General features: G+C 42.7%; 51 protein-coding genes (2 of these 51 cut by a window edge). 18 read left to right on the top strand and 33 right to left on the bottom strand.

The features are described from left to right. The 5 genes from BUA59_RS12485 to BUA59_RS24140 form a co-directional block, all read right to left on the bottom strand. Window positions 1-474, bottom strand: the beginning of a protein-coding gene (locus BUA59_RS12485; protein ID WP_072840027.1) for an SIR2 family protein. The gene continues 969 nt to the left of window position 1, outside the view; only the first 474 of its 1443 coding nucleotides appear in the window; the start codon lies at window positions 472-474; its stop codon lies beyond the left edge, outside the window. Between the two features lie 121 nt (window positions 475-595). Beyond that, a complete protein-coding gene (locus BUA59_RS12480) occupies window positions 596-1411 on the bottom strand; it encodes a hypothetical protein (RefSeq protein ID WP_175550773.1) in 816 nt (271 codons plus the stop codon). Window positions 1412-2218: 807 nt separating this feature from the next. Further along, window positions 2219-3700, bottom strand: coding sequence for a carboxypeptidase M32 (locus BUA59_RS12475; protein ID WP_072840026.1), 1482 nt, complete (start codon window positions 3698-3700; stop codon window positions 2219-2221). A gap of 124 nt (window positions 3701-3824) precedes the next feature. Then, window positions 3825-4175, bottom strand: coding sequence for a type 2 periplasmic-binding domain-containing protein (locus BUA59_RS24145; RefSeq protein WP_245813147.1), 351 nt, complete (start codon window positions 4173-4175; stop codon window positions 3825-3827). After that, entirely contained in the window at window positions 4156-4665 is a 510-nt protein-coding gene (locus BUA59_RS24140) for a LysR family transcriptional regulator (RefSeq protein ID WP_245813146.1), read from the bottom strand. Before BUA59_RS24140 ends, BUA59_RS24145 begins: the two co-directional genes overlap by 20 nt. A gap of 231 nt (window positions 4666-4896) precedes the next feature. On the opposite strand from BUA59_RS24140, the gene BUA59_RS12465 reads away from it, so the two are divergent. Continuing rightward, on the top strand, window positions 4897-5415 hold the full coding sequence (locus BUA59_RS12465) for a glutathione S-transferase family protein (RefSeq protein WP_245813145.1): 519 nt from the start codon (window positions 4897-4899) through the stop codon (window positions 5413-5415). A 52-nt stretch (window positions 5416-5467) separates the two neighbouring features. Here the strand turns inward: BUA59_RS12465 and BUA59_RS12460 are convergent, their stop codons facing one another. From BUA59_RS12460 to BUA59_RS12450, 3 genes are read right to left on the bottom strand one after another with little or no spacing between them, the layout of a single operon-like run. Next, window positions 5468-5746 carry a helix-turn-helix domain-containing protein gene (locus tag BUA59_RS12460; RefSeq protein ID WP_072840025.1) on the bottom strand — a complete coding sequence of 93 codons (279 nt, stop codon included), beginning with the start codon at window positions 5744-5746 and terminating at the stop codon, window positions 5468-5470. Continuing rightward, window positions 5743-6081: a type II toxin-antitoxin system RelE/ParE family toxin gene (locus tag BUA59_RS12455; protein ID WP_245813144.1), complete on the bottom strand. Its 339-nt coding sequence runs from the start codon at window positions 6079-6081 to the stop codon at window positions 5743-5745. The genes BUA59_RS12460 and BUA59_RS12455 overlap by 4 nt, the downstream gene beginning before the upstream one ends. Window positions 6082-6138: 57 nt before the next feature. Next, window positions 6139-6606, bottom strand: a complete 468-nt coding sequence (locus BUA59_RS12450; RefSeq protein WP_072840023.1) for an OsmC family protein — start codon at window positions 6604-6606, stop codon at window positions 6139-6141. 196 nt (window positions 6607-6802) lie between these two features. On the opposite strand from BUA59_RS12450, the gene BUA59_RS12445 reads away from it, so the two are divergent. Continuing rightward, window positions 6803-7798: an aldo/keto reductase gene (locus tag BUA59_RS12445; RefSeq protein ID WP_072840022.1), complete on the top strand. Its 996-nt coding sequence runs from the start codon at window positions 6803-6805 to the stop codon at window positions 7796-7798. 59 nt (window positions 7799-7857) lie between these two features. Beyond that, window positions 7858-8733: a LysR family transcriptional regulator gene (locus BUA59_RS12440; RefSeq protein ID WP_072840021.1), complete on the top strand. Its 876-nt coding sequence runs from the start codon at window positions 7858-7860 to the stop codon at window positions 8731-8733. 68 nt (window positions 8734-8801) lie between these two features. On the opposite strand, the gene dld is transcribed toward BUA59_RS12440, so the two are convergent. From dld to BUA59_RS12425, 3 genes are all read right to left on the bottom strand, one after another. Next, window positions 8802-10541 (bottom strand): D-lactate dehydrogenase, encoded by a 1740-nt coding sequence (gene dld / locus BUA59_RS12435; protein WP_072840020.1) that lies wholly within the window; start codon window positions 10539-10541, stop codon window positions 8802-8804. Between the two features lie 160 nt (window positions 10542-10701). Then, the gene (locus tag BUA59_RS12430) at window positions 10702-11130 is read right to left on the bottom strand and encodes a BLUF domain-containing protein (RefSeq protein ID WP_072840019.1); all 429 of its coding nucleotides are present in this window, start codon (window positions 11128-11130) and stop codon (window positions 10702-10704) included. 171 nt (window positions 11131-11301) lie between these two features. After that, a complete protein-coding gene (locus BUA59_RS12425) occupies window positions 11302-12189 on the bottom strand; it encodes an alpha/beta hydrolase (RefSeq protein WP_072840018.1) in 888 nt (295 codons plus the stop codon). Between the two features lie 255 nt (window positions 12190-12444). Between BUA59_RS12425 and BUA59_RS12420 the strand changes: the two genes are divergently transcribed. Beyond that, window positions 12445-13821 (top strand): FAD-binding oxidoreductase, encoded by a 1377-nt coding sequence (locus tag BUA59_RS12420; protein WP_072840017.1) that lies wholly within the window; start codon window positions 12445-12447, stop codon window positions 13819-13821. A 97-nt stretch (window positions 13822-13918) separates the two neighbouring features. Here the strand turns inward: BUA59_RS12420 and BUA59_RS12415 are convergent, their stop codons facing one another. From BUA59_RS12415 to BUA59_RS12385, 7 genes are all read right to left on the bottom strand, one after another. Next, a complete protein-coding gene (locus tag BUA59_RS12415) occupies window positions 13919-14131 on the bottom strand; it encodes a hypothetical protein (protein ID WP_139248871.1) in 213 nt (70 codons plus the stop codon). Between the two features lie 113 nt (window positions 14132-14244). After that, window positions 14245-15111 carry a formyltetrahydrofolate deformylase gene (gene purU / locus BUA59_RS12410; protein ID WP_072840015.1) on the bottom strand — a complete coding sequence of 289 codons (867 nt, stop codon included), beginning with the start codon at window positions 15109-15111 and terminating at the stop codon, window positions 14245-14247. 104 nt (window positions 15112-15215) lie between these two features. Continuing rightward, window positions 15216-15905, bottom strand: a complete 690-nt coding sequence (locus BUA59_RS12405; RefSeq protein ID WP_072840014.1) for a sarcosine oxidase subunit gamma — start codon at window positions 15903-15905, stop codon at window positions 15216-15218. Continuing rightward, window positions 15898-18933 (bottom strand): sarcosine oxidase subunit alpha, encoded by a 3036-nt coding sequence (locus BUA59_RS12400; RefSeq protein ID WP_072840013.1) that lies wholly within the window; start codon window positions 18931-18933, stop codon window positions 15898-15900. The genes BUA59_RS12405 and BUA59_RS12400 overlap by 8 nt, the downstream gene beginning before the upstream one ends. A gap of 12 nt (window positions 18934-18945) precedes the next feature. After that, window positions 18946-19239: a sarcosine oxidase subunit delta gene (locus BUA59_RS12395; protein WP_072840012.1), complete on the bottom strand. Its 294-nt coding sequence runs from the start codon at window positions 19237-19239 to the stop codon at window positions 18946-18948. Between the two features lie 32 nt (window positions 19240-19271). Further along, window positions 19272-20525, bottom strand: coding sequence for a sarcosine oxidase subunit beta family protein (locus BUA59_RS12390; protein WP_072840011.1), 1254 nt, complete (start codon window positions 20523-20525; stop codon window positions 19272-19274). Window positions 20526-20926: 401 nt separating this feature from the next. After that, window positions 20927-23293, bottom strand: coding sequence for a glycoside hydrolase family 3 N-terminal domain-containing protein (locus tag BUA59_RS12385; RefSeq protein WP_072840010.1), 2367 nt, complete (start codon window positions 23291-23293; stop codon window positions 20927-20929). A gap of 645 nt (window positions 23294-23938) precedes the next feature. Between BUA59_RS12385 and BUA59_RS12380 the strand changes: the two genes are divergently transcribed. From BUA59_RS12380 to BUA59_RS12365, 4 genes are all read left to right on the top strand, one after another. Further along, window positions 23939-25234, top strand: a complete 1296-nt coding sequence (locus BUA59_RS12380; RefSeq protein ID WP_084122401.1) for an ABC transporter substrate-binding protein — start codon at window positions 23939-23941, stop codon at window positions 25232-25234. Between the two features lie 70 nt (window positions 25235-25304). After that, window positions 25305-26252: a carbohydrate ABC transporter permease gene (locus tag BUA59_RS12375; protein ID WP_072840009.1), complete on the top strand. Its 948-nt coding sequence runs from the start codon at window positions 25305-25307 to the stop codon at window positions 26250-26252. An 11-nt stretch (window positions 26253-26263) separates the two neighbouring features. Then, complete coding sequence (locus BUA59_RS12370; RefSeq protein WP_072840008.1) at window positions 26264-27091, top strand: carbohydrate ABC transporter permease; 828 nt, start codon at window positions 26264-26266, stop codon at window positions 27089-27091. Window positions 27092-27123: 32 nt separating this feature from the next. Beyond that, on the top strand, window positions 27124-28230 hold the full coding sequence (locus tag BUA59_RS12365) for an ABC transporter ATP-binding protein (RefSeq protein WP_072840007.1): 1107 nt from the start codon (window positions 27124-27126) through the stop codon (window positions 28228-28230). A 51-nt stretch (window positions 28231-28281) separates the two neighbouring features. Here BUA59_RS12365 and BUA59_RS12360 read toward each other — a convergent pair whose 3' ends face one another. From BUA59_RS12360 to BUA59_RS12350, 3 genes are all read right to left on the bottom strand, one after another. Then, entirely contained in the window at window positions 28282-28704 is a 423-nt protein-coding gene (locus BUA59_RS12360; protein WP_072840006.1) for a gamma-glutamylcyclotransferase family protein, read from the bottom strand. Window positions 28705-28769: 65 nt separating this feature from the next. Then, window positions 28770-30167 carry a sensor domain-containing diguanylate cyclase gene (locus BUA59_RS12355; protein ID WP_072840005.1) on the bottom strand — a complete coding sequence of 466 codons (1398 nt, stop codon included), beginning with the start codon at window positions 30165-30167 and terminating at the stop codon, window positions 28770-28772. Window positions 30168-30336: 169 nt separating this feature from the next. Next, window positions 30337-31236 (bottom strand): LysR substrate-binding domain-containing protein, encoded by a 900-nt coding sequence (locus BUA59_RS12350; protein WP_072840053.1) that lies wholly within the window; start codon window positions 31234-31236, stop codon window positions 30337-30339. Window positions 31237-31317: 81 nt separating this feature from the next. On the opposite strand from BUA59_RS12350, the gene BUA59_RS12345 reads away from it, so the two are divergent. Continuing rightward, on the top strand, window positions 31318-31983 hold the full coding sequence (locus BUA59_RS12345; protein ID WP_072840004.1) for a LysE family translocator: 666 nt from the start codon (window positions 31318-31320) through the stop codon (window positions 31981-31983). Between the two features lie 104 nt (window positions 31984-32087). On the opposite strand, the gene BUA59_RS12340 is transcribed toward BUA59_RS12345, so the two are convergent. Next, window positions 32088-33293 carry an MFS transporter gene (locus tag BUA59_RS12340; protein ID WP_072840003.1) on the bottom strand — a complete coding sequence of 402 codons (1206 nt, stop codon included), beginning with the start codon at window positions 33291-33293 and terminating at the stop codon, window positions 32088-32090. Between the two features lie 110 nt (window positions 33294-33403). Between BUA59_RS12340 and BUA59_RS12335 the strand changes: the two genes are divergently transcribed. The 3 genes from BUA59_RS12335 (at window position 33404) to BUA59_RS12325 (ending at window position 37537) form a co-directional block, all read left to right on the top strand. Further along, the gene (locus BUA59_RS12335; protein WP_072840002.1) at window positions 33404-34390 is read left to right on the top strand and encodes an AraC family transcriptional regulator; all 987 of its coding nucleotides are present in this window, start codon (window positions 33404-33406) and stop codon (window positions 34388-34390) included. Window positions 34391-34535: 145 nt separating this feature from the next. Further along, window positions 34536-35600, top strand: coding sequence for an FAD:protein FMN transferase (locus BUA59_RS12330; RefSeq protein WP_072840001.1), 1065 nt, complete (start codon window positions 34536-34538; stop codon window positions 35598-35600). Window positions 35601-35977: 377 nt separating this feature from the next. Next, window positions 35978-37537 (top strand): ATP-binding cassette domain-containing protein, encoded by a 1560-nt coding sequence (locus BUA59_RS12325; RefSeq protein ID WP_072840000.1) that lies wholly within the window; start codon window positions 35978-35980, stop codon window positions 37535-37537. A 57-nt stretch (window positions 37538-37594) separates the two neighbouring features. Here BUA59_RS12325 and BUA59_RS12320 read toward each other — a convergent pair whose 3' ends face one another. The 11 genes from BUA59_RS12320 to BUA59_RS12270 form a co-directional block, all read right to left on the bottom strand. Next, complete coding sequence (locus BUA59_RS12320) at window positions 37595-39214, bottom strand: methyl-accepting chemotaxis protein (protein WP_072839999.1); 1620 nt, start codon at window positions 39212-39214, stop codon at window positions 37595-37597. Window positions 39215-39904: 690 nt separating this feature from the next. Further along, a complete protein-coding gene (locus BUA59_RS12315; protein ID WP_072839998.1) occupies window positions 39905-40225 on the bottom strand; it encodes a hypothetical protein in 321 nt (106 codons plus the stop codon). Between the two features lie 61 nt (window positions 40226-40286). Then, window positions 40287-40976 carry a helix-turn-helix transcriptional regulator gene (locus BUA59_RS12310; protein ID WP_072839997.1) on the bottom strand — a complete coding sequence of 230 codons (690 nt, stop codon included), beginning with the start codon at window positions 40974-40976 and terminating at the stop codon, window positions 40287-40289. Between the two features lie 145 nt (window positions 40977-41121). Further along, entirely contained in the window at window positions 41122-41469 is a 348-nt protein-coding gene (locus BUA59_RS12305; protein ID WP_072840052.1) for a DUF3024 domain-containing protein, read from the bottom strand. A gap of 293 nt (window positions 41470-41762) precedes the next feature. Then, a complete protein-coding gene (locus tag BUA59_RS12300) occupies window positions 41763-42131 on the bottom strand; it encodes a pentapeptide repeat-containing protein (protein ID WP_072839996.1) in 369 nt (122 codons plus the stop codon). A 250-nt stretch (window positions 42132-42381) separates the two neighbouring features. Next, on the bottom strand, window positions 42382-43557 hold the full coding sequence (gene uxuA, locus BUA59_RS12295; protein ID WP_072839995.1) for a mannonate dehydratase: 1176 nt from the start codon (window positions 43555-43557) through the stop codon (window positions 42382-42384). Between the two features lies 1 nt (window position 43558). Further along, a complete protein-coding gene (locus tag BUA59_RS12290) occupies window positions 43559-45082 on the bottom strand; it encodes a mannitol dehydrogenase family protein (protein WP_072839994.1) in 1524 nt (507 codons plus the stop codon). Window positions 45083-45114: 32 nt separating this feature from the next. Then, window positions 45115-46521 (bottom strand): glucuronate isomerase, encoded by a 1407-nt coding sequence (gene uxaC / locus BUA59_RS12285; protein ID WP_072839993.1) that lies wholly within the window; start codon window positions 46519-46521, stop codon window positions 45115-45117. Between the two features lie 14 nt (window positions 46522-46535). Further along, window positions 46536-48935 carry a glycoside hydrolase family 31 protein gene (locus BUA59_RS12280; protein ID WP_072839992.1) on the bottom strand — a complete coding sequence of 800 codons (2400 nt, stop codon included), beginning with the start codon at window positions 48933-48935 and terminating at the stop codon, window positions 46536-46538. Window positions 48936-48979: 44 nt separating this feature from the next. Further along, window positions 48980-50278, bottom strand: coding sequence for a TRAP transporter large permease (locus BUA59_RS12275; protein WP_072839991.1), 1299 nt, complete (start codon window positions 50276-50278; stop codon window positions 48980-48982). 81 nt (window positions 50279-50359) lie between these two features. Then, entirely contained in the window at window positions 50360-50830 is a 471-nt protein-coding gene (locus tag BUA59_RS12270) for a TRAP transporter small permease (protein ID WP_072839990.1), read from the bottom strand. A 216-nt stretch (window positions 50831-51046) separates the two neighbouring features. On the opposite strand from BUA59_RS12270, the gene BUA59_RS12265 reads away from it, so the two are divergent. The 6 genes from BUA59_RS12265 to BUA59_RS12240 form a co-directional block, all read left to right on the top strand. Then, entirely contained in the window at window positions 51047-52039 is a 993-nt protein-coding gene (locus tag BUA59_RS12265; RefSeq protein ID WP_072839989.1) for a TRAP transporter substrate-binding protein, read from the top strand. Between the two features lie 135 nt (window positions 52040-52174). Further along, entirely contained in the window at window positions 52175-52951 is a 777-nt protein-coding gene (locus BUA59_RS12260) for an FCD domain-containing protein (RefSeq protein WP_072839988.1), read from the top strand. 198 nt (window positions 52952-53149) lie between these two features. Beyond that, a complete protein-coding gene (locus BUA59_RS12255; RefSeq protein WP_072839987.1) occupies window positions 53150-54640 on the top strand; it encodes a sensor histidine kinase in 1491 nt (496 codons plus the stop codon). After that, window positions 54633-55058, top strand: a complete 426-nt coding sequence (locus BUA59_RS12250; protein WP_072839986.1) for a response regulator — start codon at window positions 54633-54635, stop codon at window positions 55056-55058. The genes BUA59_RS12255 and BUA59_RS12250 overlap by 8 nt, the downstream gene beginning before the upstream one ends. A 22-nt stretch (window positions 55059-55080) precedes the next feature. Continuing rightward, window positions 55081-56799 carry a GGDEF domain-containing response regulator gene (locus BUA59_RS12245; protein WP_072839985.1) on the top strand — a complete coding sequence of 573 codons (1719 nt, stop codon included), beginning with the start codon at window positions 55081-55083 and terminating at the stop codon, window positions 56797-56799. 269 nt (window positions 56800-57068) lie between these two features. Beyond that, a protein-coding gene (locus BUA59_RS12240; protein WP_084122397.1) for a 2-hydroxycarboxylate transporter family protein crosses the window boundary here: on the top strand, window positions 57069-57671 show its 5' portion. It continues 681 nt past the right edge of the window; 603 of the gene's 1284 nt are visible here — the first part of the coding sequence; it begins with the start codon at window positions 57069-57071; the stop codon falls past the right edge of the window.

Below are 57671 nucleotides of genomic sequence, written 5' to 3'. Positions count from 1 at the left end.
TGATGAATGATTGGCATCACCATGCATTTTATACACAACAACATCACGTTTAGGTCTGTTTGTAAGAAGTTGTTTGTTTGTATGTTTAACATCAGCAACTTTATTCTCTTTAGCAAATGCTTGTTCAATTAAATTATCATAATTTGTTGTCCATACCGATGATATTGGTAATCGAGCAATAATATTGTGATTTAACGTTTCCTCAGCATTTTCAGTAAACTCTTCAATGATCTTCCTATTAATTTTTGACCTTGTTCTATTCTCATTGACATGAAATTGAGCTAGAGATACCAAATCATTTTCGCGATCAATAACAAGTCCTAGATCATGTGCAATTTCTTGCATTAATTCCGACCAGTTCACAAAACCTGCCGGAATCGATAACCCAGCTCCAGCAAAAATAGAAGCAGTACCTTCATTGAGATCTTTCACATAATCTCTAATAAAAATTTCAATCTCATGTTCAAATTTCAATACAACATCCTTATTTTAGTAATTGGTAAATATGATTAAAAACACATAACGCCTCAATAACCGGCGCAGCTTTGCTGCGTCCGGCGCCTGAAAGGCGCGTAGTTGATTGACTTGTTAGATTTCATGGTAAACGGACTTGCTTAAAATCAATGTCTTTAAAGTCGATACACATAATTTTGGTAAAGTGACTTACATTTACATCAGAATCAAACCGACTAAAATCAACACCTTTATCTTTGAAATGACCAAACACTTTAGACATGGCTGAAATAAATATTGGAACGATATTTATATAAATCTGCTTACTAGGATAGCGTTCGCTTATTGCTTGCGATGCAATTGAACTAAAGTAAAGATCTTCATTCAGTTGCTTTGTTAATTTCTCTCTATTCTTTTTGCCCATTTTATTTTCTAAGTAAGGGGATGCCCTAGAGTCGTCAATACGGTCTAAAATTTCATCAAGCCTATAGAAATACCGAGATGTATATGCCCCACTATTAACAATGTGACTTGCCATAAGAAATGCAGCGCCGCTATTTTTTTCTAAACTTTTATTATGAAACATCTCATAATTCCAACTATGGAACAAAGTATGGTCACGATGGTGTATTGCGTTTCGAAGTAGTATCAATAATGATGTATCTGCATTCCCAAAGTAGTCAAACTCAGACTTCGACACGTCATAAAGGCTATGGAATGCCTCAAGCTTTGCTTCAAATGCCCGATCAAGATTGTCAATTGCTTCTTCTCGATCTACAAGTTTCAGCCTATCGAACCCTGCGCAAACTTCTGAATACATTCTCATTGAGTTTGATAGCTTATCTATAGCTAATTTAATTACTTCCACTCGAACTCCATTTGGAAAGCTAACATCTATGGACATCCCATTTTTTTTGCAAGCAAAATCAAGATCTAACAAGAACAGTTTTGCAGCCATCTATTCGGATTTTTAGTAAAGCTTTTTTTAGCTTTTATCCCTGATGAACTACGCTCTTTTGCCACCACTCTTTTAACCAACAACCATTACTAAATCTTCCATTACAATAAACTGACAATACAATGGAAAAGCCAGAAAAACCATAAGACTTTTGTGGAATTTCACTAACAAGATAAACGCCAGAGGGATGGTTCCCCGCCTTCGCGGGGATGACGGTTTATGGCGATGTTTGGTTTGCCTAATGCTTGATGAGGTTGGAGGCTCTTAACCCCATCTTCCGTCTTCCCCTTGAAGAAAGGGGAAGAGACTTGGCAGCAGTATTGAATGAGTTATGCGTTTACGAGCAACGGCAGATCACGCTTCGCTCATCGTGCCCTACGATTTGGTAATTTATTAGCTTAGCAGCTGTTAGAGGGATGGATCCCCGCCTTCGCGGGGATGACGATGTATATTTGCGGGTGACTGTTCGCCTTCGCGGGGGGGGACAGTTTATGGCGATGTTTGGTTTGCTTAATGTTTGTTGAGGTTGGAGGCTCTGAACCCCATCTTCCGTCTTCTCCTTGAAAAAGGGGAAGAGACTTAGCAGCAGTATTGAATGAGTTATGCGTTTACGAACAACGGCAGATCACGCTTCGCTCATCGTGCCCTACATTTTGGGGGTTTATGTTCAGCAGCGAGGAGCAAACGAACACCAAGAGCGAGGTCAAACGTCAATTTATCACAGTAACGTCGAGCGGTGGCATTTGCTTTGCTCCAAGGGCCATAATCCCTCCCTAGCCCTCGAAGAAAAGGGAGGGAACAGTTCGACTACAAGTACCGCCCTTCTAGGTGTTTCCTAAAATGTGCGGCATTCAAGGTTTCGCCTGTGGCGCGTTTGACGAGTTCATCCGTGGTGTGGAGTGAGGCTTGTGACCAGATGTTGTCGCTTAGCCATTGGAAGATGGGGCTTAGGTCGCCGCTTTGAATGGCAGCGTCGAAGTCGACATTTTGTATCATGGTGGCTTTGTATTGGGCTGCGTACATGGCGCCTAATGTGTAGCTTGGGAAATATCCAAATGCGCCATCTGTCCAGTGGATGTCTTGCATGCAGCCGTTTTTGTAGTTGTCTTTGGTGGAGATACCAAGAGACGCTTTCATTTTCTCATCCCACAATGCTGGTACGTCGGTGTGCTCTATTACGCCGTTGATCAAGTCACGCTCGATCTCGTAACGCATGATCACGTGTGCTGGGTATGTTAGTTCATCCGCATCCACACGAATAAAGCCTTTTTCCACTTGAGTGTAGATTTTGTAGAGGTTTTCTTCGGCAAACACAGGATCATTGTGTGCATTGAAGGCTTCAGCAGAGAGTTGTGATAAGTGGGAGATAAACGGCTTGCTGCGCCCTATTTGCATTTCAAAAAACAACGACTGGGATTCATGAATCCCCATTGAGCGCGCTTCGCCAACTGGCAATCCGGCAAAGGCTTTTGGCAAGCCTTGTTCGTAGCGGGCGTGGCCGGTTTCATGAACGATGCCCATTAAGGCTTGTACGAAGTCTTGTTCATTATAACGAGTAGTAATACGCACATCGGTTGGTACACCGCCACAAAATGGGTGAACACTTTGGTCTAGTCGGCCACGATCAAAGTCGAATTTCAGCAACTTCATCACTTCTAAGCCGAGGGCTTTTTGGGTCGCGGTGGAGAAAGTGCCTGATGGCAATATGATGGATTCAGAGCGCTGCTTTTCCAGTACTTTTTCAATCAGTTCTGGTAACCAGGTTTTCACATCGGTAAATAAGGTGTTAAGCGAGGCGGTTGTAGTGCCCGGTTCGTATTTGTCGAGCATGGCGTCATAAGCCGTAAGACCTAATGCTTCACCACGGATTTTCGCTTCTTCACGAGATAAGGCGACAACTTCTTTCCAGTTCTTCTCGAAGCCTGTCCAATCATTTTCTTTGCGCTGTGAACGCCACGCATGTTCGCATTTAGAACCCGCAATGGATTGTGCTTGTACTAAGTCTTCGGGAACGACAGTCGCTTGCTGCCACTGACGCTTCATCTCACGCAGGCTGGCTTGTTGCTCTGTGCTTAAAAACTCTTGCTCGGCGTTGCCAAACAAGTCTTCTAACTGTGGTTGAGTGGATAAGCGATGAATATGAACAGATAACTCAGCCATGGCTTGAGAGCGAGCATCACTGCCACCCGCTGGCATGTTCGCTGCAGCATCCCAACCCAGTATAGATTGGGCATGATTAAAGTGATTTAACGTTTGGTAGTGTGCGGTTAACTTGTCGTAATGAGACATAATTTAGTTTTTCCTATTCGAATAATATAGGCGCTTTAGTCATCTTTTGGACGTATACATAAGCGACGTTAGCTTAGCAACGATTGGCCCTATCTAGTATTAAATATGTGTCGCTCCTGCATTTTTATTTAATGACTTGCTCAATGACGTTTTCAATCCACGATATGGTGAGCCAATCTGGTGCTGAGGCAGAACGAGAAAACGCGATTTCTACCGCTGGAAGGCTAGGTAAAAACTCACTTTCGATGATTTCCAATGAGTCATTAACGCTAATACTGGTGATGGCGGAGATGGCTTTTTCTGCCATTAATAGGCTTTCAATAAGGGCAAGATTGGCGGTGACACAGTACAGTCGATAATCTGTGCCTTTCTTGTGCAAACCGTCGACTGCGCTAGAATGGAACTTACAGCTCGACTCGTATAAAGCCAAAGGTAATGGCGTTAGAGACTGCCAATCAAACCCTTTTTTCGCCACCCACACACCTTTTGTCTTGAAACAAAGTTAAGCCTTCGTCACTGTTGGGGGTTCGAGTGACCAAGGCCAAATCCACTTCCCCCTTGTCCATCAATTCTCTTAATTCAGCAGATGTACCGGTGCGAATCCGAAAGCGAATATTCGGTTGCATCGATTCCATTACAGACATAATGACGATCAATAGATTCGCTACGTAATCATTAGGGCAACCAAAATTGAGCAAAACGCCTTGTTGTGGACCTTTGATGGATTGCAACGCACTTTCTTGCAGCTGCAAGATTCGACGTGCGTAATGCACTAGTTGCTGACCATCTTCCGTGAGTACTTGATCTCGACTTTGCTTGCAAAACAGTTCAGTACCGACTTGCTCTTCCAAACGCTTCATCTGCATGCTAATGACCGATGATGTGCGAAAGGTTTGCATGGCGGCGCGCTGAAAACTGCCGTGATCGACAATCGCCACCAAGGTTTTTAATAGTTCCGTATCCACTGCCTTCCCCTCGCTACTCTAGCCCAATCACGTTAACTCAATCGCCTTCTGATTTATTCATCAAAATGCGTTATGTCAGTCTTCAATTTAATTGGCTTTTTTCTAATGCTTTCTTGTCGCAAGATCAAAAGGAAAGACATATGATTCTGCACGATTTTTTACCATCAGGGAACGGTTATAAAGTCCGTTTGTTATGTGCCTGTTTAGGCCTCAAAGTGACATTAAAAGAATATGATATTACCAAAGGGGAAACACACTAAATCCTTTTTGGCGATGAACCCGAACGGAAAAATTCCGGTACTAGAATTAGATGACGGGCAATGTTTAAGCGAAAGTAACGCGGTGCTTCTATATCTTACAGAACAGCATAAATTCGCCTTGTTACCAACCAATCCGATCCTTAGAGCCAAGGTTTATAAATGGTTATTTTGGGAGCAATACAGCCGCGAGCCAAACATTGCTTCACCGCGCTTTTGGCTGACTCATAACGCCATGACGGATCTAAAAAAACAAATGCTGCCGGATCGTATTCAGCAAGGTCATGCGGCGTTGAAAATGATGGATGAAACCTTGGCAAAACATACTTTTTTGGCGGGAGATGCCATGACGCTGGCGGATATTTGCTTGTTCCCTTACACCCATGTGGCAGAGGAAGGCGCCGCTTATCAATTGTCTGAGTATCCTAATATTCAGCGCTGGATTAAACAGATTGAAGCCTTGGATTGGTTTATACCGATTACTCAAGGGTGATTCATATAAATTGCCCGATGCTGAGAGCATCGGGCAATTTCAACGTTATTTTCTAATGCATCTTTTGCGTTTTCAGTGACAATTCAAAGCCACACGCATGAGCATACTTAAGAAGCGTCGCCCAGCTTGGGTTCGCATTGCCTCGTTCTAAGCGGCTAATATTGCTTTTTTGAGTATTCATCTTTTCGGCAACTTGCTCTTGCGTTAATCCAGCTTTCGTTCGCATAGAAAGCAATTGATCAATTAGATTAAACTCAGCTTCCAGCTTATCGTATTCCGCTTTGACATCAGAATTCTTGAAAGCGCGCTGTTTCAGCTTTTGTAAACTCATCTTTTTTGAACTTCCTTCTGGCGTTGACGTGCAAGCTCTAACTCATTTTTGGGCGTTTTTTGTGACTTTTTAACAAAAGCATGTAAAACATAAATATGCTTTCCTTTTAAGTAACAAAACAAACTACGCCCGATACCTTCTTGAGCCTTTGCCCTAATCTCGAACAATCCATCCCCCATAGAGTCTGTATGAGGCGGCCCTAAGTTTGCGCCATGCTTTTCCATCAGCTCTAATAATTTAATCATCCTTGATTGTATTTTAGGTGGCATTTGAAGAATTTGATCTTCCACGCCATCATAAAAGTCTATCTTCCAAGTCATATTTAACCATTCCATTGTTATCATAAATGATAACGATACTTTCTTTATTTGTCTATGCCCATGTACCATTTATCAAACACAAAAAGCCTCATCCACTCGAACCTCAGTCAGTACCGAGTTGGCGATAAAACAGGCTTCATGGGATTGATGATGAAGCTCTTTTAATATCTCTTTGCTGGGTCTTTCTCCAGCAAAGATGACGGTTGGTCGTAATACCACTTCTGTCATCATTTGTTTGCCATTGGGGCCAATTGCCAAGGTACCAATAGCCTTGTCTGTGTATTGCTCGACGATGAGTTTTTTACGAGAGGCGAAGTCCAAAAAGAACAACATGTGACAACTGGATATAGACGCCACAAAGGCTTCTTCAGGGTCAACATTCTCCGCCACAGACATAGGCAAAGGAACAATATGCGGAGAAGACGAGGCCGGCACAACCACACCACCTTCGAATTGCCATTCATGGGCACGACTGTATTTTTTGTCCGAAAATAACTGTGAGCCACGCTTCCATTCAACCGTTGCAAAATATTCCGACATTATTGCTTCCTCATCAAAACTCATTCAAGAACACTCACTTTAAGCGGTACAAGAATCAAATTAAAGACCGTTATTAAGCTATGTAAAAATGAATCCCCCGCACCATTTTTGGCACTATGCACACGCCCTTCTCCCTCGCTAATCTCTATTGGTACATCGTTTAACCAACCCAATGAATGACGATAGGAGAGAGAAAATGGAACACATCACGTTATTAGGACAACAAATACCACGCATGGGATTAGGTTGTTGGGCCATTGGTGGCCCTTTTTACAGTGGCAACAAAGCTTACGGCTATGGAAAAGTAGATGACAAGCAAAGCATTGATGCCATTGAATACGCCTACGACCAAGGCATTCGTCTGTTTGATACTGCACCAGCCTATGGCATCGGCCACAGTGAAAGCATCTTAGGGCAGGCACTAAAGAATAAACCGGATGCCATTATTTCCAGTAAAATAGGCCTAGAATGTAACCGCGTTACCAAACAATTTATTGGCCCCGAAACCGACCCAGAGACAATTGTTAAGTCTATTGATGAAAGTCTTAGTCGTTTACAACGAGAGCGTATCGGATTACTTTTTCTGCATCTTAATTCATTATCCATAGAAGAGGCTGAGCCAATTTTTGATCGGCTAGATACGCTAGTACAAGAGGGAAAATTAGGGGCTTATGGTTGGAGTACAGATTTCTCGCAATCTATTGCCGCAATGGCTGAACGAGAACACTTTCGATGCGTGCAACATTGCATGAATGTATTCTTTTCACCCAACAAAATTCAACAACTCACACAAAAACATGAGCTAGTTTCCTTTTGCCGTTCACCTTTGGCAATGGGCTTATTAACGGGTAAGTTTCAAGCTGGGAGTAGTATTACTGCTGGTGATATTCGCGGCCAATCCGAAGAATGGCTAGACTATTTTAAAGACGGCAAAGTGAATGATCATTACATTGAACAGCTAGACCGTATTCGAAGAGCTTTAACTCGCTCAGGTCGAACGCCAGCACAGGGAGCATTGGCTTGGATTTTACGTCACGATAGTCGAGCCGTCCCTATTCCGGGCTTCCGTAATCGACAACAGGTAGCTGAAAACATAGCTGCATTATCGCTAGGCAGTTTGGAAGATAACGCTTACGCAGAGATTGAACAACTGATGAATCGTCCCGTAGATTATCAAGAGCGGGAGCGTTGATACTTTTCGCAAAAAACATTCGCTATTAAGGCGGCAATAACAACAAAAAAGGGACAACAATGAGCCTAGACCCTGAAATCTGGAACGCCTTACCTCTGTTCGAACAGCTAGTTCAATGTGGAAGCATCAAAGAAACCGCGAGAAGTCTGAACATGAGTTCTGCCACCCTTACCCGTCGGCTCAATGCGCTTGAAGATCAGCTACACTGTCGGTTATTTGTGCGTTCAAACGAAGGCTTAACGCTCACCACTCAAGGCGAAGACTTTTATCACCAAGCTCATCCCTTGATCAGTCAGAGCCAAGTGTTACATCACTGGCAAAAAGATCACAGTCAGACACGATCTGTGCATATTACCGCGGGCCATTGGTCCGCGTATTTTCTGACCCAACACCTGCACTCACTAGAGAGTCAGGCGTCTCAATACGAATTAATCATTGCCCCTAATATTGAGCAATTGGACATTCAAGGACGAGAAGCCGACATTGCCATTCGTAGCCACCGTCCGACACAAGACAACCTAGTGGTGAAACAAGGCAATACCGTTCACTTCGCCCCATACTGCGGTGCTCTAAACCAACAACAGAGCGACTCACTCCCCTGGGCTCAGTTGCTTACTCATTCACAAACAACCCCAAGCAGCCTATGGCTAAATAACCAAAATGAGCCTGTTCGCTATAAAGTCAGCGATTGCGGGGCCTTATTGCAACTATTGATAACAGGCGTTGCCAAAGCCTTGTTACCCACTTTTATTGGCGAAAAAGTAACGGGGTTGCAACGCTGTGGTGCCATTATCGATTCACTCAGCCATCAGCAATGGTTAGTCATTCATCAAGTTGATAGACATCATCCGCATATTCGCATGATGTTTGATTGGCTGGTAAACACCTACGAACAACACACGACCACTTTCCAGAAACCTCAAGACTCTGATTAAAAACGTAAAAGCCGAGACATCTTTAACGGAAACGTCTCGGCTTTTTGCATTCACTGCTGTTCTAAAGCTTATTTATGACAGCCACAGCCTGTGTGTTCGTCGCTCAGTTCTTGCCAGTTTTTCAATTTACTGGTGCCGCCGATGCCTGAGTTGAAACTGTTGGTTGGGTCGGTTTTTTGGTAAAACTCACGCAATGCTGGTTTAGCAACATATTCATGCCCTACGTTATGCTCGGCTGGGTATTCCGCGCCTCGGGCGTCGTAGCTGGATAGAATTTGCTTCTTCACGGCTTTGGCGTCGACACCTTTTTTCATAATGTAGTTTTGGTGCATTACGTGACAGAAGAAGTGTCCGTAGTACATTTTAACAGCGACTTTATCTTCGATGTCTTGTGGTAGCTCTTCAAACCAATCACGCTCATTACGCGGGAATGCCACGTCAATGGTCATGATGGAACCTAAATCTTTGCCATTCATAACGTGATAACGCGTCAAGGCACCACCAGTAACGAAGCGATGCAAGATAGCTTGGTCAGCTTCACGCTTGGTACAAGCAAAGTAATCGCCTTCATTGTCTTTAAAGAAGTTGTCTAAGTAAGCTTGTGCTTCTGCGACACCGTCATTGCTGGTTTCCACGATCCAATGGTGTTCGTATTTTTCACGGAAATCTTCCATGCGTTTTGGCAAATGATTCGGGAAAAGCTGACTCGCGTATTGCATCATGATGTCGGAGAATTTAGACGGCATGAATTTCAGTTTGCCGGCCCAACGATCGACCGTGCGCTTAAGGGCAAACATTTTTGGGATGTATTTTGTACCAAGTTTATCGATCACCAAGTAGCTGTCTTTGCCATATTTTTTACTGATGTCATAGCTGCTGTTATGCATATATTCGCCAGACACAGGCAGGTTTTTAAAGGTAGACAACATATCACGGCGCATTTGTTCCATCACCGCAGGATCATTGGTGCCAATGTAGAAAACTTGATACTTTTCAGGAATAGGAAAGGTATCGATGCGCACGGCAAATACCGCCAACTTACCCGCACAACCAGATGCTTCGTATAAACGACGTGGATCGTTATTGAAACGTGATGGCGTCTCGGCATCGACGTCTCGAATGCGCTCATGGTATTCGTTATCAGAGCCACGTTTATCTGGGAATTGAATGTCTTTTTCTTGGTACTTTTTGTTTTGCAGATTCGCAAGAATTTCTTCTGGATCTGTTCCTAACTCAATGCCTAAGTTGTTCACCAATTGCAGTTCGCCATCTTGGGTAACTTGGGCAAACAAAGACATTTCTGTGTATGCAGGGCCACGTTGAACTAACGCGCCGCCAGAGTTGTTACACACACCACCAACAATAGATGCGCCAATACAAGAAGAGCCAATAACAGAATGCGGTTCACGACCATAAGGTTTCAGCGTGTCTTCTAAGCCAAACAGAGTACTACCCGCAAAACCGACGATTTGTTTGCCTTGATCAAGCAGCTGAATATCGTCGATGCGCATGGTGCTGATGATAACGATAGGACGATCATAGTCCGCGCCATTTGGTGTTGAACCACCAGTCAAGCCAGTATTAGCTGCCTGCATAATGACAATCACATCGGCTTTCACACAAGCTTGTAAACATTTCCAGATTTCAACCAGACTACCAGGACGAACAACCGCATACGCCTTACCACCACCAAGGCGAAAACCTTGGCTGTAAGGTTTGGTCTTGTCTTCGTCTGTTAAAGTGTATTGATTTCCTACAATGGCCTTTAATTCAGCGGCCAAATCTAAGTTGAAACTGGTATCCGTCATATTAAGCTACTTCACAACGTATCGGGGAAAGGGGCGAACATACTAAACCGATCAACCAGTAAAAAAAACTCCAGCAAAACAATTAGGAATCGTGTTCATAAGCAATGCTTATGCAAAAGAAGAGTTACATCAACATTGAAGCTTAGATTTCCTTAAATTCTTATTGCGATTCTGCCCTTTTTATCTCGTCTCTTATATCCAATAACAGTGACTTCGCGCTCTCGCCATTCATGTTATAGGGGTCGAAACTGATGTTTTTTGTATGCTGATAAAATAGTTCACGAAGGCTTTCTGTATTTTGTAAATAGCCCATATTCCAGCTATCGAACTCCCTGTGGGGAATTTCTTGATAATCAATTATTTCAGGCTTTTTATGGCGCGGATCAGTCGCGATTTTATGATAAATCTGGTTCACATCTTGACGCGTTCCCTCTAAACATTGGAGAAAGAACTGCCGATTAAAAGACAGCAAGCCAGTCACATTGAGGGCTTTATTTTTGACTTGTGCCACCTTAAGAATGCGGGCAATGTCATCAACCTCAAATTGCTCGGTAATAGTACTGGTATAAATAAGTCGAACTAAATCCACATTAAGCCCTTCTATACTGGATACATTTAATAGGTTATTTACATTCAGATTATATTTTTCGTGTAAAAAAATAATGTGGATTTTCGTAATTTTTATATGTGTTTACTTAACTCATTAATGACCATTAAAAGATTTAACCGCTATTCTTACTAAGCAAAATGTCAGTAGACTTTAATCTTCCACTGTTACGGCATTTGCTCCATGGCGCTGAAAGAAATCGTTAACATCATCTAGGATCGGCGCTTTGCTTTTCAAAAACCAAACAAGGCTAGACACCATGTCGGCATGACCAACACCTTGGTAAATTTTGCTCTCAACTGCGCCCTGCTCAAGGTTAATTTTCGCAATCAGTTTATCCATATTGCTTTTACCAACAATGGTATCGTCAGCGCCCCAGAGCAATAACATTGGCGGCTCTTTGCCATCAATAAACGTCGTTACCTGCATATTTGGGTAGTTTTCTGGTGGACCAAACATATCCATATAATCGTCTTCATAAGGTACAAAATCATACGGCCCAGATAAACCGGCAAAGGCGTTTATAATGGATGGTGTTAAGCCTTCGGCTTGCAAGTAATGCTTATCCGCTGTGACCATTGCACCAATGTGAGCACCTGCAGAGTGCCCTGCAATAAACAAACGCTTAGGGTCGCCTTGGTATTGGGCAATATGGCGATACGTCCAAGCGACTGCCTTGGCGCCATCTTCAACAAAGGTAGGAAATTTTACCTGTGGGTATTTGCTGTAATCGGCAATCACAGTGATGTAGCCTTTTTTCGCGAAAGCTTCACCGACAAAGGGATACATGTCTTTTGATCCATCTTTCCAGCTACCACCATAAAAGAAAACCACAACAGGAAGAGATTGACCAGAAGAGTATTGACCAGAAGGATGAGGCGGAACATAAATATCTAGCTTTTGCCAAGGCTCTGATCCATAAGCAATATCATTTGTCGTTTCGGTATCACTAAAGGTATTGGGTAAATTGGCAACACCTAACCCGACTTTCGTACAGGCAACGAGTAGTAAAGAACTCAGCGCCACACATACTTTTTTCATCTTCAAAATTGGCCTCTTGAATGTCTAAAAATGAATTCGTCAGAGTTTGATACGTAACATAGAGATAAATAGACCAAAATTTATAATTAGATTAATGTCATGAACTCAAAAACAGCGCATTTTTATTTTGAAAATAGTCTTACCATACTTTCATAATGTAGACTCTAAACACAAAAATATAAGCCAAATACATAAAGTGGCGATTAAGGCTCTACTCAGACAACAATAATTACTGACTAACTTTAGGTACTATTAATGAACGATATCATCACGCAACTAACGGATGCACTTGGGGAAAAAACGGTTATCACTGGCTCCTCAATTAGTGAAAAATACAAAACGGATTGGAGCGGCGTGAAGGGGTTATTGCCTATTGCGGTTATTAGAGCATCTTCAACTGAAGACGTGGCCAGCACGTTAAAAATCTGTAATGACAACAAACAGCCTGTCGTAATCCAAGGCGGTATGACTGGCATTAGTGCTGGCGCTGTACCGCAAAACAATGAAATTGCCATTTCATTAGAAAGAATGTCTGGCGTCATCGAAGTAGACACAGATTCCATGACCATAACCGCTCACGCAGGAACTCCCTTACAAGTTCTACAAGAAGCCGCAGAAGAAGTCGGCTTATGCTTGCCTTTAGATATGGGCTCTCGTGGTACTTGTACAGCTGGTGGTGTAGTTTCAACTAATGCGGGTGGCAATCAAGTCATTCGTTACGGTTCAACCCGTGCCTTAGTGCTTGGTCTAGAAGCCGTTCTTCCAAATGGCACTATTATTAGCTCTCTCAATAAAATGCTAAAAAATAACGCCGGATTTGATCTAAAACACTTATTTATTGGCTCGGAAGGCACATTAGGAATTGTCACAAAAGTCGTGATGCGACTCTATCCAAAAGCAAACTCTGTACAAACAGCCCTTTGCGCTCTCTCTAATTTCTCCGATGTCTTAGCCTTGCTGAAGAAAAGCTATTCCTCATTAGGTGATGGTGTTACTTCATTCGAGGTGATGTGGGCAAATTATTTTGACGAAGTCATTGATACAGTTGAACAGGCAGCCAGCCCATTTCAACAAAGCTATCCTTTTTACGCCCTGATTGAATACCAAGGCCAAGATCACCAGCAGGATAATGAAAAGTTCTCGTCTGTATTATTCGAAACAATGGAATCAGGTTTAGTGGCAGATGCTGTCATTGCTCAATCCGCCAAACAGACGGCCTCCTTCTGGCAAATTCGTGACGGAATCGGCGAGCTACTTGCCACTATGGGTCCAGTAGTTAATACCGATATCAGTGTGCCAATCAGCCAGATGAAAAACTTCGTAGAACAACTTGAATCGTCACTCTACGAGGCTTTCCCAACCATCAAATTACGTATCTTTGGCCACATTGGTGACAGTAACCTACACCTTTGTGCTGGAACTGGTTTAGCAGAAGACCTAGATGCCATCTCGGCAAATATCATGAATATGACAGGTCAATTTAAAGGCTCAGTTTCCGCAGAACATGGCATAGGTGTATTGAAGAAAAAGTACTTACATTATTCAAGAACACCAGAAGAAATCGAACTGATGCGAGCTCTAAAAAACACCATGGATCCAAACGGAATTTTAAACGCAGGTCGAGTGATTTAAAAACACCACCTACAAGGATCGAACAAGGCTCAGAGTTTAAAAAAGTCGCCATACTCAAAAGACAAAGTATGGCGACTTTTAACATTACTAAAGATAATTAAGCCATTACATTGATGCGTTGTCCGATAGTCTGCCCACTCAAATTCGTAGTAGGCGAACTTACTTGTGTTTGGCTGACATTGAAATCATCGCTGTCTCCATCATTTTCGGGAGCAGATACAGGCTCACTCGCTTCTTGTGCGGAATAATTTGCTCTAGGAAGGCTCAATCCGCTCACAAGTGATGAGTTCATGCTTGAACTAACATTCATTGCTTTTCCTCCAGTATGGAAGACTACTAAAATTAATAGTCCAACACACATTAGCACTCATTTCTGAACCCAACCTGAACGCTAAAAAGATAAATCTGTACTTTAAAAAATATCTACCCACCAAACACAACGGTGCGTTTACCATTCAAGAACACACGTTTTTCTACGTGGCATTTCACCGCGTTAAATAAGGTGACACGTTCGATGTCTTGGCCTTTAGCGATAAGATCTTCCGCGTAATGAGCATGGTTAACTACTTGAATGCCTTGAGAGATAATCGGACCTTCGTCAAGGTCGTTATTAACGTAGTGAGCGGTTGCTCCGACCATTTTCACGCCTTTTTCCCATGCTTGATGATAAGGTCGAGCACCTTTAAACCCAGGTAATAAAGAGTGATGAATATTAATCGCGCGACCATCAAGATATTCACACATGCTTGGAGAAAGCACTTGCATGTAGCGCGCTAAGACAACTAATTCGGTATCGTATTGCTCGATCAATTCTCGGACTTGCGCTTCTTGTTCTAGCTTGGTGTCAGCGGTAATTGGCAAGTGGTAATACGGAATGCCATGCCATTTGGCAAGGTCTTCTAAATCAGGGTGGTTGGAGATAATGACCGTAACGTCGATATTCAATTGCCCAGTACGAAAGCGATACAACAAGTCATTCAAACAATGATCGTATTTCGACACCATGATCGCGACTTTTGGTTTGTGGTTGGGTGCGGTTAACGACCAATCCATATCAAACTCTGCGGCGCGTTCTGCAAATTCAGCTTTGAACACGTCGGAATTGAAATCGGCATGTTGTGGTAAGAATTCTATGCGGATAAAAAAACGACCAGATTCTCGGTCATCAAAGGAGTGTATTTCATCAACATAGTTACCGGCTTGCGCCATGTATCGAGTAACTACGTCGACCGTTCCGATGATGCTTGGGCAGCTAGCGGTAAAAATCCAAGGCGCGGTTTTTGATTTCATAAAATAGTCTCTTATTGTCTTAAGCTTTTTACGTCACGAAAAAGGCCGACCACCAAAAAAGTGGCCAACCAAAACCGTGAAATACATAAGTGAGTGAGAAGAAATTAGGCTTTTACGACCAAACCGTATTCTCGACTGGCGTCTTGAATCCATAGCCAGAGATAATCGGCAAAGCTACGTCGCACGACTAATTCGAATTGATCATCTGCTAATCGACAAATCATCGCGCCGCTTTTAGCAAATACCGTAGACACTACTTTGCCAACTGGAAATTCACTCGCATGCAAATCCACTGGTGTCGACTTTTTCAGCATCTCGACCACATGACTGCCAGACACATCAAAGATAGTGGTGCCACCGCTGATGTTCACTAATGAGAAGTGCCCCATCAGTTTGTCATGAAAGCTACTTTCTATGTCAAACGCTTTATCACCTTCAATAATAATGAGCCATTCATCAGGCGATACCCAACGTACAGAGACCTTTCCTATCGTAGATTCGTCTGTCGTGACAGAAGTAAGCGGCTGCATTGGCAATGCCACGCCCAATAAGGACTTGATCATTTCTTGCTGCTCTGCAGATGGCAGGCAACGCAGGGTTAATAATCCCATCAGCTTGCGTTCATGAAAATGCACGCCGCCTTCCTGCGGGCCATGTTCTGCAATACTAGCAAGATCCGCATGATGCAAAGGGCTTTCACCAATCTCGCTTAATTCTGCTGATAAAGGCACTTGGTTCATCACCAATTTGTCAGTTGCTTCTAACTCAACAGCTTCTACTTTGACATCAGACATTTTGACGTTCCCCTTTTGGATCTAAGAATACTGGGCTACAAATTTCCGCTTCGATAACACGACCATCAGCCAATGGGTAAAAGACTTTTTCACCCATTTTTTCCAGTCCGCCTTTAACAAAGCCCATTGCCACAGAACGCTTCAAGTTCGCACTCCAGTAGCTAGACGTTACATGCCCAACCATCGGCATTGGAATCGGAGCTTTCGGATCTAATACGCCTTGTGCTCCTTCTGGTAAGACGACATTTGGATCAATGGTTTTCAAACCCACCAGCTGTTTACGATCCGCTCGAACACAGTCTTCGCGCTGCATCCCGCGCTTACCGATAAAGCTAAACGGCTTCTGCATAGATACCGCCCAAGGCATGCCTAAATCAAACGGATGCACAGAACCATCGGTATCTTGCCCCGCAATGATAAAGCCTTTTTCCGCACGCAATATGTGCATGGTTTCCGTGCCGTATGGCGTCAAATTGAATTCTTTTCCATGTTCGAACAAAGTCTTCCAAACATGTAATCCGTAGTTCGCTTGCACGTTAATTTCGAATGACAATTCACCCGTAAAGGAGATTCGGAACACACGAGCAGGAATACCGCCTGCTACCGTCATGGCTTTCCAATCCATGTAAGCGAAGTTTTCTTTCGATACATCGAAGTCAGTAATTTTTTCCAACAATTTACGGCTGTTTGGACCAGAAATCGTCATGGTTGACCAATGATCGGTCACCGAGGTGAAGTAGACTTCCATCTCTGGCCATTCGGTTTGGTGATAAATTTCTAACCAAGACAATACGCGAGCTGCGCCGCCAGTGGTGGTGGTCATCAAGAAATGATTTTCCGCCAAACATGAGGTCACACCGTCATCGAATACCATGCCGTCTTCACCACACATCAAGCCATAACGACACTTGCCTACGGCCAATTTCGCCCATGCGTTGGTGTAAACTCGACCTAAAAATTCGCGTGCGTCTTTGCCTTGAATATCGATCTTACCCAAGGTGGATGCATCCAAAATACCGACCGATTCACGAGTCGCTAAACACTCACGATTTAATGCGTCTTGCATGGTTTCATTGCCTTGTGGGTAATACCAAGCACGCTTCCATTGACCGACATCTTCAAATTTCGCGCCACGCTCCACATGCCAAGCATGCATCGCTGTGTAGCGTTTTGGATCAAACAATTCACCACAATCACGTCCGGCAATCGCGCCAAATGTCACCGGCGTGTAGTTCGGACGAAAAATCGTCGTGCCAGTTTCAGGGATGGTTTGTTTAAGCATTTTCGCCGCAATCGCCATACCGTTAATGTTACCTAGCTTACCTTGGTCTGTACCAAAGCCCATCGCGGTATAACGCTTAACATGTTCAATAGATTCAAAGCCTTCACGACACGCCAGCTCTATGCCTGCTGCGGTGACGTCATTCTGATAATCGACAAATTGCTTTGGCGCTTTTGAGGTTGGTTTAGTGTGTGGAATATGGAACAAAGCCATAGCTTTGCCCTCTTCGATTACATCCGCTTCTGGCAAGGCAACATCAGGCTTATCTAAGCCTAAATGAGCCAAGGCATCGCAAGCCGCACTCAAGCCTTCTTCTAAAACTTGTACTGTGCTGAACGCACCATTAATCGCGCCAGCGGTGAGTTGTTTCTGAACCGTTGCACCCGGTGTGAAACCAAGAATGTCGTCGTTCCAAACAGGACGAGCGCCAGTATGGCAAGACAAATGAATAACCGGACTCCAGCCGCCAGACGTGGCAACTGTATCCGCCATCATTTTCACAACGGAGCCAACAATCGCATCGCCAGCATCGTTTAATGGCGCAATAGAAACACCAGTGACACGTTTGCTGCCATGGGCTTCAATCACACCAGAGCTAACAAGAATGCTAATACCACGTTCGCGGGCTGCTGCAACGAAGGTGCCTTGTGGATTCTTACGAGAATCAACAATCGCTACTACGTTACGTCCTGCATCGTGCCAATCCAGCGCGGTGCGATAGGCATTGTCATTCGATGTCATCAAGACTAAATCTTTGCCTGGCGCGACGCCGTAGCGGTTGATATAGGTCGACACCGCATTGGCAACCATGCAACCCGGCAAATCGTTATTGCCATAAACCAAAGGACGCTCATGAGCACCTGTTGCCAAGATCACCCATTTGGCACGTACACGATGCAAGCGTTGCGCGATTTGACCATTAGGCGCGCGATCCGCAAATTGATCGGTACAATGCTGTTGAATGGTTAAGAAGTTATGATCGTGATAGCCGTTTACCTGAGAATTCGGCAGCATCAAGACATCGTCAAAGCCTGACAATTCTTCCACGACTTCAGCGATCCATTCGGCTGCTGGTTTGCCATTCAACGTTTCTGTACTGCTTAGCAAGCTTCCGCCAAATTCGTTTTGCTCGTCGGCAATAATGACTCGTGCGCCAGCGCGTGCTGCGGTTAAAGCCGCCATTAGACCCGCTGGGCCTGCGCCAACAATCATAACGTCGCAATGTTGATTCATCTTGTCGTAGATGTCTGGGTCATTTTCCTTTGGTGCGCGACCAAGACCGGCGGCTTTACGAATGTAAGATTCGTAGGTTTCCCACATGGATTTTGGGTACATGAAAGTTTTGTAGTAAAAACCCGGTGGCATCATTTTTCCACCGATCTTGCCAACCCAGCTCATCAAGTCTGTATCGACATTCGGCCAACCGTTTGTCGTGCTGGCAACCAAACCATTGTAAAGAGACTGCTGAGTCGCACGCACATTAGGAATTTGTGTCGCTTCAGTCGAGCCAATTTGCATGATAGCGTTTGGCTCTTCAGCACCCGCAGCGACGATGCCGCGCGGACGACTGTATTTAAAACTGCGACCAACAATATCAATGCCATTCGCCAACAAGGCTGAGGCCAAGGTATCGCCTTCGAAGCCTTTGTATTGTTTGCCGTTGTAGGTAAAAGTCAGCGGTTTAGAGCGATCAATTCGTCCGCCATCTTGGAGACGATTAGACTGCTTACTCAAATCTTGTGTCATTGTGTCGCTCCTCTATTTCGCTTCGTTGGCCACAATAGATGGCTTTTCGCCAACCTTGTAGACTTCTAGAATTTCGTAAGTGTGAGTATTACGAGTGATGTTGAAATACTTACGACAACCCGCTCCATGAACCCAAAGCTCATGATGTATTCCGCGTGGATTGGCACGAAAATACATAAATTCGCCCCACTCTTTATCGGTGCAAGCATCTGGGTCTAATGGGCGCGGAATATGCGCCTGACCAGACGCATGAAACTCTTCTTCCTCGCGGTATTCACAACAATGCGGGCAATAAATATGAAACATGGTACTTCTCTCCTTATTCGGTCTTAGCCCGCTTAATGTGCTACGCCAGCTGCGCCGTGTTCATCCACCAGCGCGCCGTTATGGAAACGGAACATAGAAAAAGGTTTCGCCAATGGATGCATTTCGCCCTTCGCCAAAGACGCGGCAAACACATGACCTGAGCCTGGTGTCGCTTTAAAACCGCCCGTTCCCCAACCACAGTTGAAAAACAGATTTTTCACTGGCGTTTCACTGATAATCGGGCAAGCGTCTGGACAAGTATCAACAATGCCGCCCCACTGACGATTCATACGCACACGGCTAAACACTGGGAACATTTCGACAATCGCCTGAATCGTATGCTCAATAGTGGAATAAGAACCACGCTGGCCGTAGCCGTTGTAGCCATCAATCCCTGCACCAATTACCAAGTCACCTTTGTCCGATTGCGACGCGTAACCATGTACTTGGTTCGACATGACAACCGTATCCAGAATCGGCTTGATCGGTTCAGACACCAAGGCTTGTAACGGATGAGACTCTAAAGGCAATTCGAAACCGCCCATTTTCGCTAACACGCTAGAGTTACCCGCAACCACACATCCCACTCGATCTGCTCGTATCTCGCCATAACGGGCAGTACGCACACCGACCACAGTGCCGTCTTCGATAATTAGATCTTCCACTTCAGTTTGTTGAATCAGATCCACACCACGAGTATCAGCACCACGGGCAAAGCCCCACGCTACTGCATCGTGACGAGCAACACCCGCACGCGGCTGCCATGACGCTCCCATGACTGGATATCGCGCGCGATCAGAGCAATCCAACACCGGCACAATTTCTTTCACTTGCTGAGCGTCTAAGACTTCGCCATCAATACCATTTAAACGGTTGGCATTTACACGGCGCTCTATGTCGCGCATGTCTTGCAAGGTGTGACCAAGGTTTAAACAGCCGCGTTGAGAAAACATTACGTTGTAGTTCAAATCCTGCGACAAACCTTCCCACAATTTCATCGAATGTTCATACAGGTGAGCGGCTTCGTCCCACAAGTAATTGGAACGGACAATCGTGGTATTCCGAGCCGTGTTACCACCACCCAAAAAGCCTTTTTCAATCACCGCGACATTGGTGACACCAAATTCTTTCGCCAAGTAATAGGCCGTCGCCAAACCATGACCACCGCCGCCGACAATGATTACATCGTATTTCTTTTTCGGGGTGGGATTGCGCCACACCCGCTGCCAATTCTCGTGATGGCTAAAACTGTGCTTTAACAACCCAAAGCCGGAATAATGCTGCATCAGATCAGCTCCTTAGATAAATAATCGTTTCAACGATCATCGTGACATGGTTAAAAAAGGTTGCAGCGTCTTAGTCAGCTAAGATGCCAGCCAAGACGCCATAGATTAAGCGTTCACCGTGATAATAGAGATAAAGATTTCTACCCTAATGCTTGGAAGCGTCCAGCGAATGACAATTTACGACAGAGAAGATGACGGCTTTGGATATGGCTTCTCAGAGGACGAAAGAGAGGGCTAAAGAATTACGCTTCTAACAGACAATTGCGTAGTGTAGGTCACTGACAATAACAGGATGAGATCTGGGAAGTTAACCGATGTGAGACAAGCGCAGTTCGGCTCATCTCACATGGTTTTTCAGGCTCACATGTTTTTTCAGGCTCACATGTTTTTTCAGGCGAAGATCAATGTAGTTTATGGTAAGAATGACAAAGCATATTCCAGTATTGCGGTAATACCCTATTGTCTCCAATCACGTCTACCGTTTGATTGAACAGAATATTCGTCGCGGATTTGCCAATCATAATGTCGAACTCGCCAGCTTCTACCATTCTCTGAAGAGCAGAATTAGTGAAATTCAGCATATCGACAGGTAACTCAAACACGACAGTAGTTGAAGCGCCAGCAGGCAAATCAACCCGCTGAAAGCCTTTTAACTCACGAATCGGCCGAACCAAAGAACACAGCTTATCTTTCACGTAAAGTTGCACAACCTCACAACCAGCTCGATTGCCAATGTTTTCAAGCTCGACTGATACTCTAATCACGCCATCTTCAATCGACACTTGCTTGTCTTCGATCTGCATATTTTTATAAGCAAAGTCAGTGTAAGTCAGGCCGTAACCAAAGTTATATTTCGACCCAAAATGATAGGCGATGGGCGTTCCACCGCTTTTGAGTTTATGGTTATAAAAATAAGGCACTGCGCCAGCATTTTTAGGAATCGATAGGGTTAATCGCCCAGATGGTGATTGTTTACCGACAATAATATCCGCAATCGCTCTTGCGCCTTCTTGGCCCGGAGCCCAACCGAATAAGACCGCTGCGGCTTTTTCTTCTGCGCCATTTAAGTTGTATGGCCTTCCACCCGTAACCAAAATAATCACTGGTTTACCTGTGGCAATCGCTTCGTCAATTAACTGCTGTTGCACGCCCGGCAAATCTAAACTGTCGGTATCCGATCCTTCGCCCACGGTTCCTGTTTGGAACAAACCAGCAAGATCACCCACACATACAATCGTCACATCCGCTTGCTCGACCGTTTCAATCGCTTGTTTAATTTGGCTGGTATCTCGTGAGACTGGAGACGTCATGGTTTGATTCATGGCCAAATCCACATCGCCGGGGAAAACCGGAGCATTGCTATGACGCTCCGTTAAAATATCGCAACCTTTGCTGTATGAAACCTGTGCAAATTCATTTTGCAGCGCTTCTAAAATAGTCGGACACACCTTGCTACTGTCATCAACGCTACTCAAAATGAGATGCACCGGAAAACTGTAACCACCCAGCAAGGCCAATTGGTCATCTGCTGTTGGGCCAATGACGGCGATTTTTTGTTGGCTATTTAGAGGTAAGCCAGCGTTGTTTTCCAACATAACGACCGACTGTAAAGCGACTTGATAGGCAAGCTCTGTGGCTTTTTCGCTTTGAAGCTCAATGGGAGATTCATCACAATATGGATGTTCAAATAAGCCCATTTCAAATTTTACTTTCAAGATTCGAGTGACTATCTCATCAATTTTCTGCTCATCAATCAGGCCGCGTTGCAGTGCCGAGTTTAACTGGCTGGAACAAGCATCATCTGGCAATTCAATGTCTAATCCAGCATTGAACGCCAACGCGGCCGCATGCGCGTTATCCGCTGCAATGCCATGATGACTCGCCAATAACTCAACACCGCCATAATCCGCCACAATCAAGCCATCAAAGCCCCATTGATTTCGCAGCACTTCGGTTAATAAATGGTATGAGGCATGACAAGCTTCGTTATCTATATCGTGATATGCAGGCATCAACGAACCTGCTTTGCCGAGTTTTACCGCCATTTCAAAGGGCAACAGAAAGGTGTCGTTTAGTTCTTTAAAGCCCAAATGTACGGGAGCATGGTTGCGCGCGCCTTCGCTAAAAGAATGACCAACATAATGTTTTAGAGTAGCAAGAAGGTCGCGCTTTTCGCCTTGTAGACCTTTAACGTACTCTGTCGCTAACACACCAACATGATAAGGATCTTCACCCAGCGTTTCTTCTGTTCTGCCCCAGCGCACATCGCGAGATACATCCAGCACTGGCGCTAATCCATGATGAGCTCCGACAAGACGAGTCTGCTCGCCAATGGCTTGAGCAACTTGGTATATAAGTTGTGGATTCCAAGTGTGGCCATAGTTAAGAGAGGAAGGAAACAGAGTCGAACCTTTCGCCATCAGCCCCACTAAACACTCTTCGTGTGACATAGCGGGAATGCCCAAGCGTGTTTCTTCGACGAGATACTTTTGCAATTGATTTAACGCTTTGACGCCATCATTGGGGCTAATGACTTGTGTACCCAATGGACGAGTAATTTGACCTAAACCATGTTTTAGACGCTCTTGAATCGGTTTACGCTCCCCTTGAGCACCCATCTCAAAATCGCGGTCTTGATGGTTTCCATCTGGCGCTAAAATCAACCATTGCGCACCAAGCTGAGCAATTTTTTCTTCTATCGTCATGCGCGCTAGCAAATCATCCACTCGCTGCTGCACGGTAAAACTTGAGTTTTTATAAACTTCCATATAACGAATACCTTAATAAGCAAAACATGAAATCTATTTATATTTATAATCATAGCGCTATTTTGTAGAGCCAAGCGCTGCTCTTTCTTATTCTATAGATGGCACTCTATAGCTAGCAGTTAATTACTAGGTTAATGAGACCTTTTTTCCCACAAGATCATCAAAATTAACATTATGTAATATCTCAAATCCGCTACGTTATTTCACATGGACAAGTCAGACTCCGTCTTCAAGCGTCATCACTTCAAAACGATCCTCAAACCAAGCTTCCACAGTAAGTCTTCATCGCAATTTAAAAATAAAAAAACATTTAAAATCATAAATTTAACGAAAAATAGTTCATTTTTTAAAATGAGTTTTTATAAGATATAAAGCATAACCAACAAATAAATGAACTTGATTATCAAATTTCATAATTGAGCAAAGAAGGATATGCGGCAATGATCAAGCCACTAAAATTCTGTTAGGAATGAATATCATGATCAAATCGTTAAAAAATCACTTAACGACTTAATAAACTGAATTTGAAAAAGATTTTAAGATAAATATAAAGTCATTGATTATTCAACTAAAAAACCACCAACAATTAGTTTTTAAAATAAAAGAAAAGCACGATCAGATTAATAATAAAAAAGGACGTTCTTTATGTGTTACCAAAATAACAACAAGACTCATGACCTTAAAAAGAACTGGAAAAAAATCTTTTATCCAGTTGCCATCGCTGCATCACTAACCTCTTCATTCACTTGGGCTGATACCACGATCCGTATGCTTCACCTTGAAGCAGATCCGAAAGTCGTCGCCATTTGGCAGCAAGTGGCAAATGACTATGAAAAAGCCAATCCAGGTCAACACGTCAAACTGGAATATTTAGAAAACGAGGCCTTCAAACAGAAGCTGCCAACGCTTCTTCAGTCCGATCAGCGCCCTGACATTTTCTACAGCTGGGGCGGCGGAAACTTTCAAACTCGCGTTGATGCGGGATTATTGAAAGATGTCACCAAAGAGATGAAAGACATTAAACCTAGGTTCTCAGAAGCCAGCTTTAATGCGTTCAACTACAAAGGAAAGCAGTACGGTCTTCCTTACATGGTTAGCCAAGTCGGCTTTTGGTACAACAAAAGCTTATTCCAAAAAGCGGGTGTTGATGCCGATAAAATCGTCACTTGGGATGACTTCCTAGGCGCAATCAAAAAACTCCAAAAAGCAGGCATTACAGCGATCACTACAGCTGGTGGTGATAAATGGCCCGTGCAGTTTTATTGGGCACTACTGACTATGCGCCAAGCTGGTCAACAAGGCATTCAAGATGCCATCGACAAAAAAGGCGATGGATTCGCTGGTGAAGACTTCATTAAAGCGGGTGAAGAGCTAAAACGTTTAGTCGCATTAAAACCTTTCCAACCAGGTTATTTAGCCGCTTCTTTTGGTGATTCCTCTGGTAACTTTGGTGACGGTAAAGCCGCCATGCAACTAATGGGTGATTGGAACTATTTATTCCAAGCTCAGCAATCCATCAGTGGTGAAGGTGTTGGTGATAACAATTTAGGCTGGATGAACTTCCCTGCCTTAAAAGATGGCAAAGGCAAAGCAACCGATACGCTAGGAGGCATTGCTGGTTGGGTGCTTACCTCTGAAGCAAGCCCTGAATCCGTTCAATGGTTAAAGTATTTTTCTAATATCGATATGCAAAAACACCTAGCCAAGATCAACATGATTATTCCTGTTGTGAAAGGTGCGGATGTTGCCATTGAAAACCCATTTAAAAAGCGCATTGCACAAAACATCGCTAACTCTACTTGGCATCAATTGTTTTATGACCAAGCATTTGGTGCAAACGTAGGTAGCGTCGTGAACGACATTTCCGTTGGTATTGTTAGTAACTCGCTTACTCCTGAGGAAGCAGCAGAGCAAGTACAAGAAGCGTGGGAATTTGAATAACGCTGAATAAGCATTAATCGACCAATACAGCCAACTTAAGTTGGCTGTTCTCACTTTCACGAGGCTTGCTATGAGTAATGAAGTCACCACTATTGGAAAGCGCTCCAGTACTTCTTCAAACCAAAATGTCTCACGTTGGTTTAAAAAAAATAATCACGGTAACCGCTTACTGACGTTGGTTTTGTTTTTACCACCTGCTTTATTGCTGTTTACTATTTTTGTTATTTTGCCGATTGGTGAAGCGGGTTATTACAGCCTATTCCGCTGGAATGGCTATGGTGAACCGAGTCAATGGGTAGAATTCAGCAACTATGTCCGTTTGTTTAAACACGGTGCTTTTGATACTGCGGTATGGAACACCTTCAAGATCATTCTTATTTCATTGGTTATTCAGTTGCCTTTAGCACTGATTATTGCTCTGTCTATTTATAAAAAAAGTTGGGCAAATAGCCTATTCCGCCTCATTTTCTTTTTGCCTTATATTTTGGCCGAAGTGGCTGCAGGTCTTATTTGGCGTTTTGTTTTTGATGGCGATTACGGCGTGATGGCGAGATTTACCGAGGCGCTTAATACCGATACTTGGTACATATTGGCGGATAAAAACTGGGCATTTGTGGCCATTCTTGTGGTGCTTGTTTGGAAGTATTTCGGCTTCCACATGATGATTTATATTGCTGCGCTACAAGGCGTCCCTAAAGATCTTATTGAAGCAAGCAAGCTCGATGGTGCCAGCCGTTTTCAGGCGATTTGGTATGTAAAGATTCCGCTCATTATGTCGGGAATCACGATATCCATCTTTTTCAGTATTCTGGGGGCACTACAAACCTTCGACTTAATCATGCCTCTTACCGGTGGTGGGCCATCTAATAGCACTCATACCTTGGTTTCTTACCTATATACATTTGGTATTACCAGAATGAATGTTGGCTTTGGTAGTGCTGTGGGTGTGGTGTTGTTTATTTGCTGTGTGATTTTTGCGTTCACATACCAAAGCACCATTATGAAAGATAAAAAATAAAGGAACGCACTATGTTTGCAATGCGAAAAATACGTTGGGGAAAATACATCTTCCTCATGCTGGTCGCCGGTTTTGTTTTAGTGCCGATGTTTGCCACCGTACTGGGTGGGTTTAAAAGCTTAGGGGAATTACGCACGAACCCATTTGGCTTGCCTGATGTGTGGGAGTTTGAATATTACGCACAAGTTTTTGCCGATGGCTCTATTTGGTTGCTGATGAAAAACTCGCTGATTATTGCGTTCTTCTCGGTGCTACTCACCTTAATCATCGGCACTATGACGGCGTTTACTTTTTCTCATATTAAGTTCGCTGGTTATAAATATATCTATAACTACTTTTTAATTGGCATGATGTTTCCCGCTGCGGCCGCTATTTTACCGCTGTTCTTGAAAATTCGAGATCTCGGCTTACTTGATAGCCTGTCTGGTGTTGTGATTCCACAAGTTGCCTTTGGTTTAGGCTTTAGCATTTTGTTATTCCGAAGTTTTTTTGAGCAACTCCCTTCAGAGCTATTTGATGCGGCTCGTGTCGATGGTTGCAGCTACATCAAATTTTATTGGCATGTGATCCTGCCGCTATCCACTCCAATACTCGCCACCGTTGGTGTATTTGTCTTGGTCGCCAGTTGGAATAATTATTTATTGCCGTTGTTGGTACTAAACACAGAGCAACAATACCCATGGACACTGGGCATCATGCAATATCGTGGCGAATATGGCATCGAATGGAACCGCATACTTGCCTATGTCACCGTGACCATCACTCCTGCCATCGTATTTTTCTTATTTGCTCAAAAATACATTGTTGAAGGCTTAACTGGCGGCGCCGTAAAAGGCTAACCCAACTAAATAGAATAATAAGGAAGAATCCCGTGGCTTCTGTTGAATTTAAACATATTGAAAAAATCTACCCAGGCAATGTACACACAGTTAAAGACTTCAATTTAAAAATTAATGACGGCGAGTTCATTGTCTTTCTAGGTCCATCTGGCTGTGGAAAATCAACGACATTGCGTATGCTAGCTGGCCTAGAAGACATTTCCGGTGGCGAAATTCTTATCAATAACAAAGTCGTTAATGATCTTGAACCGATAGAACGCGACATAGCTATGGTGTTCCAAAGTTATGCTCTTTACCCACACATGTCGGTTTACCAAAACATTGCTTTCGCACTGAAACTCGCTGGATTAAGCAAATCCGAAATTGAAGAAAAAGTACGCCCTGTCGCCGACATGCTGCAACTGACGCCGTTACTGGATCGCAAACCTAGAGCACTATCTGGCGGGCAACGTCAGCGTGTTGCAATGGGGCGCGCTATGGTGCGAACGCCAGAGGTATTTTTATTCGATGAGCCGCTCTCTAACCTTGATGCCAAGCTGCGTAATTCCATGCGTACCGAGATCAAAACGCTGCATAAAAAAATAAAGAAAACCACCATCTATGTGACACACGATCAAGTGGAAGCCATGACGCTGGCTGACCGAATCGTAATATTACGTGATGGCAAAGTCGAACAAGTTGGTACGCCAAGGGAGATCTATCACTCCCCTGCAAATAAGTTTGTCGCAGGGTTTATTGGCAGTCCAGCCATGAACTTTATTCCGGTTGAATTAGCCAAGGATGAAGGCTGGCATGTTGATATTGCAGGACAAAAGCTAAACTTACTCGGTGACGTTGACGACAATCAAACTGACACAAAAGCCACTCTAGGCATTCGTCCCTGTGATATTCATATCACGCCAGATTTGCTTACCAATCCATTGGTCATCAAAGGCACAGTGGAGAACTTAGAACTGCTTGGTTCAACCATACAGCTGACAAGTCGATTAGGGGATAGTCAGATTACCGTTGAAGCGCCATCAAGCCATATGGTAAACGAAGACGAGGTTACTAACTTCTATATTGATGAATCACGTCTGCACCTGTTCAGTGATCAAACTGGGTTATCCATGTACAAACCTAATGCTGTTCTTGAATAATAAATAGGTAAATAGGCAAGCTCGCGTCCGAGCTTGCCTAACTAAATACGTTTAAGTGGCGCTTCGACTACGGTATAACGCCGCGTGTTCAAGGCCATACTCGCCTGCTAGTTCTTGCATAACCTCAACGCTTTGTAACATTTCTGGTGGTTTTCCATAGGCTAAGACGTTTATTTCATCGCCAGATTCTAGACAGATTACTGGAACACTCACTTTACGATAACCGTCGACAGCAGTGATTCTTTCCAGTGCATCCATTTCTGCTAAGACGTTATCTGATACTTCAAATACCTGTCCTTTCACTGGATAGCCTTCGCCTGACTGTAAAACAAGCCAAGGCGAAAATCGTTCGCCAACTAGGTATAATGGATAACGCTCTTTGGTTTTAAAGTCGCCGCGGTAACGAATACCTTTGTTTGTTTTAAAATTAGGGAAACCTTCTTTCAACGTTCCAAAGACAAAAACCTTATGCACGAAATATGCTCCTTAAAAATGCTTATCCACCGCAGAAAAATGAAGCTATTTTATGGTTTTACCACCTATCCCAAAGAAACTTCACAACGATTTCTGCCATTCTTCTTAGCTAGATAAAGCGCCTCATCCGCGCGTTTAATCACATCTTCAATGCTTTTATCAGCGGGGGCTACTTCTGATAAACCAATACTAATCGTGAATTCAATTTTTTCTGATTCGTACATAAAACATTCCATAGAAATGTTCTTGCGTAACGTTTCGCAGAAAACTAATGCGTAATCTAAATCTGTATACGGCAGAAAAACAATAAACTCCTCTCCTCCCCATCTAGCTATAATATCGCTTTCCCTGCAGCTCTTTGCACACAAATTGGAAAGAGCTTTTAAAATTACATCTCCTGCCTGATGACCATGCACATCATTTACATGCTTAAAGTAATCAATATCTAAAAACGCAACTATTAATGGAACTTGACTATGCTGAGCCAAATGGAACAATTCTTGAGCTATATCAGATGCAGAACGTCGATTACGCAATCCAGTTAACGAATCAAAATAAGCCAGCGACTCAAGTTGTTGATTCAAACTAACAAGCTCTATCTGCTGAAGCTGCGACTTCCTTTCATAAATAAAGGCAAAATAACTTAGTAGACTAGCCATCAATAAAATAAGGCCATGGTATAAAAAATCATCAGTTAGACTCTCAAAGTGATATTCAACAGAAAGAAGCCACTCACCATTAGGCACTAGCACGGGGTACTGCATTGCTTGATTTGATATGGGTTGTATAGATGCTGCAATAATGGGTTGAGTCAATGAGTCTGGATTACTGCCAATAAGCTGATAATTTAGGCCAAGATCATCAAGACCTGACAACAAATCCCCCATAAGCTCTTCGACATAAATCAGCGCAATCGTAAACCCCCAAAATGTTTCTTGCTGATTTTTATATCTAAACACTGGCTTTCTGGCGATCACCGCTAGACGATTGTTTTGAATCAAACGTACTGGTCCAATAAATGTAAGCTCTTTGCTATCGACTGCTATTCTCGCTCCTATACTACGCTTAGGATCATCTAACAAATCATGTCCAATAGCCTGCTCATTGCCTTCTAATGGAAAAATATCCATAACTATGCCGCCTGGCGCTAATTGAAGGTTACTTACATTTTCATTGATTGAAAGGATCTCTCTACTCCAATCATTAAAATTTGTTGTTGCGAAATGATCCTGTCTCAGCAACGTTTCAAGCATGCTTGTTGCTGACGTAACAACAATAATTTCTTTTTGTATCACTTCAGAAAGCGTTTTAGTAAGAGTATCGACATACTTTTTTTGCTCTTCTAGTTTGTCTTTTTTAAAAAAGACAAAGGCATATTCTCCTAACATTAAAACGGTTAACAAAGTAACCAAAGGATAAAGTATAAGTCTTTTAACGTTGATGGTTTTGCTCACCGATTTCATAGACTGAGTCGAAGTCCTAATGCCAATAAGATACCGATACTAGGTCAAAGTAAGCTATAAGAATATATCTCTACACAAATAAGCAACGATCTTTCGGTAACATACATGTTAAACGACATTATTATTCTATTGCTTAAATCATGCCCCCATTAAAATTAGCCGACCAGCATTAAAGAGAGGAAGCAATTGCACCAATCAACCAATTAGAAAATGCTGCAATTCTTGGATCTAAATTAGGATCATCTAGTGTTAATAAAGCGTAGTTATAACCTGTGGGATGCATGCCTAATGGCGCAATAAGACGCTGCATTGTTAGGTCATCTGAAACTAAGGGAGTAGAACCAATGGCTATGCCTAGCTGATCTTGGGCAGCCTGCAAAGTATAAAAAAAATGATCAAAGTGCTGCTCACTTTTCGGAATGACTTTTTCCAAACCATGAGACGTTTTCCAGTCGTCCCATGCATTGGGTCGAGTTCTGCTGTGTAACCAATTAGCTTCATTCAAGTCTTGGTTAATATGTTTCTCCCAATAGTCTTTTGTACATACAGGGCCAGCCAGTTCAGAACAGATTGTTGTTATTTGATAATCTTCGTGGACACCAAAGTCCATGCGCCGAATGGCAATGTCACAATTCTCTGACAATAGATCAATAGGACCACCCGCCATTCTTAGATCAATATTTAATTCCGGACACTGTGCTCTAAACTCACCTAATCGCGGCATTAACCAACGCATTGCCAAACTGGGTTCACATGACACAGTCAGAAATGGTGAAGTGCTATCATGACGATGAATTTCCTCCACGGTATAACTTAATGCATCGAGGGCTTCTGTGGTGGTTTTTAGCAATCGTTGCCCTGCGGCGGTCAGATAAACCCGACGATTACGGCGCACAAATAAATCAACGCCAATACGCTCTTCTATTTGCGCCACGGCTCGACTAATTGCGCCGTGAGTTAAATGAAGCTCTTGAGCCGCACGAGAAAAGCTTTGATGATGCGCTGCAGCTTCGAATGCAGTCAATGTTCCCAAGGGAGGAAGTCGTCTTTTTATGTGATTATTACTCACAATATTCACCATTAATTATCGATTTTATTTACTTAATCATCTATTCATACTCTTATTATTCACAGATGAGAGTGTCTTGCCATGTTAAATATCGATCAATTTGAGTTATATTCCGTTGCCATTATCACGTTATTGGCTGCCATGAGTCCGGGGCCAGATTTTGCAATGGTGTCAAAAGTCTCGTTACTAAAAGGTCGACGCGATGGCATTTTATGCGCTATCGGAATAAGTGCTGCCATCAGTGTACATTTGGCTTATACACTCTTGGGACTGGGGATTGTGTTTGCAAACAATATCTGGGTTCTGAATACCTTGCGCTATCTCGGCGCTATGTACCTTATTTGGTTGGGGGGTTCAGCCTTATGGCCGGATATCAAGACAATCGTATTTAGAGCACGACCTAGCCAGACACCGGAGCCATTAAAAGATCAAAGCTCGCCTAAAATCAAAGTAACAAGCAACGGCTCAGCTTTTTGGTCTGGGTTTGCCTGTAACGCACTCAACCCAAAAACCATGTTGTTTATCGTATCTTTGTTTAGCCAAGTCATTTCAACAGATACCTCTTTATTAATGGAGCTTGGCTATGGTGCTTATATTGCCTTAGCGCATTTTATTTGGTTTGCCCTAGTCGCTTGTTTACTAACGTCAGTGAGAATTCAACAGAAAGTGTTGGTCTTTAAAATATGGATCGAACGCGTTACTGGCTTGCTAATGACATGTCTCGGTTTACGGTTATTAATTAACTAACTCTTTACAACAACGCGCATTGAGCCGCCAATATCAAATGGATAAAAATCACCCCGATTATGATGAAATAATCGGGGTGATTTGAGTCATTAGAGAGAGGATATTTAAACGCTTTGTGCGACTTTTACTGGATCAGTTCGCAAACCAAACGTGACAATAATGGCGGCAGCCAGAAGTATCAGAGCGGCGATTGTAAAGACACCAAACGCACCACTAACATCAAAAACAAGCCCACCTGCTGCTGCACCGGTTGCAATACCAACCTGAATAGCAGCAACCAGAAGTCCACCACCACTTTCGGCTTCATCAGGAACACTGCGTGTAATCCAAGTCGACCAAGCAACTGGCACACCACCAAACGCCATTCCCCAGATAGCCACCAATATAGCCGTTGGTGCAACAGCGCCCTGGATACTGACCATACCGATTCCAGCCAAACCAATGATCAACGGCATAAGCGTAAGGGTTAGGCGCAATGATCGCGCAATCAAGGCTCCGGCTATATAAGTACCAATGAAATTAGCAACACCAAAACCCAATAAAATACCCGAAATACCAGCAGTTGCGACACCTGTCACATTTTCAAGAAACGGCCGAACGTAGGTAAATAAAGCGAAATGCCCCGTAAAAATAAGCACCAGCATTAACAGGCCGAATTTCATTCGAGGGCGATTCATCACCGCGATCAGGGTACCTAATGTTGCTCGGCCACGCGGTTGCATTCTCGGCAAAGTAGCAAACTGGACAGCAAGGACCAGAACACCAAGCAAGGCTACCAACAGGAAAACATTACGCCAGCCGATAGTACCACCAAGATAACTGCCGAGCGGAGCAGCAAATATAGTGGCTGCCGAAACGCCGCTAAACAGAATAGCTAACGCACGAGGAATGTCTTTATCAGGAACCAACCGCATAACAATGGCGGCAGCCATGGTCCAAAAACCACCAAGTGCAATGCCAAGTAGTACACGACCAGCTAACAACAGGAAGAAATTAGGTGCGAGAGCAACCAAAATATTCGAGATAATTAACAGCACTGAAAATCCCAGTAAAACATAACGGCGGTCCATTCTGCGGGTAACAGTAGCGGTCAAAAGACTGGCAAATACCGCAAGAATAGCGGTAGCCGAAACGGCTTGGCCTGCCATCCCTTCAGTAATCGAAAGATCGGAAGCCATTGGTGTTAGAAGGCTTGCTGGCAGAAACTCCGCCGTAACTAACCCAAAAACACCTAACGTCATGGCTATTACTGCCCCCCAAGCAGGTACGTCTTGTACCTGCGCCGGAGACGCATTTAATGTATTCGTCATCGAAAGTCCTCTTGAAATGAATGTTTGTATATTGCGTACAGAATAATATGGACAGACCAGACGATATATACCAATATGTCTTAAATTCATACCATATCGTCCGGAGAACTATGCAACCGTCCTCGACAAACAACATAACCAATGAAGCCCGACACGATATGATGAACGAACTTTTGTCTGGCGTACGCCTTAAGGGCCTTGAATACAGACGAGTCGAAATTTCCGCTCCGTTTGGCCTGCAATTTGGGGAGGAATCAGATAAAAGATTGGCTTACTTTCATTTCATTGGACAGGGTTCAGCATTTTTACGAACTCGAAGCGGAGCTGTACACCAGCTTGCATGCGGTGATGCAGTATTAATGCCTTGTGCAGGAACCCATGATCTTTATAGCGAAGATGGTGTGCCGCTAGTCAGTATTAATGCCTTTGAAAAAGTGCAATTATGTGATGCCACGTCGGAAATAAGCGTTTGCAACACTGAAATATGCCGATCAAAGAACAATTTTATTTTCAGTTGCGCCATGGAATTCGATTTGGGCTGGCTTCATCCGTTAGCTCATTTGAAGCCAGAAGTAATGCACATTGAAACGGTACCCGATTATGATCCGCAAATTCCTGCCATCCTCGATGTGATGACCAAGGAACTGAAAGCTAAACGACCAGGATATAGCGTAATTTTGACGCGACTTGCCGATGTAGTGGCTGCTGCCATTTTACGTCGCTGGGTAGAGATTGGATGCAATGTATGCGGCTGGGTTGAAGCAATGCGCGACCCGAAACTCGCACAGGTTTTATCTGCTCTGCATCATGAACCTGGACGACAATGGTCGGTGGCAGATATGGCGTCAGAAATGGGGGTATCACGATCTGTCTTTGCTGAACGCTTTACCGAATTAACCCATTCCACACCACAGCAATATCTAGGCAACCTACGCATGCGCCTAGCAAGTCAGTGGATCAGCCAAGATAACCTGTCACTTGACGAAATTGCCGATCGACTTGGCTATGGCTCTGCGGCTTCATTTAGTCGAGCCTTCAAACGAATGACAGGAATATCGCCCGGTGCAGTAAGAAGTGGCCTTCTTCCAGAACTTTAAGAGTCAAAGATAAGTATCCGGTTGCAGTGAAGCAAGAAATTTAGCAAAAATGCACATTAGTGTGGATGCTAGGCAGTTTGATAGAGTTGATCATAAACGGCTGATAAACTTGTCACGTTTTATTTTTTAACAAGGCTTATATTGTATGGCTACATCCACAAAATCTCGCTTTAATCCCACCGCTATTGCGGGTTTTAGCGCCCTACTGATGACGACTTTTTTAGTGGGTTGCAGTGAACCACCAAAACTTGAAACTGTTGAAGGTTATGCCCAAGGCACGACGTATCAAATAAGCTTCTGGTCTGAAGACGCGGTTCCAGTCACAGAGGTACAAGCGGCGTTTAACGATACGCTTGCCCAAATAGACAAAGAGCTTTCTACTTATAGTCCTGATTCTTTCATTTCCGAATTCAACCGTAGCCCATCTATAGCTTGGCAACCGGTCTCTCAAGACTTTGTTGAGCTTGTCCAAATTGCCCAAGATATACATACAAAATCGGAAGGTTGTTACGATCCAACTATTGGGCCTTTGTTCGATTTATGGGGTTTCAAAACCGACAAACTTCATGTGCCTACACCAGAAGAACTTGTTGCACTTACATCAGAGCTCGGCATTGATAAAATTGAAGTAGATGAAGAAAATTTACGCGTTCGTAAAACTCGCCCTTTTTTACAGCTTGATTTCTCCTCTATGGGCGAAGGCTACACTATTGGCAAGTTAAGCCATGTATTAGAATCCAAAGGCTACCAAAACTACATGGTGCAATTTGGTGGTGACATGAAGATTAAAGGACACAAGCCTAACGGCGATAAATGGCGAGTGGCCATTCAGAGCCCTATTCCTTCTGCCGAAGGTGGCCCAAAAGTCTATCAAGTTATTACTATCAAAAATGAAGATGGCGTTACGCTAGATACATCAGGTACTTATAACCGTCACTTTGATGATAACGGTGTTGAATATTCTCACATCATCAACCCAAGCACAGGCAAACCCATTACTCATAATCTTATATCGGCTTCTGTGTTTGGCACCGATCCAAGAGTCAGCGATGCATGGGCAACAACCATGTTGTGCCTAGGCCCTGTAGAAGGCGCAAAAATTGCCAAGAATGAAAACCTAGACGTATTCTTCATCGAAAGAAAGAACGACAAATTAATCAACTCCAGCAGCGACGCTTTGCTTAAAACAAACCGGGTGAAATTTGACTAATAAGTTACTTGGCTAAAATAAAAGACCGAGTAGCGCCTGCTACTCGTTTTTTTATGAAATACTTGTCTCTCTGTACAGCTGAAATAAATAATTTACAGATAAAAATGAAACTGTCTAGGGAATAACTTTGTTTACATGTCGCTTTAAGTATGCGTCCTTATTATCAAAATATAAATTCTTGCCATTTATGCATAAACAACGAACCTATAATAATAGGTACCACCAACTTGTTTTTCTTATCTTAGCGCTCTAGTATTATTTTATCCTATCACTTGCAGAGGAGCATATCGCGCCGTGAACAACTAAGCCTTTTTTTCATAGATATTTTATATGTTGAATTAAGGTGAGGAAGTCGTCGACTTCCCAGTGAGCGTGTTATGCTGGTTGTTTCTGATCTATCTTATATATTGCCTAATGGCGATACTCTATTTTCCCATTTATCTTTTAGCTGCCCTGGCGGCACCACTGCGATTATCGGCCGTAATGGTGTGGGCAAATCTACACTATTAGAATGCATTGCCCAGCAGCAACGTGATACGACTATCACAGGTACCTGCTGCCTATTTCGCCAATCAATTAATGATAATTACTCTGATATCCCGCGAGTAATCGATGCTTTGCATTTAGGCGAATATTACGATGCGCTTAGACGCGTAGAACATGGTAAGCCTCTAGATACAGATATCGATTTACTCGAACAACACTGGGATGTGGTCGAGCAAGCCCAAGAAAGCCTCATGAAGGCGAATCTAGCACTTGAATTAGACCAACCCATACTTTCACTCAGTGGCGGTCAACGTACAAAAGTGCAGCTGATTGGGCTGTTACAACAACAGCCTGATGTATTACTACTCGATGAGCCAAGCAACCATCTGGATAAACAAAGTACCCAGTGGTTGATTCAACAATTGAAAGAAACGCCTAGCACTGTCCTACTAGTCAGTCATGATGCCATGTTACTAAACAGCCTTGATAGATTCTTAGTACTCAATGAGACTGGCATCCATCCTTATCATATGGACTTTAACAGCCTTCGCGCACAACTTAAAAAACAGCATCATGACTCAATAAAAGCCATAGGCCAAGCCAAAGCTAAACTCAAAAAAGAACAACGTGAGCAGCAAATTCGTGAACAAAAATCTCAACAACGCCTGCGCCAAGGTGAAGCAGAGCGCACCTCTGGCAGCCAATCAAAATTGCTTTTAGATCGTAGAAAGAACAAAGCCCAAGAGCAACGTGGCGCACAAGCTAGAATGGCAGAACAACGTAGTCTTATCTTGAAAAAGGAGCTCCAACAACAGCAATGCCAGCAAATAAAAACATCGACACTCAATTTGCACCTATCTAGCCAAAATAAAGGCCAACGTCGGGTACTTGATCTCATTGATGCGGTACTTCCCTTTGGAGATAAAACCCCATTAAGCATCTTCTTAGATCGTGGAGAACGCTTACGCATTGATGGCCCAAACGGTAGTGGCAAATCTACTTTAATACAATGTATTCAAGGTCTGAAAACTTTGGAGTCTGGCGAGCTCAATCGTCATGTCGACACCCTGTATCTTGATCAGCATTTAAGCCTACTGGATCAATTCACCTCACCTTTTGCACTCTTAAAAAGTCAAGCTACGCATCTTGATGACAGTACGATCCGAACTTTTCTTGGCAGTATAGGATTACGCAGCGATCATGTTTTCTTACCTTGTTCAGCTCTAAGCGGTGGCGAGCGTATGAAAGTTGCATTACTACTCATCAGCCAGCTACCTAGCGAAGGGATACTGATACTCGATGAAACAGACAATCACCTAGATATTGATAGCCAAGACCAACTCGCAGCAACCCTAGACAATTATCAAGGTGCACTGATCTTCGTAACACATCAGGATAAATGGATAAGAGCGGATAAAATCGTAGCACTCAAAAATAAAAAGACCGAGTAGCGCCTGCTACTCGGTCTTTTATCAGCTTGTTTGAATCGCTATTTAATAGCTAAAACTTTATAGCTTAAAGCGATTCGTTAATCCACTGAGGTTTTCTGCAAGTCGGGCAAGATCTAAACTCGCCGCACTGGATTGATTTGCTCCGGCAACCGCTTCATTCGCAATATCACGAATAGCTAACAAGTTTTTATCTACTTCTCGTGCAACAAGGGCTTGTTCTTCGGCAGAACTTGCAATGGCAATGTTTTGATCATTGATGCGAGAAACAGACTCTGCGATAGATTTAAGCGCTTCCCCAGACAAATTAGCAATCTCCAATGTGGCATTGGCTTTTTCATGGCTGCGCTGCATTGAACTTACAGTAAGATCCGTTCCGCTTTGCACAGATTGAATCATTACTTCAATATCTTTTGTCGACTCTTGAGTACGATGTGCTAATGCACGTACTTCATCTGCCACAACAGCAAAACCTCGACCTGTTTCGCCAGCACGAGCCGCTTCAATCGCTGCGTTTAGTGCCAATAAGTTCGTTTGGTCTGCGATACCACGAATTACATCTAGCACCGAACCAATGCTGCTAACTTGCCCTGCTAGATCATTAACGCCTTGAGTTGTAGTCTTCAACTCGGTCAATAAAGACTGAATGGTTTTTATGGTTTGTTGAACTTGATCACGACCTAATTCAGCACGCTCATCTGCAGTATCAGAATCTTTTGATGTGGCAACGGCATTGCGCGCTACATCTTCAACAGCTGATGTCATTTCGGTAACAGCAGAAACAGCCAACTCTAATTGCTCATTCTGATGATGCATATCTTGAGTAGATTTTTCTGTGACAACACTTAGCTCTTCTGATGTTGAAGCTAATTGAGTCGCGGCATCTTGAATTTCATTTACTGTGGTAGAAAGCTGCTCAACCGTTTTATTAAAATGACCCGCTAATATACCTAACTCATTACGTGAAACATTTTCTAAACGAAAACTTAAATCACCACTCGATAAACGAGTCATAGCATTTTGAATATAGGCAACTTGCTGAGTCAATGTGCGCGTAATATAAAATGCAATAATAAGAGCGGCAGCAATAATAATTACGGCGACGATACTAAGCATAGAGGTGGACTCTTGATAAACAACATCACCATTATCACTCGCCAATTTAGCACCATCTCTACTCATCGTAGAGAGTTTATCTAAATATTCTGAGTACTCATTATATTTCTTAGATGATTCAGTAAGAAAAAGAGTACGTGCAGCATCATCTTCATCTTGCCTTGAAAGGGTAAAAACTTTATTTTCAATACTTAAATAGTCTTTATAGCTCGATTCAAATTGCTTTAATAACTTTCCTTCTTCAACACTAGATACTAATATTTTATAGTCTCTGATCGTCTGTTCAATACTATTTTTTTGGTCTTCTATGACCTTTTCCAGCTTCACTTTTTCATCAACTGTATCATAAAGAATATGGACAGCTTCAAGATTTCGTAATTCTGCGGTTTGAGTATCAATGCTTCCAATCAGTTTAACCGATGGAAGCCAGTCTTCTGAAATAATAGTAGATTGGTCATTGATGTTACTCATACGAGTAAAAGAAAATACAAGAACGACAATCAGGCCAAAAATAATCAACCCATAACTAGAAAAAAGCAACACACTTAATTTAACATTTTTCATAAAATATTTATTACATCTCCATTATAAAATAATTTTCCATAATTACCTTCAAACCTACATCTAAAGTTAAAGCTAAAAGAAATAGTCACAGAAAAAATGCACCAAAATAGAACATCACAAATTTTACACATAAAATTATTTTATACATAAAATCGATGCATAATAGCGCCTACTTATTTTGTATTCAATAAATTAATCTATTTAAACGCTCACCCTCCAAAAAACCGATAAAAAAGGAAGAAACAAGCACAAGATTTAAATGTTAAAAATGAAAGGGGGATATCTAATTTATATACAGACATTCCATTTGGTTATCATAATTTATAATATACTTTCAAGCTCGATTCTAAACCACGAACATCTTCTAGACCTTTTACTCGGGCTAATTTCAAGTAGCCAGATTTGACATTTTTGTAGGTCGTTGAAAATTTAACAATCATGCTCTGGTCGGATTTAAATAAGATTTTCTTGATTTTAAGAAAAGGAAAAAGCTATTAGAAGCAACATGCTCTGCAACATAAACTAAGTCATTATCAATGCAGATACCCTAGAACCAGTACAAAGAATAATGCCGTTTATGAAGTCACTATTCTATTTTGGATTTACCACAAAATTTACTTACATATAATAGCAAGCCCACAGAAGACAAAAGCAAAGCCGTTGATTTCCTATGGGCCCTTGGCTAGGTTTTTAATTAATTTTCGACCAGAACGTCATATTTACAGATTCTTTATCAAGAAGTTCTAAGTATTCTAGCGCCACCTTGTTTCTCAGCCACTGCTGGCAATACTCCTCAGCTTTTTCCTGCGAACTAGCAATCGCCACATCGGCATAGACACCATCCGTTCCACGAACCAGAAAATGAAGAATGAGTTCCTCTTGCTGACTAAGAAATTCGGCTTCTACTTGATGTGATAGTTCTACTAATCTGGTTTCTGTTACGCCTTCTTTAAGCCTAAAGGTCGCAAACTCCATACCGCCAATATTATCAATGTTGTTATTCTTTATCATGTCAGTGCCTCAGTTATGGGTTAAGCTCCAACTCTAAGGCTTCACTACTGACAGCATTGTGTCAGTCAACTTTCGTATTTTTAAATTCAATGTATGCTGACAAAGAAACATCTTCTGGCAAAGCACTCTCATCTTCACAACGATTTAATCTGGTTATGCGGTCCAATCTAAAGTCTCTGTAGTCACCACGCAGCTTGCACCAACCACCTAATGTCCATCGGCCGCCCCAATAGAATAGCCCTAGAGGAAATACAGCTCTCGATGTCACGATTTCTGAAAGTGAGTTGTAACCAATATTCAGCCAACATCCTGTTTCTATAGCTGAATGTATTTCCTCCCATACCTGATATGTTGTGGATTCACGATGCCTTACCGGCATCCTAATCACTCGATCTTCGCTGGAAATCATCTTTGACTTTTTAGGCAATGCTGCCTCAATCTTTGACAATAAAGAGTGTGCCGAAGCAGCAAATTTCTTTCCAGTCAAAGACGCCGTAAAGCTCACGCCGGCAATCAACGCCTCCAGCTCAATCGGCGTCAACTGTAAGGGTGGTAACTCGAACCCCTCTAGCAACCGATACCCGACACCAGGCTCGCCATAAACGGGTATTCCAGATAAAGACAAATCATCAACATAACGATAAATAGTTCTTTCTGACACCATCAGCTTTTGGGCCAACTGCTTAGCTGTAATGGGTTGGTGCTTACGCAGAATATTGGTTAACTGAAAAAGCCTGTCTGATTTTCGCACTTCCGCCCCCTTTTCCAACTGACATAATGTCTATCCACAGGGACTAGTCTGTTTCAATTTCCGTGAATAAACGTAAAGCCCGTGCCGTAATTAGCATGATAGTCGGCGATATTACTGAACTCTTCTGATAAATGAATAGAAAAAATTACCCAAAGAAGCAAGAGTGTTCATCCTCACTTACAATTTGCAGAAAATCTTCTATCCTACTCACTTCGGGGTTTGAATCGTATCTATGCCATTTCAGATCTTGTTGCATCCAAAATACCTTCCAATAACCTTTAGTCTTTACAAACGTAGCTTTCGCAACAGGCGTTTCAATTTTTGAGTCTACCGCCTTCCAATGAGGGCGAATTTCAAATAACTCTACGCTTTGGCCGGATATACGATATCCTATATCGACTTGATGTCTAAGATGGGCAGGAGGTCGATTCTTAGCTAAATACTTCTCTAACTCAGATTCTGTACGTTTTATCTCAAATTCACTTATTGCCATAGTGTTCTTAGTATCCTGTTTTGCAGATTTTTTAAACCATTGATCTTTGGTGACTTTGTACAAACAATCGTTTTAAGAGGATGGCCAACCAAAATAATCCTCTAGTTTTTGCACTATATCCCAAAACTAGAGACATTTTAATCCTCGATACATTCTCGGTATTAATTAGCGGATATTTGCTGAATCAGTTGCCAAGATAACGTTACGCTTTTGCGAATTGCAAGCGCCTCTCCTCTTCTCTCTATGCTCCAAAGTAGCCCTAATCGTTTCCAGAGCAGCCAATCAGCGACTTATTAGCTATTTTTCTCGTAAGCTTCAAATAAATCACTAACAAGCACACCATTAATTTTCATACCAAGTAAATTTGCATTACTTATCTCGGTATTTTCAAGGTTTAAGTTTGTGAAAGAGGTATTTGACATATTAACATTATTAAATTTTGAACAACTCAAATTGATATTTTCGTAAGTACTATGAGAAAGATTAACATCATCAAACGCACATGCCTCTAAATTTGAATCAGAAAATTTAGCATTCTTTAACTCCACCCAAAATTTCGAATCGGATAGGTTTACACAATCAAATTGAGTACCACTCATATCAGATTTTGAAAATATAAACCCTTTATACTCTGAGTTTGGAAATGGATTATTGTCCGACATAAATACCTCCTAATATGCAAAAATATTTTTTGCATTCTATTTTACAGATTTATAATCCATGAATAGTAAGAATCTTTTTAATAAAATGCTTTAGTCATAAACTGTTATCTCGATAATAATGTGTTTTTTATTTTTTACAAAAAAAATGATCAAAATATTGGCCGAAAAAAATGCCCTCTGTTCCGCATTGGCACAGAAGGCATTTTTGCATTCAAGCTAGATAACTCTTTAGATTTAGTAATTCACTAGGTTAAAGCGTGCTTTTCAAACCCAGCTCTAAACCACGAACTTCTGCCAAACCTTTCATTCGACCAAGTTTTGAGTAACCCGGTTTTGAGTTCTTTTCTAGGTCATTAAGGATTTGATGGCCGTGGTCTGGTCGCATGGGTATTAGGCTCGGAGCATTGTTGTCGTTACGCTTTTTCTCTTCTACAAGAAGCGCACGAACCACACCAACCATGTCTACGTCGCCACCAAGGTGAGACGCTTCATGGAAGCTACCCGCTACTTCTTCGCGCTTGGTTGATCTTAAGTGAGTGAAAAAAATGTTCGAGCCGAAGCGTTGCACCATATCAACCAAGTCGTTATCTGCACGAACACCGTAAGAACCAGTACAAAGAGTAATACCGTTTACAGGGCTTGGCACAGCACCAAGCAACCATTCGATGTCATCTTTAACAGAGACAACACGCGGCAAGCCAAGAATCGGACGTGGTGGATCATCTGGGTGAATCGCCAAGCGCAAGCCACCTTGCTCTGCCGCTGGTACAATTTCTTCTAAGAAAAGTTTAAGGTGCTCGCGAAGTCTGTCTTTGTCGATGCCAGCGTATTCATCTAATTTTTCGCGGAATTGTTCTATGGTGTAGCTTTCTTCGGACCCTGGGAGACCGGCGATGATGTTGGCGACTAAGCGGTCTTTATCTTCTGTCTTTAGGTTCTCTAAGAAGATTTTCGCTTGCGCTTTTTCTTCGTCACTGTATTCAGATTCTGCGCCTTTACGCTCTAGAATGTATAACTCAAACGCAGCAAAAGCCGTTTGGTCAAAACGTAAAGCACGAGAGCCATCAGGTAATTCATAATCCAAATCTGTGCGAGTCCAATCCAATACCGGCATGAAGTTGTAGCACACAGTATCAATGCCACATTCCGCCAAGTTAAGCAGAGTTTGCTTATAGTTTTGAATGTACTCTTGGTAATTGCCCGTACGCTTTTTAATATCTTCGTGTACTGGTACGCTTTCTACCACAGACCAACGCAGTGTATGCGCTTCTATCATGGTTTTACGGGCTTTAATTGCTTCTACTGGCCACACTTCGCCATTAGGAATTTCATGTAAAGCTGTTACTACACCCGTTGCACCTGTTTGACGAATATCCGTCAAAGTCGTTTCATCATTTGGTCCAAACCAACGCCAAGTATGTTCCATTTTATCCTCCGAGATTCGCTGTGTTGTTATTTAATAGTCTGTTGTTGAATGACAGACACTCCACAACACCGCTTGAAATAATTGTTTGATAAGCATTCAGCACAGCGTGAGAAAAAATCTCGTTCTGGCTGAGTTTTGTAGAGAAAATATCGTTCAGTTTTAAGGCTTCATGGACCAAGCTTCCCGAATCTAAATAGCTAAGATCAGCACAACGACTATGAAGCTCTTTTAATGTCTGCGCCATTGGGTCATCGACCTTGTGTTGATTTCCTTCTAGGTCTTCACCGCGCACATAAAATAGCCAAGCAGCCACACCAAGAGCTGTTGCGGCAAGATCTGCTTTATCAGCACTCTTGTTAGCACCTTTATTCGCTAACAGTTCTTCTGCACCACTTAGCCAACGCTGAGGAATTTTTTGTGATCCATCCATCGCAATTTGAGATAACTGATGCTGTAAACTGTCGTTGGCAAAACGGCTAACTAAACTTTCGATGTAAGTTTGAACCTGTACTTCTTGCGGTAAATCCAGCGTTGGAGCTGCTTCAACGCTCATATAGTGACGAATCAAGCTGGCAAACTTTTCATCCGCAACCGCTTGAGCCACAGTTTTGTATTTGGCTGCCAACCCAACATAAGCGAGCAATGAGTGGCTGCCGTTTAACAAGCGCAGTTTCATGGTTTCAAACGGGTGAACGTCCTTTACCATTTGCACGCCGTCATGCTCCCAATCTGGTCGACCTTGCGGGAAGTTATCTTCTACAACCCATTGGCTAAAGGCTTCACACATCACAGCATTTTGATCGTGACAATTAAGCTCCTTTTGCAACCGCTCGCGGGAAGCATCCGACATTGCTGGCACTATTCTGTCCACCATGGAGCTTGGGAAAGCCACGTTGTCTTCAATCCATTGAGCAAATTCGGCTGAACGATGAGATGCCAACTCACATACCGCTCGACGCGTTAAACTGCCGTTATTCGGCATGTTGTCACAAGACAAAATAGTAAACGGCGGTAGATTCAATTCTTTTCTACGATACAAGGCTTCAACCAAGATACCCGGCGCAGTTTTTGGCGTCGTTGGGTTCTGGATATCATGCTGAATACTTGGATCACCTTGGCGCAATGTCTTATCAGCCGGTGCTAGGTAGTAGCCTTTTTCAGTAACGGTTAAAGTGACAATTTTGGTCTTTGGTGACACAAGCTTTTCAAATAAAGGCTCTTTGTCTGCCCCAGCAAACAAGGCATCGCGAATCGCGTTGATTTCACGCAATTCCACATTTTGGCTGTCTTGGTATTCCGCAATATGATAGCGACAGCCATTGGCTTTAAGTTCGTCAACCAGTTGGCTATTCGAGCGAATATTCACGGCACAAATGCCCCAATTGCCACCTTGATTTCGGTTGAGGCTTTTTTCTATATAAACGGCTTGATGCGCACGATGAAAAGCGCCCAATCCAATATGAACAATGCCAACATCCACCTTTTCTGGTGCATATAAGGTATTTGTTGTTTTTATGCTAATCATGATGATTCCTTATGTTTTTAGAGACCAGTACCTTAAAAACCAAAGTACTTCTTGGCATTTTCCGAACAAATCCCTTTTACCATCTCGCCCAATAACGCCATGTCTGCTGGCGCTTCGCCTCGTTCAACCCAACCACCAATCATCTCGCACAACAAACGGCGGAAATATTCATGACGGGTGTAAGATAAGAAGCTACGTGAATCCGTTAACATGCCGACAAATTGGCTTAACAAGCCCATTTGCGCCACGCTGGTTAGTTGGCGCTGCATGCCATCTAATTGATCGTTGAACCACCAGCCTGAACCGAATTGCACCTTGCCAGCCACGCCACCACCTTGGAAGTTACCCGCCATGGTTGCCAACATTTCGTTATGCATTGGGTTTAAGCAATAAAGGATAGTTTTCGGTAGCTCGTCACTTTGATCCAAGGCATTCAAGAAACCCGACAAAGGTTCCGCAAAGGCACGATCATCCATGGAGTCAAAACCAGAATCACCACCAATCAGTTTGAACATTCTGGAAGAGTTATTACGACGCGCGCCAATGTGAAGCTGCATCACCCAACCTTTTTTGGCGTATTGCTTACCTAGCCATACTTGAACCGCACTGGAAAATTGCGCGATTTCAAGCTCAGTTAAAGGCTGCTCATTAATACGCTTCGATAAAATAGCGTCCAATTCCGTTTCGCTTGGTTCACTAGCAAAACGCATGATTTCAATGCCATGGTCGGCACTGCGACAGCCATGAGCATCGAACACTTCAAGACGTTGGGCCAAGGCATCAATCAAATCACTAAAGCGCTCAATGTTTTTATCTGCCGCTTTACCGAGTTTATTTAAGTAATCGTTGAAGCCAACATGATCGACTTTAAAAGCACGATCAGGGCGCCAACTTGGCGTAACAGCAATATCAAAACTGCTATCATTGGCAATAAACTTATGATGTTCGAGGCTATCGGCAGGATCGTCTGTGGTGCCGACCATTTTCACATTCATTTGCTGCATGATGCCGCGTGCGGAAAACTCAGGTTGCTGCAACATTTCATTGCATTGATCCCAAATGGCATCGGCCGTTTTAGGTGAAAACAACACATCCGTAATACCAAAAGGACGACGCAATTCTAAGTGTGTCCAATGGTAAATTGGGTTACCAATACACTGAGGCACGGTATTCGACCATGCTTGGTATTTTTCTTTGAAGCTCGCATCGCCAGTGATCAAACGCTCTTCAATACCCGCGGCACGCATAGCGCGCCACTTATAATGATCTCCTTCCAGCCAGATTTCACCAAGGTCGGTAAAGCGACGATTTTCGGCGATTTCTTGAGGGCTTAAATGGCAATGGTAGTCATATATTGGCTGATCAGATGCGTATTCATGGTACAAGCGCTTCGCCGTTTCCGTTGTTAGTAAAAAATCTTCTGTCATAAAGTTTTTCATGTCATTTCCTCGGCTCATATAAGGCTACTAAGAGCGACAGCTTGAGAACGCTCTATTTGCTTACCATTGACATAGAAAGGACGTTGCTCATTTTCTGGCAAGACAAAGCTCATCTCTTTGTAAGCTGGTTGCCATTCACCTTCTCGTGAAATATTGAGATCAATTCGTTCAAGATCAGATTTCAACGTTATGTTCAGCAACAGATACTTGCCATCTAAATAGCCAGTTGAAAGCCCATCGTCATCAAACACGGATAAGTCACGCTGCCCTGCTCCTTTAAATGGGAAAACAAGCAACTGACGTTGGGTGTCTTTTTCTGCATCCACGTGAGCAATGCGATTACTGGTAGTAATCACACTGCCAGCACGTGCAAGCAAAGGAATCTCTTCTAGAGCGGCTGGCAAGGAAATGTCTTGTCCGCCGGCATACCAAGTCTTACGGTGGAAGTCATACCAACCATCACCATTGTCAGGTAAATACACAGAGCGAGTTCGTTGACCTTGCTCCACCACAGACGCCACCAATAGGTCTTTACCTAGCAAAAAGTCATCGCTTTCTTCGTAGGTACGAGCATCGGCCTCGTGGTCCAAAAAGGTCGGACGCAACATAGGTTCATGATGTTTATGCGCTTGCCAAAGTAGATCGTATAAGTAAGGCATCAAACGGTATCGCAACGTCATGGCTTCACGAATGATCGGCGTTACTTCTGGGTACATCCAAGGCTCGTTAACCGTTTTATCATCGTTCCAAGAGTGGATAGTAAAGCGAGGATGCATGACACCGTTTTGAACCCAACGCACGAACAATTCTGGATCTGGACGATCGCCCGAGAAGCCACCTACGTCGTGACCAAGGTTGTACAAACCGGAAAGACTCATGCCAACACCCATGCGTGTGTTGTAACGCAAAGTTTGCCAGCTTGTACGGTTATCGCCACTCCATGTTTGCACATAACGCTGCATACCAGGGCAACCAGAACGAGAGATCAAATATGGTCGCAAGTTAGGTGCGAATTCGGTTTGGGCTTCATAAGAAGCACGCATCATTAACAATGGTTGCAATGGACGAATTAGCTTAATCGGCGTCTGCTTACCAAAGCCAAAACAGCGAGCATTACTGTCCCAGACTTCGTATTCGTTGTTGTCATTCCAAGTGGAATCAATGCCCTTTTCAAGCAATTGTTCAGTGACATTCTTTTTCCACCATTGGATAGTATTCGGATTAGTGAAATCCAAATGTGAGCCAGAATCATCCCAAAACTGAGAAGATTCAGGCGCATCAAACTCAGAGTCTTGAATAAATAAATTCTGCGACGCCACTTCTTCGAATCGTGGGTGATCTTGCAACAAACAAGGCTTGATGTTAGCCGCTAATTTAAGGCCAGCCTGATGAAAGTCTGCGCTCAATTTAAGTGGATTTGGCACCTTACTGGTGTTCCAGTTAAAGACATAACGCTTATTACCAATCGAGGTATAACCAGAAGAAAGCTGGAAAGAATCACAAGGCATGCTGTGATTTTCGCAGTGCTTAATAAAGTCACCAAGCTGCTCTTGAGCATTCTCAGCATCCGTATAAAGCATGGTAGAACCGCTGTAGCCAAGGCTCCATTTCGGTCCAAAGATAGTTCGGCCCGTTAGATTCACGTAGGTTTTAGTCACATCAACGACTTTTTCACCGTACATGAAGTAAAAATCTAGATCCCCTTCATCAGCATGATAGCTACGGTAGTAACCATGATAGTTGTCTAGCTCGTTACCCAAATCAAACCAACTGGTTGACAAGTTATCGTAGAAAACCCCGAAACTCGCTTGCTCAGTTTTGGTTATGTAAAAAGGAATATGCTTGTACAGTGGATCGGTATTTTTAGCATCGTAACCCATGGCATCGATATTACGCATTTGGTAGCGAGAGCCATGACGGTTTAGGTCACCGGTTTTCTCTCCCAATCCGTAATACTTTTCAGACAAATCACGCGCCATATAATGGTGAATGTCGTTACTTTGAACACCCAACATATAAGCGCCACTGTGACGATCTGCAGCAAGGTAATGCCATTCACCAGCAGCGTCGGCGTATTCCCATGTCAGCTTCAATGGTTTCGATAAAGTGACTCGTAGCGATGATGTGGAGATGCTTAGCTGGCCATCTTGTTCTGCGACGGTAAAATCTGGGCAAGTAAACCCTTCAGTACTCATCCGGTCGCGGCCCTCCCAACCCATTTCACTGCCATTAAGACTGTCATTAGGGGAAATACACCAGCTATTTTCGAGTTGTAACTTACCGTTCTTTTTTAGCAATACACGAATCACGTTGGATTCTAAAACGAAAAAATGCAAAACATGACGGCCATCACATTCAATGTTGACACGGTTGTCTTCAGCGCCAAGAAGCTTCCAATTTTTGATCGGCTTCATAAATATCTATCTCCAAATATCGTTAAAATCTGCAAGCTTCTAAACTAGTATCCAAGTAAAAGCGAAGGTAAAAACAGGCTAATTTCTGGAATGAAAGTTACCGCCAATAACGCCAATACCAACAAACCAAAAATAGGCAATAATGGCTTAATCACTTGGTCGATTTTCACACCGCTCACAGAACAGCCGACAAACAACGCGCTGCCTACAGGAGGAGTACAAATACCAATACATAAATTGAACGTAATGATGATGCCGAAGTGAACAGGATCGATACCAAGCTCTAACGCAATAGGTAGAAAAATAGGCGTGAAGATTAACAATGCAGGCGTCATATCCATGAAGATACCGACAACAAGCAGAATTAAGTTAATAATCAACAAGATGATAATTGGGTTATCAGACAAGGCGAGTAACGCATCACTCACAGCATAAGGAATATCTGCATTTGCCATTGCCCATGCCATCGACATAGACGCACCAATCAACAACATAATCATGGAAGCGGTCATGATGGAGCCAAGAATAATACTCGGCATATCCTTAAGACCCACTTCGCGATAAATAAGCGCCAGCAACAAGGAGTACACAACGGCAATGGCCGATGCTTCTGTCGCAGTAAATACGCCACCAATAATACCGCCCATGATGACAACAATAAGCCCCAAGCTAGGTAAGGCTCTAAAGGTAACTTTACACGCCTCTCCTAGAGAAATCCTGTCAGATACTGGGTAGTTTTTCTTCTTAGCGACCACAGCAACAGCCAACATGACACAGGCGCCCATCAATAGACCAGGCAAATAGCCACCTAGAAACAAAGCGCTAACAGAAGTGCCACCAGAAATAAGAGAATAGACAATCAGAGCATTACTGGGTGGGATCAACAAACCAGCAGGACTAGAAGTAATGTTTACTGCAGTTGAAAAAACAGGGTCGTAGCCGCTCTTTTTCTGCAACGGCGCCATAGTGCCACCAACCGCCGCGGCAGCAGCAACTGCAGAACCAGAGATTGACCCAAAAAGCATGTTTGCAATGACGTTGACGTGCCCTAAAGAGCCCGGTAAACGCCCAGCAAGCAGCTTGGAAAATTCAATAAGTCGTAGGGCTAAACCGCCTCGATTCATGATATTTCCCGCCAATATGAAAAACGGAATAGCTAACAACGTAAAACTATCCATTCCTGAGGCAAGCTTTTGTGAAACGACAGAAAGTGAAGCATCAAAAGGCAGCGATACCATGATGGATAACAACGAGGAAATCGCGATGGAAAAGGAAATCGGTACACCAAGTACCAACATTGTGAAAAAACTACCGAATAGAACGAGTGCAACTAACCATTCCACGTTTTTTATCCTTATTATTAGAATTTTTAAATCACTAAATAAGGTAACGAATAGACGCTACCGTCTAGCATGTAGAGAATTTTAATCTTGCGTTGGAGCCAAAAGATCGCGTAATAAATAGAGAATCATACAGGCTCCGCTTATCGGAATTGCGGCATAAACCCAGCCCATTTCTAGACCTAAAACTGGAGAAAGCTGCCCATTACTCAATGTTTTCATTACTAATGAACCGCCACCAAACACCATTATGACAATGGCAAAAAATAGGCCTATTAGAGTAATTACCATTTGCAGAATGGCTTTTTTTCGCCCTTCTAATGCCAATAACATAAAGTCCATCGCCAGATGTTTTTTCTTACCTAAAGTAAATGCAGCGCCTAACAAACCAACCCAAATGAATAGGAATCTAGCTAATTCATCTGTTGAAGTGCTGGGTGCACCTAAAACATAACGAGAGAAAACTTGCCAAACCACGCACGCCACAAGAGTCACCATCAAAGTGACGCAAAATGTAGATAATATGCGGTCAACCACATAAATAAATTTCGTCATTTACCACCTCCAGAAGGGATAAAAAGCCCACAATAGCTTTCACCAATCGACGACATATTGAACCAAACATTAATTTTGGTCAACTAACTTAATTAGATTGGTTGACCAAAATTAATATGCGTGCAATTATGCAAACTCATAACGAAACACCTTGCACTCTTTGCTTATCCGAAAACGTGAAAATAATATAAAAATACAAAAACGGAGATTTCGAAAATGTTAAATATTAAAAAAACTAAGCTGCATGTTGCCTCTGCACTACTCTTAGGTAGCTTGATGGGCGCTTCATCAATGAGTTTCGCTGAAACGCTAAAGCTGAGTCATAATGGCGACACAAAGTCTCCAGTTCACAAAGCACTCAAATTCTTTGCGGATGAAGTACAAGAAAAAACTGATGGGGATTTAAAAGTACGCGTCTATCCAAATGGCCAACTAGGCACTCAACGCGAGTCTTTAGAATTGTTGCAAAGCGGCGCGCTAGATATGGCTAAGTCAAATGCCAGTGAGCTTGAATCATTTGATCCTGCTTATGGCGCTTTCAATATCCCTTATATCTTTAGAGATCGCGAACATTTCTATCGCGCACTAGCGAGTGAAGATGTTGGGCAGAAAATTTTAAGTTCTTCTGCAGAATATGGCTTTATTGGTGTCGCTTATTTTGATGCTGGCTCGCGTAATTTTTACACATCTAAGCCTGTACACTCTCCTGCAGATTTGAAAGGCATGAAAATACGTGTTCAACCAAGCCCAAGCGCGATCAAAATGATGGAGCTGATGGGTGCTTCTCCTACGCCACTACCATTTGGTGAATTGTATACTGCTCTACAACAGCGCGTTGTTGATGGTGCAGAAAACAACATTGGCGCAGTAACGACTTATCGTCATGGTGAAGTGGCTAAATATTATACTCGTGATGGCCATGCGATGATTCCTGATGTGCTAGTAATCAGCACTAAAACCTGGGAAAAACTATCAGATAAAAACAAAGCTGCCATATTAGCTGCTGGTAAAGATGCTACCGCTTATATGAAAAAGATTTGGGGTGAATACACAGAAGAAGAGTTGAAAAAAGCAACTAAAATGGGCGTAGAGATCATTGATGTTGATAAAGACCCTTTCATCAAAGCAGTTGCTCCAATGTTTCAGGAAGCAGAGCAAAACCCTGTTATTGCTCCTTATGTTAAGGCAATAAAAGCACTCGACAAATAAGTTAAATCAAGCGACTCTTATCTTAGTGCTACTGCTGTAGCGGTAAATAAGAGTCGCTCATTATTTGAATGTTTCTTTTTTTAACACATCTATATCTAATCTTTTCATTGAATTGGCTAAATAAAGTAGAAAGCTATGATAAATACTCTTGTAAAACCAAAGCGCCTATACCAAGAGGTGGGACTTAAGTTATACGAGGAACTTAGGCAAGGCCAATATAAGGTAGGAGACCGTTTACCTCCCGAACGCGATATTGCCGAGCAATTAGGCGTGAGCAGAACCTTGCTTCGTGAAGCATTAATCATGCTTGAGCTAATGGAGATTGTCGAAGTCCGCAAAGGCAGTGGCATTTATCTTCTAAAGCAGCCTACTAACATTAAATCATCTGACAAGTTTGAAGAATCTCTAGACAACGATGATGTTGGCCCTTTTGAAATGATGCAAGCAAGGCAGTTGCTGGAAAGTCACGTAGCGGAATTTGCAGCCACCCAAGCAACAAAAAAAGACATCATCAAAATGCGTGATGCTTTGGAGCTCGAAAAACAAAACATTGATACGGCTGATCAAAATCATGCTGCCGACAAACTGTTTCATTTGGCTATTGCCGAAGCAACGCAAAACAGCGTATTGGTCGATCTCGTTGAAAACTTATGGGAACGGCGTGAAAATAGTCCTATGTGGAAACAACTGCATTCACACATTACAGATCAAGCTTATAGAAAAAAATGGTTAGTTGACCATGAAAATATACTTCTTGCGATACAACAAAAGAAGCCTGATATTGCACGCATGGCAATGTGGAGGCATTTAGAAAACGTTAAAGATACACTAATGTTATTATCTGAACATCAAGATCCAAATTTTGATGGGTACCTATTTAGCACCAATCCTGTACAGCTACCCTGCAGCTAATATTCAATATTGTTATTTCAATTATCCCTTATTATCTGAAATTAAGGTTTAATAAGGGAACCCCACCTTTTCTTACCAAACAATTCGCATCATCACATTGTAATAGATACTTTTGTTAACAAATCTAATTATTTGGTCAATTGCTGCTTTACCATTCCTAGACTAACATATTAAATATATTTATATCTGGATTAAAGAATGAGTAACAGCACAACAGAAAACATAAATCCTGTAAGTGACAATACGTTGCAAGGTAATGTTTTTTTGCAACAGTTAGTTACTTGCTTACCCATGGGCGCGATGGTGGTCAGTACTGATGCTAGAATTTTGTTCGTCAATGACACACTCTCCGAAATACTAGGTTATTCATCAGAAGACCTATTAGGGGAAGATATTGATTTTTTACTCCCTATCGAATTTCAGGCTAACCACAAAAAGCTCATGATGCAATTCTTTAGTCAACCCCGTAAACGTCAAATGGGAGTCGGACAAGCCCTTTATGCACGGAAAAAAAATGGTGAACATATTCCAATAGAAATTGGCTTAAATCCGATACAGCAAGAGGGAAAAACCTTTGTCTTGGCGACATTAATTGACCTAACAACAAGACAACGCGCAAGCAATATGCTCAAGAGATCAATACAGGATGCACCTCACGGTGTTTTAGTAGTTGATTCCAATGGGATTATTCACCTAACAAATAGTGCTCTTTGTGAGTCTTTTGGCTATACCTCAGAAGAATTGATAGGCCAGTCGATGGACATACTCCTCCCCCAGCGCTATCGCAAACATCATGATCATTTGCGTCATTCTTTTCATCAAAGCCCAACACCCAGAATGATGGGAGTGGGTCGAGACCTTACCGCACTACATAAAGATGGCCGTGAGTTCCCAGTAGAAATTGGACTCAGTCCCTTTGAAGATGAGGAAGGAAATGACATGGTACTTGTTTCCTTATTAGATATTACGCCAAGAAAACGCATGGAACTGGAACTTCGTGAAACCAACACAAATTTGGAAGAATTTACTTACGTCGCCTCTCATGACTTACGCTCTCCTCTTCGTGGCATCGCGGATTTACTTGAATGGGTTAAAGAAGATCTTGGGCCTGAAGCGCTACCTGATGTGACTAGAAACCTCAGCAGAATTGAGGTTCGCATCCAACGCATGGAGCAATTGATTGACAATTTATTAACCTACGCCAGAGCAGGAAAAGTAGACGCTAGCACACAAGAGATTCACGTAAGCACTCTTCTAGACAATATATCTGAACTAATAGTAATACCTGAAGGAATCACTATATCGAGGGATATTCAACTAGAAAACTTTACCTCCGTATGGACTCCTCTTGAAACTGTTATGCGCAATCTCATCAGTAACGCTATTAAGCATCATGACAAAGAAATAGGAACGATTGATATTACTTGTAAAGCTGAGAATAACTTTTGTCATTTTACTATTTGCGATGATGGACCTGGTATTCCGGAAGCGGCTTTCACACGTATTTTCCGTTTATTCCAAACAGTCACATCCAGTGAACGCAGTGGTACTGGCATTGGCCTTTCAGTAAGCCGTCGCTTGGTAGAAACCTATGGCGGACGCATCAGCGTTGAAGCAAATAAACATCAACGAGGCGTTACTTTTCACGTTTGGTGGCCTCGATTTTTAAGGAAAGACACTCATGATTAAAGAGCTAAGCGTACTCATCGTTGAAGATGACGATGTGGCAGCTGAATCCATCACTCGCGGCCTAAGAAAAGTAGCACCGGATATAAATTTGGTTTTTGCTGAACATGGCAACATAGCAATTGAAATACTCGAAAACAAGCACCCAACAAGAATTTTAAAACCTCCTTTTTTAGTTCTACTAGACTTAAATATGCCCGTAATGAACGGTTTCGAATTTTTAGAGTACGTTCGTGACAACCCAAGTCTAAAGGATACGGTTATTTTCATTCTCACCACATCAAATGATGACAACGACCGTTCTCGAGCCTATGAAAATAACGTGGCAGGATACATGGTGAAATCAGCCGTTGGGCCACAATTTGCGAAACTATCGAACTTACTGGTTGCCTACAGAAATGCTGTCGAGCTGAATAGCTAAATAGCTGAACGGAGAAATAATCATGGAAGTGTTAAAAGCTAATGACGATCACACCCTAAAATTACTTATCGTTGATGACGATGATGTAGACCGTGAACGCATACGCAGGATGCTATCTAAATCCGATATAGAAACCAGCATTTCAGAAGCCTCTTCTGTAGAAGACTCTATGGATTTTCTAAGTAATAACGATTACGACTGTGTCATCGTTGACTATCGCTTGGGGCTAAATTCTGGACTCACCCTACTCAATAACATACGCACAATAATGGAAAGCCACTGTGCTGTAATTATGGTAACGGGGCTAGGTGACGAAGAAGTTGCTGCGGAGGCTATGCGACTCGGCGCCAGTGATTATTTACTCAAAAATCAACTACAAAGCACCCAACTGATACGAGCCATAACAAGCTCCATCCACCGAGCTGAGTTAGAAAAAAAGCTCCATGACATGGCTCATTACGATAATTTAACAGGGTTAGCAAGTCGCCCTTTACTGCTTGAAAACTTGCAGCAAATTGTAATCAATGAAGACGCTGCCGCGGTCGCATTTCTTGATTTAGATAACTTCAAACCAGTGAATGACAACTATGGTCATGATATAGGTGACTATGTATTAGTTACAATTGCTAATAGACTTAAGCAAGTAGCCCGAAAGAATGACATACTTGCTCGAATAGGTGGTGATGAGTTTGTCCTTCTATTACGTGATGTATCAAGCGAAAAAGAATGTTCAGGTTTCCTCAATAGACTCATTGAATTAATCAACACCCCAATTGAACTAGCTAAATTCGACTGTCAGGTTCAAGTATCCGCCAGCATTGGCGTTGCCTTAGTAAGTAATGACGGATTGGATGCTGATACTATTTTGCGTAGGGCCGATCAAACCATGTATCAAGCAAAAAACATGGGGCGCAATAACATTATTTTTTTTGATCCAGAGGAAGAAAGCCGTCAATATGCTCGACGCGCTATGTTACAAGCTGCCGAGCGAGGCATTGTACGCCATGAGTTTGAACTCCATTACCAACCTCAGATAGACATGGTGAACCATAAAATAATTGGGGTTGAAGCGTTGATTCGTTGGAACCATCCTACGATGGGATTTCTTTACCCTGTAGATTTCACTGAAGTACTGGAACACCCAAGCACAGGGGTTTTAATTGGCGAATGGGTGTTACAAGAAGCACTACGTCAACACAATATTTGGCAAAAAAATGATTTAGTCATTAGCGTCAACATTGCACCAGCTCATCTGCTGAGCAAAGATTTTGTGCAGCGACTAGACCAACTACTCAAAAGCATACCTAACTTCAACCCTAACTTACTGGAAATTGAAATACTAGAGACCGTTTCAATCTCTGATATTCTCAATGCTGTTGAGGTCGTAAAAGCGTGTTGTAAATTAGGAATTCATGTTGCGCTAGACGACTTTGGTACAGGGTATTCATCTCTTAATTATTTGAAACAGCTACCACTAAACACCTTAAAAATTGACAGAAGTTTTATTCAAAATATTTTATCCGATCCTGAAGATCGCGCTATCGTCGCGTGCATTGTCGCGCTAAGTAAAGCCTTCAACTACAAGCTCATTGCTGAAGGCGTTGAATCACTGGAACACGAACAAGCACTTATTGATATAGGCTGCCTGTGCGGGCAAGGATACTTTATTGCCAAACCAATGGCCGCTGGTAACATGACCATTTGGATTCAATACTATAGCCAAAAACATAGCGTCCATTAAATTAGACATAAAGTCCCTACCTAAACACACATTTCTTAGATATTTTACGCCGTTTTTCCTCCACGAATAACGGCGTTTTAATTATTTATCATCAACCCGATCATGACAAAACAAACAGCTAATTGTGCAAAATGACACCAACATCATCATTACAAAAGTTTCAAAACTAGTTTTTAGTTTCATTAAAGGAAAAGTAACTTCCGCTTATAACGAAGGTTGGTAGACTGCGGCGAATAATCAAAACAAGCAAAAAAAAAAGAGAGTTTATAATGATCACTAATGATGTCATGACGCCGCAAGACCAACGTACCAGTAAAATCATATTAGCTATTGCCGCCATCACTATTTTATTAGCCACCTTTGCAGGCATGATGCCAGGCGGAATGATAGGTGCTTTAGGTATTATGGTTATTGTTGGTTTTATCCTTAATTACGTTGGGGACAGAACACCGATTATTAACCAATTTTTCGGTGGTGGTGCCATCGTGGTTATTTTTGGTTCTGCCTACCTATTTCATAGCGGCCTTTTCCCATCCAGCGCAGAAAATAATATAACTACCTTCATGAAGAGCGGTGGCTTTTTATCTTTTTATGTTGCTAGTTTGGTTACCGGTTCTATATTCGGTATGGATACTCAAACGCTTAAAAAAGCAGCGTTAAAATACATCCCAGTTATCCTTGGTTCTGCTTTTTTTGCCTGCATATTTACTGGTCTAGTTGGTATGCTGGTTAGTAAAGACTTCTACGATTCAGTAATGCTGATTGCTCTGCCTATTATGGGTGGCGGTATGGGCGCAGGTGCTGTGCCTCTTGTTGAAATCATGTCAGGTAAAACAGGCATGAGCTCTGAAGCTTTGATGTCTCAAATGGTT

It is taken from the genome of Marinomonas polaris DSM 16579 (assembly GCF_900129155.1).
Taxonomy (GTDB): domain Bacteria; phylum Pseudomonadota; class Gammaproteobacteria; order Pseudomonadales; family Marinomonadaceae; genus Marinomonas; species Marinomonas polaris.
This window is presented reverse-complemented; position numbering and strand designations above follow the sequence as displayed.

Excerpts from the sequence above, each read along its gene's own strand:
- BUA59_RS12455 (WP_245813144.1), bottom strand. The coding sequence starts at position 6,081 with ATGGAATGGTTAAATATGACTTGGAAGATAGACTTTTATGATGGCGTG.
- BUA59_RS12445 (WP_072840022.1), top strand. The coding sequence starts at position 6,803 with ATGGAACACATCACGTTATTAGGACAACAAATACCACGCATGGGATTA.
- BUA59_RS12460 (WP_072840025.1), bottom strand. The coding sequence starts at position 5,746 with ATGAGTTTACAAAAGCTGAAACAGCGCGCTTTCAAGAATTCTGATGTC.
- BUA59_RS12385 (WP_072840010.1), bottom strand. The coding sequence starts at position 23,293 with ATGGAAGTTTATAAAAACTCAAGTTTTACCGTGCAGCAGCGAGTGGAT.
- BUA59_RS12400 (WP_072840013.1), bottom strand. The coding sequence starts at position 18,933 with ATGACACAAGATTTGAGTAAGCAGTCTAATCGTCTCCAAGATGGCGGA.
- BUA59_RS12420 (WP_072840017.1), top strand. The coding sequence starts at position 12,445 with ATGAACGATATCATCACGCAACTAACGGATGCACTTGGGGAAAAAACG.
- BUA59_RS12320 (WP_072839999.1), bottom strand. The coding sequence starts at position 39,214 with ATGAAAAATGTTAAATTAAGTGTGTTGCTTTTTTCTAGTTATGGGTTG.
- dld (WP_072840020.1), bottom strand. The coding sequence starts at position 10,541 with ATGACGGATACCAGTTTCAACTTAGATTTGGCCGCTGAATTAAAGGCC.
- BUA59_RS12300 (WP_072839996.1), bottom strand. The coding sequence starts at position 42,131 with ATGTCGGACAATAATCCATTTCCAAACTCAGAGTATAAAGGGTTTATA.
- purU (WP_072840015.1), bottom strand. The coding sequence starts at position 15,111 with ATGAAATCAAAAACCGCGCCTTGGATTTTTACCGCTAGCTGCCCAAGC.
- BUA59_RS12255 (WP_072839987.1), top strand. The coding sequence starts at position 53,150 with ATGAGTAACAGCACAACAGAAAACATAAATCCTGTAAGTGACAATACG.
- BUA59_RS12290 (WP_072839994.1), bottom strand. The coding sequence starts at position 45,082 with ATGATTAGCATAAAAACAACAAATACCTTATATGCACCAGAAAAGGTG.
- BUA59_RS12280 (WP_072839992.1), bottom strand. The coding sequence starts at position 48,935 with ATGAAGCCGATCAAAAATTGGAAGCTTCTTGGCGCTGAAGACAACCGT.
- BUA59_RS12380 (WP_084122401.1), top strand. The coding sequence starts at position 23,939 with ATGTGTTACCAAAATAACAACAAGACTCATGACCTTAAAAAGAACTGG.
- BUA59_RS12465 (WP_245813145.1), top strand. The coding sequence starts at position 4,897 with ATGATATTACCAAAGGGGAAACACACTAAATCCTTTTTGGCGATGAAC.
- BUA59_RS12250 (WP_072839986.1), top strand. The coding sequence starts at position 54,633 with ATGATTAAAGAGCTAAGCGTACTCATCGTTGAAGATGACGATGTGGCA.
- BUA59_RS12450 (WP_072840023.1), bottom strand. The coding sequence starts at position 6,606 with ATGTCGGAATATTTTGCAACGGTTGAATGGAAGCGTGGCTCACAGTTA.
- BUA59_RS12270 (WP_072839990.1), bottom strand. The coding sequence starts at position 50,830 with ATGACGAAATTTATTTATGTGGTTGACCGCATATTATCTACATTTTGC.
- BUA59_RS12325 (WP_072840000.1), top strand. The coding sequence starts at position 35,978 with ATGCTGGTTGTTTCTGATCTATCTTATATATTGCCTAATGGCGATACT.
- BUA59_RS12335 (WP_072840002.1), top strand. The coding sequence starts at position 33,404 with ATGCAACCGTCCTCGACAAACAACATAACCAATGAAGCCCGACACGAT.
- BUA59_RS12265 (WP_072839989.1), top strand. The coding sequence starts at position 51,047 with ATGTTAAATATTAAAAAAACTAAGCTGCATGTTGCCTCTGCACTACTC.
- BUA59_RS12395 (WP_072840012.1), bottom strand. The coding sequence starts at position 19,239 with ATGTTTCATATTTATTGCCCGCATTGTTGTGAATACCGCGAGGAAGAA.
- BUA59_RS12330 (WP_072840001.1), top strand. The coding sequence starts at position 34,536 with ATGGCTACATCCACAAAATCTCGCTTTAATCCCACCGCTATTGCGGGT.
- BUA59_RS12370 (WP_072840008.1), top strand. The coding sequence starts at position 26,264 with ATGTTTGCAATGCGAAAAATACGTTGGGGAAAATACATCTTCCTCATG.
- BUA59_RS12355 (WP_072840005.1), bottom strand. The coding sequence starts at position 30,167 with ATGAAATCGGTGAGCAAAACCATCAACGTTAAAAGACTTATACTTTAT.
- BUA59_RS12345 (WP_072840004.1), top strand. The coding sequence starts at position 31,318 with ATGTTAAATATCGATCAATTTGAGTTATATTCCGTTGCCATTATCACG.
- BUA59_RS12315 (WP_072839998.1), bottom strand. The coding sequence starts at position 40,225 with ATGATAAAGAATAACAACATTGATAATATTGGCGGTATGGAGTTTGCG.
- BUA59_RS12425 (WP_072840018.1), bottom strand. The coding sequence starts at position 12,189 with ATGAAAAAAGTATGTGTGGCGCTGAGTTCTTTACTACTCGTTGCCTGT.
- BUA59_RS12305 (WP_072840052.1), bottom strand. The coding sequence starts at position 41,469 with ATGGCAATAAGTGAATTTGAGATAAAACGTACAGAATCTGAGTTAGAG.
- uxuA (WP_072839995.1), bottom strand. The coding sequence starts at position 43,557 with ATGGAACATACTTGGCGTTGGTTTGGACCAAATGATGAAACGACTTTG.
- BUA59_RS12480 (WP_175550773.1), bottom strand. The coding sequence starts at position 1,411 with ATGGCTGCAAAACTGTTCTTGTTAGATCTTGATTTTGCTTGCAAAAAA.
- BUA59_RS12475 (WP_072840026.1), bottom strand. The coding sequence starts at position 3,700 with ATGTCTCATTACGACAAGTTAACCGCACACTACCAAACGTTAAATCAC.
- BUA59_RS12260 (WP_072839988.1), top strand. The coding sequence starts at position 52,175 with ATGATAAATACTCTTGTAAAACCAAAGCGCCTATACCAAGAGGTGGGA.
- BUA59_RS12405 (WP_072840014.1), bottom strand. The coding sequence starts at position 15,905 with ATGTCTGATGTCAAAGTAGAAGCTGTTGAGTTAGAAGCAACTGACAAA.
- BUA59_RS12375 (WP_072840009.1), top strand. The coding sequence starts at position 25,305 with ATGAGTAATGAAGTCACCACTATTGGAAAGCGCTCCAGTACTTCTTCA.
- BUA59_RS12245 (WP_072839985.1), top strand. The coding sequence starts at position 55,081 with ATGGAAGTGTTAAAAGCTAATGACGATCACACCCTAAAATTACTTATC.
- BUA59_RS12440 (WP_072840021.1), top strand. The coding sequence starts at position 7,858 with ATGAGCCTAGACCCTGAAATCTGGAACGCCTTACCTCTGTTCGAACAG.
- BUA59_RS12415 (WP_139248871.1), bottom strand. The coding sequence starts at position 14,131 with ATGAATGTTAGTTCAAGCATGAACTCATCACTTGTGAGCGGATTGAGC.
- uxaC (WP_072839993.1), bottom strand. The coding sequence starts at position 46,521 with ATGAAAAACTTTATGACAGAAGATTTTTTACTAACAACGGAAACGGCG.
- BUA59_RS12390 (WP_072840011.1), bottom strand. The coding sequence starts at position 20,525 with ATGCAGCATTATTCCGGCTTTGGGTTGTTAAAGCACAGTTTTAGCCAT.
- BUA59_RS12340 (WP_072840003.1), bottom strand. The coding sequence starts at position 33,293 with ATGACGAATACATTAAATGCGTCTCCGGCGCAGGTACAAGACGTACCT.